Raw genomic sequence first — 55,100 nt, 5'->3', positions numbered from 1 at the left:
GATCAGGTCGCGGCCATCGCTGGTGGCGGTGATGTCCAGAAACGTGAGTTCGTCAGCGCCTTGGTCGTTGTAACGGGCGGCGATTTCCACAGGGTCACCGGCGTCGCGCAGTTCCACGAAGTTGACGCCTTTGACAACTCGCCCACCCGTAACATCCAGGCAGGGAATGATGCGTTTGGCGAGCATCAGCCGTTCAATTCATCAGCGCGCTCTTGCGCCTTTTGAAAGTCCAGGTCGCCGCTGTAAATCGCGCGGCCGCAGATCACGCCTTCCACGCCTTCGTCTTCCACGGCGCACAGGGCTTCGATGTCGGCCATGTTGGACAAGCCACCGGATGCGATGACGGGGATGGTCAGGGCCTGGGCCAGCTTGACGGTGGCGTCAATGTTGATACCGGACAGCATGCCGTCGCGGCCGATGTCGGTGTAGATGATGCCTTCCACGCCATAGTCTTCAAATTTCTTGCCCAGGTCCACCACGTCGTGGCGGGTGAGCTTGCTCCAACCATCGGTGGCGACCTTGCCATCGCGTGCGTCCAGGCCCACGATGATGTGGCCGCCAAACGCGGTGCAGGCGTCCTGCAGGAAACCGGGGTTCTTGACCGCGGCGGTGCCGATGATCACGTAGCGCAGGCCAGCGTCCAGGTAGCGTTCGATCGTGTCCAGGTCGCGGATGCCGCCGCCCAGTTGCACGTCGATCTCGTTGCCCACTTCCTTGAGGATCTTGCGGATCGCCATCTCGTTCTTGGGATGGCCGGCAAACGCGCCGTTCAGATCGACCAGGTGCAGACGTCTTGCCCCTTTGTCCACCCAGCTGCGGGCCATGACCGCGGGGTCTTCGCCAAACGTGGTGGATTGGTCCATATCGCCTTGTTTGAGGCGTACACAGTGGCCGTCTTTGAGGTCAATCGCAGGAATTAAAAGCATGGTGCTTCAGGGTTGGAACGAAAAGAAAAATCGCTTTGCCAGCCGCCAGGGAGCGGGCAGGAAGGTGAATCAAGGATTCCAGTGCAGGAAGTTACGGTACAGGGCCAAGCCATGCTCGGCGCTTTTTTCAGGGTGGAACTGCGTTGCGAAAATATTATCGCGTGCAATCGCCGCTGAAAAGCGCTGGCCATAGTCCGTCTCGCCTACGCTGTGGCGCGCATCAGACGGTTGGGCGTAGTAACTGTGTACAAAGTAGAAGTAGCTGCCATCGGGCACTTCGCCCCATACCGGGTGCCTGGGCACGCCGGCATGGCCGGTCTGCCAGACCTGGTTCCAGCCCATTTGCGGCACCTTGTAGCGGCTGCCATCGGGCTGGATTTGCCCGGCCAGCTCGAATTTCACCACCTTGCCCGGAATCAGACCCAGGCTGGGGGTGTTCTGCTCGTCGCTGTGGTCCAGCAACATTTGCATGCCCACGCACACGCCCATGAGTGGTTTGTTCGCTGCCGCGTGCATGACGGCGTCGAACATGCCGGAATCGTGCAGCTCGCGCATGCAGTCGCGCATGGCGCCCTGGCCGGGCAGTACCACGCGCTCGGCGTCCATCACCTCTTGCGCAGTGCGGGCCCAGACCACGTCGACGCCAGCATCGGCCGCCACATGCATTACCGCCTGGGTGACCGAACGCAGGTTGCCCATGCCGTAGTCCACCACCGCCACTTTTTTCATTACAGCGAACCCTTGGTGGAAGGAATCATGCCCAAGGCGCGTGGGTCGAACTCGATGGCAGCGCGCAACGCGCGGGCAAAGGCCTTGAACACGGTTTCGGCCTGGTGGTGGGCGTTTTCGCCCTTCAGGTTGTCGATGTGCAGGGTCACAAAGGCATGGTTCACAAAGCCCTGGAAGAACTCGTGGGTAAGCTGCGTGTCGAACGCGCCGATCATGCCGCTCTTAAAGGGAACATTCATCTCCAGCCCAGGGCGACCCGAAAAGTCAATCACCACGCGGGAGAGCGCCTCGTCCAGCGGCACATAGGCGTGGCCGTAGCGGCGGATGCCCTTCTTGTCCCCAATGGCCTGGTGGAAGGCCTGGCCCAACGTGATGCCCACGTCTTCCACCGTGTGGTGGCCGTCAATGTGCAGGTCGCCATCGGCCTCGATATCGAGGTCGATCATGCCGTGGCGGGCGATCTGGTCCAGCATGTGGTCGAAGAAACCGATGCCGGTGGACAGGCGGCTCACGCCGGTGCCATCCAGGTTGACGCGGACCTTGATCTTGGTCTCTGCGGTATTGCGCGAGACCTCGGCAATGCGGGGCGCGTAGGTCTGGGGCACTTCGGTCAATGGGTAGTTGGTAGTCATAGGGATTCCTGCAGGGCCTTCAACAGCTGCGCGTTCTCGGTGGCGGTGCCAACGGTGAGCCGCAAACATTGGGCCAGCAATGGATGCATTTTAGAAACGTTCTTAACCAGAACGCCGCGCGCCTTGAGGCCATCGAACACTTTTTGTGCCGCATCACCTTCGCCCGCGATGCGGATCAGCACCATATTGGCGTCACTGTCCCAGGCCGTGACGCCCGGCAGCACCCGCAATGCTCCTAAAAGCGTAGCGCGTTGCGCACAGATTTCGAGGGCTTGGGCCGCAAAAGCCTCCCGGTGCTCGAGCGCGAACAGCGCGCACTCGTAGTTCAGCACGCTGATGTTGTAGGGCGGGCGCACCTTGTCCACCTGGGCGATGAGCGCCTTGGGGCCCACCATGTAGCCAATGCGCACGCCGGCCAGGCCAAACTTGCTCATGGTGCGCATCAGCAGCACGTGGGCGTTGGCAGCCGGGTTGGCGCGGATCACGTCCAGGTAGGTACGGCTGGAAAACGGCTGGTAGGCCTCGTCAATGGCCACAATGCTGCCCGCGGCCTGCGCCGCGGCCACCACGCGCACCATGTCGGCCTCGGCCCACAGGTTGGCCGTGGGGTTGTTGGGGTAGGCCAGGTAGACGATGGCGGGCTGGTGGGTCTCAATCGCCTGCACCATGGCCGGCACGTCCAGCGCAAAGTCGGCGGTGAGCGGCACGCCCACAAAGTCCAGCCCTTGCAGCTGCGCACTCATGGAGTACATCACAAAGCCCGGCAGCGGCGCCAGAATGGCAGGCTTGGGCTGGCCGGGCGCCACGGGCACGTCGCAAGCCATGGCCAGCAGGCTGATGAGTTCGTCCGAGCCATTGCCCAGCATGATGTCAAAACCTTCGGGCATGCCTGCGTAGGCGGCCAGGGCCTGGCGCAAATCATTCACGCGGCCGTCGGGGTAGCGGTTCAGCGCCAGCGCACCCAGACGCTTGCCCAAGGCCTCTTGCAGCTCGGCGGGCAGGCGGTGCGGGTTCTCCATGGCGTCGAGCTTGACCATGCCCTTGGAGTCTTGGATGGCGTAGGCGTGCATACCTTGCACGTCCTGACGGATGCGGCGCTGGATCAGCGCATTGACGGTGCTGTCGGTGGAGGTGGTCATGCAGGGGCTTTCAGAGCTAAAAAACTAGTCGGCGGCCAGCGCCACATCGGCGGGCGTGGCAAGCAAGGGGCTGAGGATGGTGACGCCGTCGATCTGCTGGCCGTGCTGCAGGTCCAGCGACAGCACATGGGTGGCGCCGCTTTGCGCGGCAGCGGCCACGATGAGCGCGTCCCAGTACGGCAGGCCAAAGCGGGCCTCCACACCCCAGGCCGTTTCCACGGTCTGGTGGTCAATCTGCCAGGGCTGCCAAAGCTGGTAGCGGCGCAGCTTGGCGCGCGCATCGCCCTGCGGCATGGCGAAGTGCCGGGTGGCGCCCACGTAGTAGGCGTTCAGCACCTGGGTGCTGATGCGCCCCGCCCGGCGCGCCCAGAGCGCCTGCAGCCAGTCGCGCACGCGGGCCTGGCGGGTGGCATCGAACGCATCATCGGCCGCCAACAGCACGTTGGTGTCCACAAAGACGATGGCGCCAGAGGTGTCGAGCGGGCTAGCCATTCAGGGCCTCCCGCTGCGGGTAGGGCTTGCCGCCGGAGCTGAACGACGAGGTGTCCGCCACCCAGTCGCGCTGCGCGCGGGCATAGGCGTCGTCATGCTGCATCTTGTCGGTCAGCATCTCCCCCACCAGACGCGACACGCTGGTATTGCGCCGGGCCGCCTCAATGCGCACCCACTCCAGCGTGGCGTCTTCGACAGTGATGGTGACGTTTTTCATGTTGCCACCATTTTACACGAATTTCGTGCAACACGAAGTTCGTGTAAATGTTTCTGAAAAGTGCTCGGCGGTATAGTGCTCAAAAATGCACAACCAGAGAACGGATACAAGTTCCCCGCTATCGTTATATGAGCAACTAACGCATATTTCACGGGGGCTAGCAGCCAACATCAATCTCATAACGGTGACGCCATGACCTCTCCAGTCCCCCTTGCCAGCTTCATTCCGTCCATCACCACCTCCCCCTTGCGGCAGTGGAGCCACCTGCCACCTTGGGAGATCACGGCCAGCGCCGCAGCCATCGTCCGCACCCTGCTGAACCAGACCGACCTGCGGGACTATGTGGTGGCGGACGAGGTGGCCGTGCACCGCAGCGCGGTGACGGAAGCAGGTGCCACGTTGAAAGGACCGCTGCTTGTCGGCCCCAATTGCCTGCTGGCGTCTGGCGCGTACCTGAGAGGCGGCAATTGGGTCGCCGCCGATTGCGTGGTGGGACCGGGCTCGGAACTCAAGTCCTCGTTTGTGTTTCAGGGGAGCAAGCTCGCCCATTTCAACTTCGTGGGCGACAGCATCCTGGGTGCGGATGTAAATCTGGAAGCCGGCAGCATCATCTGCAATTACCGCAATGAGCGGTCGGACAAGGAGATTCGGGTACGGGTGGGCAACACGCTCCATCACACCGGGGTCCAGAAGTTCGGTGCGCTGGTGGGAGACCACGCGCGCATCGGTGCAAACGCCACTCTGGCGCCGGGTGCGTTGTTGGGCCCAAACACCGTGGTGGCCCGCACTGCCCTGTACGACCAGGACAGCTGAAACTTCCGTCTTGTGAAGTGGGGCCTGCACCCACAGCGTGTTGCAAATTCTTACGCGCAAAGGCCCGGTATGCACGCCAGCGCACAGAACGCGGAGCGGGAAAAACTGACAGTGGACGGGTGTTTCACCCTCTACAAGGAATTTTCGCCATGCACACATGCCAACCTCTCGCTCCAACGCGCCGCACTCCGCTCGGCAGCCTGACGTCCTCCTCCGTGCGCCGTGCAGCAGGGCTGCTGTTGGGCATCGCCACTTTGGCAACCTGCGGCCTCAGTCTTGCGCAGAACACGACCACCAACGCGGACGGTACCAGCTCCGGTTCCGGCCTCAGCATGGGCAACATGCGCGCGCCGGGGTCCAGCTACTTTGGCTTCAATGCGGGCTCGGCCGACCTGTCGCGCCCCATCACCGGCTTTGGCAACTGGGGCGGCAGCAACCAGTCCAGCGCCTACGGCCTGTACATGGGCAACTATTTCAACAACCAGAACTACGGTTTTGAAGTTGGCTACACCGACTTCGGCTCGGTAAACCGGTCCGGCGGGTCTACCAAGGTGGATGGCATCAACCTGAGCCTGATCGGGCGCATGCCGCTGAACCCCAATTTCAACCTGCTGGGCAAAATTGGCACCACCTACAGCCGCACCGATGTGTCGGCCAGCGCGGCATCCGGCGTGCAGACCGGCAGCGAACGCGGCTTTGACTGGTCCTACGGCGTGGGGGCCGAATACCTCTTCGGCACCAATTGGTCAGGCGTGCTGGCGTATGACGAGCACTACGTGAAATACCCTGGCAAGACCGAGCGGGTCAGCGCCACCACGTTGGGCGTGCGCTACCGCTACTAATCACCCGCCCTGCGAGTTAGCAGGGATAGACCGTGGTCAGCGCATTGGTCACCACCAGTTGCACGGGCATGTCGGCCTCATAGAGTTCGGCATTGCGCTTGAGCTCGGTGGTGTAGAGGTTCTTGGCCATGCTGGGTTCCAAGCGGCGGCCGTTGAGGCAGATGCTGGGTTTGGCGCCATTGCGCACATCCTGGCTGTGGGCCTCGATAGCGCCTTCCATCACACCCACCAGGTAGTAGTCCGTGTAGGTGCTGCCCTGCTTTTCTGTCTTCTCCAGCGCCCGCATTTCGCGGATGGTCATGGCATGGACAGTGGCCATGCTTGCAGCAAGAAGGGCCAGTACCATGGCGGCCCGTTGAAAAGTGGCGCGGGGTGAATGTGTGTGCATGGGATTTAGTCGTCCGTCTGCAAGCATTCTTACTTCAATCGCATTTCCGCCGCGCGCGCGTGGGCTTGCAGGCCCTCGCCGTGGGCCAGCACGCTGGCGATCTGACCCAGGCCCTGGGCGCCCTGCTCGCTCACCTCAATCAGGCTGCTGCGCTTCTGAAAGTCATAGACGCCCAGCGGGCTGCTGAAGCGTGCCGTGCCGCTGGTGGGCAGCACGTGGTTGGGGCCGGCGCAGTAGTCGCCCAGGCTTTCCGACGTATACGCACCCAGGAAAATGGCGCCGGCGTGCTTGAGCAGCGGCTCCCATTTGTGCGGGTCGTTGCTGCTCACCTCGAGATGCTCGGGCGCGATGCGGTTGCTGATCTCGCAGGCCTCTTCCATGCTCCGCGTGTGGATCAGCGCGCCGCGGCCGGTGAGGCTCTTGGCAATGATTTCGGCGCGGGGCATCTCGCCGAGCAGGCGGTTGATGCTGGCCTGCACTTGGGCGATGTAGGCGGCATCCGGGCACAGCAGGATGCTTTGCGCCAGCTCATCGTGCTCGGCCTGGCTGAACAAATCCATCGCCACCCAGTCGGGCGGCGTGGTGCCATCGGCCAGCACCAGAATCTCGCTGGGACCGGCAATCATGTCGATGCCCACGGTGCCAAACACGCGGCGCTTGGCGGCGGCCACATAGGCGTTGCCGGGGCCAGTGATCTTGTGCACGGCGGGAATGCTCTGCGTGCCATAGGCCAGCGCGGCCACGGCCTGGGCGCCGCCAATGGTGAAGGCGCGGGAGACGCCAGCCACATAGGCGGCGGCCAGCACCAAGGCGTTCTTCTCACCCTTGGGCGTGGGCACCACCATGATGATTTCGCCCACGCCAGCCACGTGGGCGGGAATGGCGTTCATCAGCACGCTGGACGGATACGCGGCCTTGCCGCCAGGCACATAAATGCCCACGCGGTCCAGCGGTGTGACCTTCTGGCCCAAGAGCGTACCGTCTTCGTCGCGGTAGCTCCAGCTCTCGCCCGAGGCCTTCTTCTGCGCCTCGTGGTAGCGGCGCACGCGGGCGGCGGCGGCTTGTAGCGCTTCCCGCTGCACGGCAGGAATGCTGTCGAACGCGGCCTTGAGTTCGGTCTGCGTGAGCTCCAGCGCCTGCATGGTGGGCGCGCTCAGGCCATCAAAACGCGCGGTGTACTCCAGCACGGCGGCATCACCCCGGGCCTGCACGTCGGCCAGGATGTCGGCCACGCGCTGCTCGATGGCCGCATCGGTGTCGGCCGACCAGTGCAAGCGCGCCTTGAATTGGGCCTCAAACTGGGCATCAGCCGTCGTCAACATTGCGGGAGCAGCTACAAAAGTCATAGCAAATTGAATTAGGTTATTTGCCTACCGCGCCGGCAAAGGCGTTGATGATCTTGCGGATGGGTTCTTGTTTGAGCTTTAGCGCAGCCTGATTGACCACCAGACGCGAGCTGATGTCCATGATGCGCTCCACCTCCACCAGGTGGTTGGCCTTCAGGGTGTTGCCGGTGGACACCAGGTCCACGATGGCGTCGGCCAGGCCCACCAGGGGCGCCAGCTCCATGCTGCCGTAGAGCTTGATCAGGTCTACGTGCACGCCCTTGCTGGCGAAGAACTCACGTGCAATCGCCACGTACTTGGTGGCCACTTTGAGGCGCGAACCCTGCTTGACCGCAGACGCATAGTCAAAGTCGGCACGCACGGCCACGCTGATGCGGCACTTGGCAATTTGCAAATCCAGTGGCTGGTAGAGGCCCTGGCTGCCATGCTCCAGCAAGGTGTCCTTGCCGGTGATACCGAGGTCGGCCCCGCCGTACTGCACATACGTGGGCACATCGGTGGCGCGCACCACCAGCAGGCGCACATGCGGCTGGTTGGTGGCCAGAATCAGCTTGCGCGATTTCTCGGGGTCGTCCAGCACCTCGATGCCCGCCGCCTTGAGCAGGGGCACGGTTTCTTCAAAGATGCGGCCTTTGGACAGGGCCAGGGTAATCATGTCTGTGCTCATTTGATGCGCTCGATGTCTGCGCCAATGCCGCGCAGCTTGGCTTCCATCTGGTCGTAGCCACGGTCCAGGTGGTAGATACGGTCCACCACGGTTTCGCCGTCCGCCACCAGGCCGGCAATCACCAGGCTGGCAGAGGCGCGCAGGTCAGTCGCCATCACGGTGGCGCCAGACAGTTTTTCCACGCCTTCAATCACCGACACCTTGCCGTCGATCTGGATGTGCGCACCCAGGCGTACCAGCTCGTTCACGTGCATGAAGCGGTTCTCGAAGATGGTTTCCGTCACCTTGCTGGGGCCATGCGAGATCGCGTTGAGTGCCATGAACTGGGCCTGCATGTCGGTAGGGAAACCGGGGTACTCGGTGGTGCGGAAGCTCTGCGCCTTCAGGCGGCCTTGCGACTTCACGTGGATGCCGCCCTCAATCGCCTCCACCGTGGCACCGGCATCGCGCAGCTTGTCCACGACGGCATCCAGATGGTCGGCACGGCCGTGCTTCAAAACGACGTCACCGCCGGTGGCCGCCACGGCGCAGAGGAAGGTACCGGTCTCGATCCGGTCCGCCACCACCTGGTGGGTGCAGCCATGCAGCTTCTCCACACCCTGGATACGGATGCGGCTGGTGCCATGGCCTTCAATCTTGGCGCCCATCTTGATGAGCATCTCGGCAAGGTCGGGGATCTCCGGCTCTTGCGCGGCGTTTTCCAGAATCGTTTCGCCCTCGGCCAGCGCGGCGGCCATGAGGAAGTTTTCGGTACCTGTTACCGTCACCATGTCGGTGGCAATGCGCGCGCCCTTCAGGCGTGTCCAGCCCTTGGGCAGCTTGGCGATCATGTAGCCGTGCTCGACCACAATCTCGGCGCCCATGGCCTGCAGGCCCTTGATGTGCTGGTCCACAGGGCGCGAGCCAATGGCACAGCCACCAGGCAGGGACACCGTGGCCTCGCCAAAGCGCGCCAGCAGCGGGCCCAGCGCCAGCACCGAGGCACGCATGGTCTTCACCAGTTCGTAGGGTGCTTCGGGATTGGTCAAGCCAGCAGCATTTGCCAGCACCGAACCGTCATCGCGCTGCTCGATCTGCACGCCCATGTTGCGGATGAGCTTGAGCATGGTGGACACGTCTTGCAGGCGCGGCACGTTCAATAGCGTCACGGGATCTGCAGTGAGCAGCGTGGCACACAGCTCAGGCAATGCGGCGTTCTTGGCACCGGAGATCAGCACCTCGCCTTGGAGTTGGCGGCCACCACGAATCAGGAGTTTGTCCATAAGAAGTCTTTTAAGCAGATTGCGCTGCCCATTCGGCAGGCGTATAGGTTTTCATCGACAAGGCGTGCACTTCATCCGTGTGCATACGGCTTCCCAGCGTGGCATAGACCAGCTGGTGGCGCTGGATCAGGCGCTTGCCCTCGAATGCGCTGGACACGATGGTGGCATACCAGTGGCGGCCATCGCCTTCGAGCGTGCAGTGGTCACAGGCAATGCCCGCGGTAATCAGGGCTTGGAGTTGGTCAGCGGTCATAAAAGTCAGTGGCGGATCTTGTAGCCCGTGCGCAGCAGGTGCACGGCCACGGCACTGGTCACAACCAGCGCAATGCCGACGATGCCCAGGCTCAGCCAGGGGGAAACATCGCTCTGGCCAAAGAAACCGCGGCGGAATCCGTCAATCATGTAGAAGAAGGGGTTAAGGTGGCTCACGCCCTGCCAGAAGGCCGGCAACGAGTGGATGGAATAGAACACGCCGCTGAGAAAGGTCATGGGCATGATGATGAAGTTCTGGAAGGCCGCAAGCTGGTCAAACTTCTCGGCCCACAGGCCCGCAATCAGGCCCAGCGTGCCCAGCAGGGCTGCGCCCATGAAAGCAAACACCAGAATCCAGAGTGGTTCGACAAAATGGATAGGCGTGAAAAACACCGTGACCAGCAACACACCCAGCCCCACCACCAGACCGCGCGCAATGCTGGAGCCCACGTAGGCGAAGAACCAGCTCCAATGCGACAACGGCGTGAGCAACAGGAACACCAGGTTGCCCATGATCTTGCTCTGGATCAGCGAGGACGAGCTGTTGGCAAACGCGTTTTGCAGCACGCTCATCATCACAAGGCCCGGCACCAGGAAGGCGGTGTAGCTGATGGTGTCATATACCTTCACATGGTCGCCCAGCGCATGGCCGAAAATCATCAGGTACAGCAAGGCCGTGAGCACGGGTGCCGCCACCGTCTGAAAGCCTACCTTCCAGAAACGCAGCGTCTCCTTGTACAACAGGGTTTGCCAACCGTTCATGCGCCCACCTCTTCCGTTGCGCCCATCACGTCGAGGAACACATCCTCCAAATCCGCTTTGCGGATCTCCACGTCTTCCACCGTCACGCCCGCCTGGCGCACGGCAGCCAGGTACTGTTCAATCTCCAGTGCGTTGTGCGCGGGCAGTTGCACGATGCGACCCGTGATACGGGCCCGCGCAGCCAGCTCAACCGGCAAGGCATCCCCGGTCTTGAAGCGCAGCACATTGCTGCTGGCAGCCTTCAGCAGGTCGCTGGTGTTATCCAGTGCCACGATGCGGCCGGTCTTGAGCATGGCAATACGGCCGCACAGGGCCTCGGCCTCTTCGAGGTAGTGGGTGGTCAGCAGCACGGTGCTGCCTTGTTTGTTGAGATTGGCGACAAATTGCCACAGCGTCTGACGGAGTTCCACGTCGACGCCAGCCGTAGGTTCATCCAGCACGATGACGGGGGGCTTGTGCACCAGTGCCTGTGCCACCAGCACGCGGCGCTTCATGCCGCCTGACAGTTGGCGCATGTTCGCGTTGGCCTTGTCCGTCAGGCCCAGGCCTTCCAGCAGCTCATCTACCCATGCGTCGTTGTTTTTGACGCCAAAGTAGCCGGACTGGATGCGCAGCATTTCGCGCACATTGAAGAAGGGGTCAAACACCAGCTCTTGGGGCACCACGCCCAGTTTGCGGCGCGCGGCGGCATAGTCGGTCTGCACATCGCTGCCCAGCACCGCCACCCTGCCGCTGCTGGCACGGGTGAGGCCGGCCAGAATGCTGATCATGGTGGTTTTGCCCGCGCCATTGGGACCCAGCAAACCGAAAAACTCTCCCTCCTCGATATCGAGGCTGACGTGGTCCAGTGCTTGGAAAGTGGTGCCTTGGGGCCCTCGGGGGGAGGGGTAGGCTTTGGAGACGGATTGGAATGAGATGGCAGGCATGTGAGCCCGCGATTTTACGCCGAGGGGCTCAGGAGCCAGCCAGCAGGCCGTCAATCCCGTACAAAGTGGCCAGATCACGCAACCGGGCCGGCAGGCCCTGTACGGCAAACTGCTTGCCTACGCGCGCGCACTCGCGGCGCAACTCCAGCAAAACGGCCAATGCCGAGGAGTCAAAGCGCTGCAAGGATGCGCCATTGACCACGATGCGCTCCGGCTCCTGGCCCAGCCCCGAACGCAACTCGGCCAGACAGGTCTGGGCGACGTCTTGCGTCAGGGTAGCGGGCAGGTTCAGCACATCAGCCCTTTTTAGCGTTGGCCTTGTTTTGTTCGACCAGCGCGTCAATCAGACCGTCCAAGCCCTTGGTGTTGATCTGCTGCGCAAACTGGCTGCGGTAGGTTTCCACCAGCCACACCCCCAGCACATTGAGGTTGTAGATCTTCCAGCCCGCGCCCACACCCGGTGTTTTTTCCAGACGGTAGTCCAGCTGGATGGGATCGCCATGACCTTTGACCTCGGTGCGCACGATGACTTCCTTGTCCTCGGGCGCGGCGCGCAAGGGTTTCATGGCGATGGTCTGATCGCTGACCTGAGCCAGGGCACCCGCGTAGGTGCGTACCAGCAGGGTCTTGAATTCGTCTTGCAGGCGCTTTTGCTGCTCAGGGGTGGCCTGACGCCAGCCAGGACCAACGGCCGATGCCGTCATGCGCTGGAAATCCACATTGGGCATGATGCGGCTGTCCACCAGCGCGACCACCTTGCCCATGTCGCCTGCGCGAATGGCCTTGTCACCCTTGATGGTCTCCAGCACATCCGTGGACAGACGTTTGATCAATGCGTCCGGCGCCTCGTCCTCGGCGCGCACCAAAGGCGCCCAAGCCAAACTGCCGGCCACCAAAGACCAGACCATAGCTGTCAATACGCGTCGCTTGTTCCACATGGTTGGGTTCACTCCTGTAGCACGATTATCTACCGCACTGCCCCTTTTGTATCGGCATGGCAGAACAGCCCCTTAAGGCTCGGTGCCATCTTCTTCTGGCGGATTGCCATCGTATTGTTGATTGCGCTGGCGCTGGAAATATGCGTCGCGTGTAAAGCTGTAGCGGTCCAGCGCTGCGCCCTCCACTACGTCGCCCGCTCGCAGGTACTTGGCGCGGGTGTCCACGGCATTCAAGACGGTCAAACCGGTGCGTGTGCCTTCGTCCGGCATTTGCGACACCAGATTGCCTTGCTGGTCCACCGGTATGGCCACCACTTCCCGCAGGGTGTAGGAACCGAGCAGCGGCAGCACCACATAGGGCCCGGGCCGCACACCCCAGCGTCCCAGCGTCACCCCAAAGTTACCCGGATGACGCTCAATGTTGAGATCACTGGCCACATCCATCACACCGCCCAGACCAATGGTGGTGTTCACCATGAAGCGGCCCAGGTTGTCGCCCATGTCACGGCCGCGCAGCTGCAGGCCATTGTTGATGGCGGACCAGAAGTCTTCCAGGTTGCCAAAGAAATTGCCCACGCCCTTGCGCACCAGCTCCGGCACCACGCCGCGGTAGGCTGTGGCCACGGGCTTGAGCACGGCCTTGTCCACCACATCGTTGAACCCGAACACACCACGGTTGAACGACTCGATCGGGTCACGCGGGTCCGGGTTCTTCACCGTGGCACACGCTTGTAACAACACCACGCCGCCCATAACGGACCACAGCGCGAGACGGCGCACGCCATCGCGCAGACCGTTGCAGCGAAGAGAGAGACCCACGGTCATTTGGCTGCCTTCTCCGACGTTGGACCGTCCGCAGCCTTGCTGTACAAGAACTGGCTGATCAGGTTCTCCAGCACCACCGCAGACTGGGTGGTACCAATGCTGTCGCCTGCAGCCAGGTTGGCCGAATCGGCGCCGGCTTCGATACCGATGTACTGTTCACCGAGCAGGCCGCTGGTCAGGATTTTCAGGGAACTGTCTTTGGGGAAGGCAAAGCGTTTGTCCATGGACAACACGACCTTGGCCTGGAAGCTCTTGTCGTCAAAGCTGATCGACTCCACGCGACCGACGACCACGCCCGCACTTTTGACAGCCGCCTTGGGCTTGAGACCGCCAATGTTGTCGAATTTGGCACTAACGGGGTAGCCGCGCTCGAAATTGAGCGACAGCAGATTGGCCGACTGCAGGGCCAAAAACAGCAAAGCCGCCGCGCCCAGCAGCACAAACAGACCCACCCACACATCTTTGCCAGAACGTTGCATTTGCAATCCCCTAAATACTGAACATCATGGCGGTCAGGACAAAGTCCAGACCCAACACGGTCAACGATGCCACCACCACCGTGCGCGTGGTGGCATGGGCCACGCCTTCCGGCGTGGGCTGGGCCTCATAGCCTTGCAGCAGCGCAATAAAGCTCACCGCAAAGCCGAACACCACGCTCTTGAGCACACCGTTGCCCACGTCCAGCCACACATCCACCCCACCCTGCATTTGGCTCCAGAACGAACCGGCGTCGATGCCAATCATCAACACGCCCACGACCCAGCCACCAATGATGCCCACGGCGCTGAAGACTGCAGCCAGCAAGGGCATTGCCATGACGGCTCCCCAAAAGCGCGGCGCCAGGATGCGCTGCACCGGATCTACCGCCATCATTTCCATGGCGCTGAGCTGCTCGCCAGCCTTCATGAGACCGATCTCTGCCGTGAGGGAGGTACCGGCACGGCCCGCGAATAGCAAGGCGGTAATCACCGGCCCCAGCTCGCGCACCAGACTCAACGCCACCAGCAGGCCCAAGGCTTCGGACGAGCCATAGCGCTGCAGCGTGTAGTAGCCCTGCAGGCCCAGCACAAAGCCCACAAAAATCCCGGACACCGCGATGATGGCCAGTGAATAGTTGCCCATGAAATGGATCTGGTCGCGCACCAGACCGGGGCGCCGCACTACCGTACCGACGGACGCCAACAGGCGGCCCAACAGGCGCGCGCCATAGCCCAGATCCGACAACTTGGCGCGGACCGCCAGGCCTACATCGGCGGGGTGGTACCAGCTCATCGCCGTGCTCCCGCAGAAAAATCAGCATCCACGCTGGAAGCCGGGTAGTGGAACCGGACTGGCCCTTCGGGCTCGGCGTTCACAAACTGGTGTACCAGTGGGTCGGTGCTGTGACGCACCTCATCGGGCGTCCCCTGGGCGGCAATCTTTCCGTTGGCCAGGATGATGACCTTGTCGGCGATGTGAAAGGTTTCTTCCAGGTCGTGCGAGACGATCACGCTGGTCAGACCCATGGTGTCGTTGAGCTGGCGAATCAACCGGGCTGCGGTGCCCAGGGAAATCGGGTCCAACCCGGCAAAGGGTTCGTCGTACATCACCAGCTCAGGGTCCAGCGCAATGGCGCGGGCCAGCGCGACACGCCGGGCCATACCACCGGAAATCTCGGAAGGCATGAGGTCGCGCGCACCGCGCAGACCCACGGCGTTGAGCTTCATGAGCACGATGTCGCGCACCAGCGCGGGCGACAGGTTGGTGTGCTCGCGCAGCGGAAAGGCCACGTTGTCGAACACACTGAGGTCGGTAAACAGGGCGCCAAACTGGAACAGCATGCCCATGCGACGCCGGGCAGTGTAGAGCTGTTGCGCATTGGCCAGTCCCATGTCCTGCACGTCCTGCCCCAGTTGCGCGCCATGCAACAACAACTTGCCTTTCTGGGCACGGTGCTGGCCGCCGATCAAACGCAGCACTGTGGTCTTGCCACCGCCCGACGCGCCCATGAGCGCGGTAACCTTGCCACGCGGGATGGACAGGGTCACGCCGTCCAGGATCAGGCGTTCGCCGTAGCCGAAGGACAGGTCCTGCAGTTCAACAAGGGGATCGGAAGGGGTTTCAGCCATAAAAGCAACAAGGCCGGGGAGTCCCCGGCCTTGGAATCATAAGGGATTACCCCAGATCACCGTGGCAAGTCGCTGAAGCCCATCAGGAACTCGTCGACGGAACGCGCGGCCTGGCGGCCTTCGCGGATCGCCCACACCACCAAGGATTGGCCACGGCGCATGTCACCAGCGGCAAACACCTTGGGCACGTTGGTGGCGTAACCGCCAATGAACTCGGTGCTGGCCTTGGCATTGCCGCGCGCGTCCTTGTCCACTCCGAACACATCCAGGATGGTCGCAACCGGGTTCACAAAGCCCATGGCCAGCAACACCAGATCGGCCTTCAGCACTTTTTCGGTGCCGGGAACGTCGACCAGCTTGCCGTCCTTGAATTCGACCTGAACAGTCTTCAGGCCGGTGACCTTGCCCTTTTCACCCATGAATTCCTTGGTGGAAATGGAGAACACGCGCTCGCAACCCTCTTCGTGGCTGGAGCTGGTGCGCAGTTTCAGCGGCCAGTAAGGCCAGGTCAGGGGGCGGTTTTCTTCTTCGGGCGGCTGGGGCATCACCTCAAACTGGGTGACACTGACGGCGCCGTGGCGGTTGCTGGTGCCCACGCAATCGGAACCTGTATCACCACCGCCAATGACGATGACGTGCTTGCCGTCTGCGCGCAACTGGTTCTTCAGTTTATCGCCTGCGTTCACCTTGTTCTGCTGGGGCAGGAACTCCATGGCAAAGTGGATGCCGTCCAGGTCGCGCCCGGGCACGGGCAGGTCACGCGACTGCTCGGAACCGCCGGTCAACAGCACGGCGTCGAAGTCTTTCTTCAACTGATCGGCAGAAATGGTTTCCTTGGCCCAGTTGGTGACCTTGGAGCCTTTGGGCATTTCGCCTACGAGGACGCCGGTGCGGATGGTCACACCCTCGGCCACCAGCTGTTCGGCGCGGCGATCAATGTGAGACTTCTCCATCTTGAAGTCGGGAATGCCATAACGCAGCAGGCCGCCGATGCGGTCATTCTTCTCGAACAGGGTCACGTCGTGGCCAGCACGGGCCAGTTGCTGAGCGGCTGCCATGCCAGCCGGGCCGGAACCCACCACGGCCACCTTCTTGCCGGTCTTGACCTTGGCGGGCTGGGGCTTGACCCAGCCTTCGGACCATGCGCGGTCGATGATGGCGTGCTCGATGGACTTGATGCCCACCGCATCGTCATTCACATTCAGCGTGCAGGCAGCCTCGCAGGGTGCCGGACAAATACGGCCGGTGAACTCCGGGAAGTTGTTGGTGCTGTGCAGCGTGTCGATCGCGGCCTTCCAGTTGCCGGTGTACACCAGGTCGTTGAAGTCCGGAATGATGTTGTTGACCGGGCAGCCGTTGTTGCAAAACGGTGTGCCGCAGTCCATGCAGCGCGCGGCCTGCTTGTTGGCCTGCGCATCGTCCAGGCCCACCACAAATTCCTTGTAGTGTTTCAGGCGCTCGGCGACGGGTTTGTAGCCCTCTTCAAGGCGCTCAAACTCCATGAAACCAGTGACTTTTCCCATGATGATTCCTTCTTACTTGGCGGGAGCCGCTTCTTTTTTGATAGCTGCTGGCGCAGATTTGACGGGGGCCTTGGCCACTTTTCGTGCATGGATCTCGCCCAGAGCACGCTTGTACTCGTTGGGGAAGACCTTGACGAACTTGGTGCGCGACACCTCCCAGTTGTCCAGCAACTCGCGGGCGCGCTTGCTGCCGGTCCAGCGGTTGTGGTCTTCCAGCAGCTTCTTGAGCTGGGCCTCGTCACTCTCGCCACGGTGCCAGATGGCCTTGTCCAAGGTCGCCTCTTGTTCTGATGCGGTCAGCACCTTTTCCAGGCTGACCATGGCCGTGTTGCAACGCTTGGCAAACTGGCCGTCTTCATCAAACACGTAGGCGATGCCACCGCTCATGCCGGCGGCAAAGTTGCGTCCCGTCTTGCCGAGCACGGCGACCGTTCCACCGGTCATGTATTCGCAACCGTGGTCACCCGTACCTTCCACCACCGCAGTGGCGCCGGACAGGCGCACGGCGAAGCGTTCGCCGCCCACGCCGCTGAAGAAGGCTTCACCGGTGGTGGCACCGTACATCACGGTGTTGCCCACGATGGTGTTGCGGATCGCGTCACCGCGGAAGTCGATGCTGGGGCGCACCACCACGCGGCCGCCGGACAGGCCCTTGCCGGTGTAGTCGTTTGCGTCGCCAATCAGGTACAGCGTGATGCCCTTGGCCAGGAACGCACCAAAGGACTGGCCGCCAGTGCCTTCGAGCTGGATGCGGATGGTGTCATCCGGCAAGCCTTCGGGGTGCACCTTGGTCACCGCGCCAGAGAGCATGGCGCCCACGGAACGGTTCACGTTGCGGGCCACTTCCATGAACTGCACGCGTTCACCCTTGTCAATGGCGGCACGGCTCTTGGCGATCAGCACGTTGTCCAGGGCTTTTTCCAGGCCATGGTCTTGCGTCAGCGTCTGGAAGCGTGGCACATCGGCCGGCACTTGGGGCTGGGCAAACAGGCGGCTGAAATCGAGACCCTGGGCCTTCCAGTGCTCAATGCCCTTGCGGGTGTCCAGCAGGTCGGAGCGGCCAATCAGGTCGTCGAACTTGCGGATGCCCAACTGGGCCATGATCTGGCGCACTTCTTCGGCAATGAAGAAGAAGTAGTTCACCACATGCTCTGGCTTGCCGGAGAACTTCGCACGCAACACAGGGTCTTGCGTGGCCACGCCCACGGGGCAGGTGTTCAGGTGGCACTTGCGCATCATGATGCAGCCTTCCACCACCAGCGGTGCGGTGGCGAAGCCAAACTCATCAGCACCCAACAGGGCGCCAATCGCCACATCGCGACCGGTCTTCATTTGGCCGTCGGCCTGCACGCGGATGCGGCTGCGCAAGCGGTTCAGTACCAGGGTCTGCTGGGTTTCCGCCAGGCCGATTTCCCATGGCGAGCCAGCATGCTTGATGGACGACCAGGGTGAAGCACCCGTTCCGCCATCGTGCCCGGCGATCACCACGTGGTCGCTCTTGCACTTGGCAACGCCTGCGGCAATGGTGCCCACACCGATTTCCGACACCAGCTTCACGCTGATGGAACTGTGCGGCGCCACGTTCTTCAGGTCGTGGATCAGCTGGGCCAAGTCCTCGATCGAGTAGATATCGTGGTGGGGCGGGGGCGAAATCAGCCCCACGCCGGGTACGGAGTGGCGCAGCTTGCCGATGTACTCGGACACCTTGCCGCCGGGCAGTTGGCCGCCTTCGCCGGGTTTGGCGCCCTGGGCCATCTTGATCTGGATCTGGTCGGCACTGGACAGGTATTCGGCCGTCACACCAAAGCGGCCGGAGGCCACCTGCTTGATGCGGCTGCGCAGCGAGTCACCGGCCTGCAGGGGCAGGTCCACTTCCACGTTTTCGGCGCCGATCACGCTCTTCAGGCTGTCGCCCAGTTTGATCGGGATGCCCTTGAGTTCGTTGCGGTAGCGGGCCGCGTCTTCCCCGCCCTCACCCGTGTTGCTCTTGCCGCCAATGCGGTTCATCGCAACGGCCAGCGTGGCATGGGCTTCGGTGGAGATCGAGCCCAGCGACATGGCGCCGGTGGCAAAACGCTTGACGATTTCCTTGGCACTCTCCACTTCGTCCACAGGAATGGCCTTGGCAGGATCAATCTTGAACTCGAACAGACCGCGCAGTGTCAGGTGGCGCTTGCTCTGGTCATTGATGATCTGGGCGTATTCCTTGTACGTGTTCCAGTTGTTGGCGCGGGTGGAGTGCTGCAGCTTGGCAATCGCGTCCGGCGTCCACATGTGTTCTTCGCCGCGAACACGCCAGGCGTATTCACCGCCGGTTTCGAGGGCGTTGGCCAGCACAGGGCTGTCGCCAAAGGCCAGCTTGTGCATGCGGATGGACTCTTCGGCGATCTCGAAGACGCCAATGCCTTCCACACGGCTGGGCGTGCGAGTGAAGTACTTGTCGATGGTCTCGGTGTTCAGGCCAATGGCTTCGAACAGCTGGGCACCGCAGTAGCTCATGTAGGTGGACACGCCCATCTTGGACATGATCTTGGACAGGCCCTTGCCGATCGCCTTGATGTAGTTGTAGATGGCCTTGTCGGCGCTCAGGTCACCCGGCAGGTCCTTGTGGATGCTGGCCAACGTTTCCATCGCGAGGTAGGGGTGCACAGCTTCCGCACCGTAACCCGCCAGCACGCCAAAGTGGTGTACTTCGCGGGCGGTACCCGTTTCCACCACCAGGCCGGCCGTCGTGCGCAGACCGGCACCGACCAGGTGCTGGTGAATGGCGGACAGGGCCAGCAGCGCGGGAATCGCCACCTGCGTGGCAGAAATCGCGCGGTCGCTGATGATCAGGATGTTCTTGCCACCCTTGATCGCGTCCACGGCCTCGGCGCACAGCGATGCCAGCTTGGCTTCTACGCCCTCATGGCCCCAGGCCAGCGGGTAGGTAATGTCCAAGGTGTGGCTGCGGAATTTGCCCTGGGTGTGCTGCTCGATGTTGCGCAGCTTGGCCATGTCGGCAAAGTCCAGTATCGGCTGCGCCACTTCCAGGCGCATGGGCGGGTTGACCTGGTTGATGTCCAGCAGGTTGGGCTTGGGGCCGATGAAGGACACCAGCGACATCACGATGGCTTCGCGGATCGGGTCGATAGGGGGGTTGGTCACTTGCGCGAACAACTGCTTGAAGTAGCTGTACAGCGGCTTGTTCTTGTCGCTCAGAACGGCCAAGGGGCTGTCGTTGCCCATGGAGCCGATGGCTTCTTCGCCAGCGCTGGCCATGGGGGCGATCAGGAACTTCAGGTCTTCCTGGGTAAAGCCAAAGGCCTGCTGGCGGTCCAGCAGGGACACTTCGCTCTCGGAGAAGGAGGCAGGCTCACCGCCGCCCTGCACGTCGTCGAGCTTGATGCGCAGGTTCTCGATCCACTGTTTGTAGGGTTTGCTGTTGGCGAGGTTGGCCTTGAGTTCCTCGTCATCGATCATGCGCCCCTGTTCCAGGTCGATCAGGAACATCTTGCCAGGCTGCAAGCGCCATTTGCGCACGATCTTGTTTTCCGGCACAGGCAGCACGCCCGATTCAGAGCCCATGATGACCAGGTCGTCGTCGGTAATGCAATAGCGCGAGGGGCGCAGGCCGTTGCGATCCAGCGTGGCGCCGATCTGGCGGCCGTCGGTGAACACGATGGAAGCGGGGCCGTCCCAGGGTTCCATCATGGCGGCGTGGTATTCGTAGAAGGCCTTGCGGCGCTCGTCCATGGTGGTGTGCTGCTCCCAAGGCTCGGGGATCATCATCATCACGGCCTGGCTGATGGGGTAGCCGGCCATGGTCAGCAGTTCCAGGCAGTTGTCGAAGGTGGCCGTGTCGGACTGGTCGGCAAAGCTGATGGGGTAGAGCTTTTGCAGGTCAGCCGCCAGCACAGGCGAGGACATCACGCCTTCGCGCGCTTTCATCCAGTTGTAGTTGCCTTTGACGGTGTTGATTTCACCGTTGTGCGCCACATAGCGGTAGGGGTGGGCCAGCGGCCACTCGGGGAAGGTGTTGGTGGAGAAGCGCTGGTGCACTAGGCCCAGGGCCGACACGCAGCGCGCGTCTTCCAGATCCTTGAAGTACACACCCACCTGGTCGGCCAGCAGCAGGCCCTTGTAGACCACGGTGCGGCTGGACATGCTGGGAACGTAGTATTCCTTGCTGTGCTTGAGCTGCAGGTTCTGGATGGCAGCGCTGGCGGTCTTGCGGATCACGTACAGCTTGCGCTCCAACGCGTCCTGCACGATGACGTCCTGGCCACGGCCAATGAAGACTTGGCGCTGGATGGGTTCCTTCTCGCGCACGGTGGGCGACATGGGCATGTCGCGGTTGACCGGCACATCGCGCCAGCCCAGCAGCACCTGGCCTTCAGCCTTGATGGCGCGTTCCATTTCCTGCTCGCAGGCCAGGCGGGAGGCATGCTCCTTGGGCAGGAAGATCATGCCCACGCCGTACTCGCCCAAAGGCGGCAAGGTCACGCCTTGGGCCGCCATTTCTTCGCGGTACAGCGCGTCGGGCAGCTGGATCAGAATGCCGGCACCGTCACCCATGAGCGGATCGGCACCCACGGCACCCCGGTGGTCCAGGTTTTCAAGGATCTTCAGGGCGTTCTTGACAATGTCGTGGCTCTTTTCGCCGCGAATATGGGCCACAAAACCCACGCCGCACGCATCGTGCTCATTGGCGGTGGAATACAAACCGTGGTCTTTGAGGTGTTGGATTTCGGCTGCCGTGGTCATGGCGCACTCCTGAAAATTACAGTGGAAGCGAAGAATACTGCAATGCAACAAAAGTGCCAAGCACAATAAATGGGGTCAGATTCCAATTATTTGTTGAATGTTTTTATCGAGAAATAAATAGGGACATATTAAAAACAATAGCATTAAATCCAATGAACTCGGGGGCTATCGCCCGATTTGAGGTTTATTCTTCGACGCTGGAGGGACGACCGGGACTACTTTTACTCAGTCGGCGGGTTGTCTTCTTTTGGAGTTCCGACAAAAAACCCTGCTCGCCCAAGGCCCAACCGCGCAACACGGCATCGGTCAACGCCAGCTGCTGCCCTTGGCTGATCCCGTTTTGCACCAATTGGGCGTAGGCGGCTTCCCGGGCAAAAGGCGTGTTGCCAAGGTTCCAGACCAGAGGATGGGGCGTGATCAGCTTGTCGGCCTGCAGGCCACTGTAATGCGCATGGCTAGACCACGGGTAGTCTCGGGCCTGCACCACCAAGCCTGCGCGCACCGGATTCAGGTCGATATAGGCCATGCAGGCCAGCAGGTAGCGGTCGGTTTCGATCAACGTGGATTTGTAGCGCCCTTCCCACAGTGTGCCGCTGCGCTGGTGGCGGTCATTGAAATACCGCACATAGCTGCGCCCCACGGCCTGCATCATCTTGGGCAGGGCCTCATCGGTGGATGGTGTGGCCAGCAGGTGAAAATGGTTATCCATCAGCACATAGGCATGGACAGACACTCCGAACTTGCGCGCGTTCTCGTACAACAGGGCCTGCAGGCTTTGGAAATCTGCGGCGTCCAGGCAGATGGGCTGGCGGTTATTACCCCGCTGAACAACGTGGTGTGGGTAACCCGCCAGGGTCAAACGAGGAAGCCGTGCCATCGCACGAGTTTGCCTGAAAACAGGCGGCAACCTTTCAAAGACGGGCGTGCGGCAACTGGTACTGGGGTGTGCCCATCAGGTCAATGCCGCAGGACAAGGTGTCCAGCCAGTCCAGCAGCTGGCCAATCGCCTCCCCTTTCAACGGGGCGCCGTGTTGGGGCACGATCAGGGAAATGTCCAGATCCCGCACCATGCGTACCCAAAGCTTCAGAATCTTGTTGCTGACCATGTAGCGACGGTGGAACGCCTCCATGCCAGGGGGCATGGGAGTCAGGCTGGTGATGCACTGCTGCGCCTCCTGGCCGCTGACCGGCGAAACCCCGAGGTCGCCCGAGAACAGTATCTTGCTGACCGGGTCGTAAAACTGGAAGTTGCCTTCAGAATGCAGAAAGTGGGCAGGCAACAGCCACAGGTCGGCCTTGCCATAGCGCAAGCGACCGCCTTCGTCGGGGATGGCGATGATGCGATCCTCGGTTTTGCCGATCTTGCAGAAGTGCGGCGCAAAGCGGGCCCACAGCTTGGAGATCACCAGCTTGGCCTGGGTAGAGGTCATCCAGCGGTCCAACGAGGCGATGATGTCGGGATCGGCATGGGAGGCGAGGATGTAGTCCAGATGCTGGGGCGCGATGTAGCGGCGCATCGTGAGGTTCAGCTCGTTGTATGTCATGTTGCCACCGGGATCGAGAATCACACCGGAGCCGTGGTTGACGATCAGAAACTGGTTGGCCTGCACAGCCTCCGCCTCGTCGGACACCAGATCGGTGAACATCACACAGGAGTGATCAGCATCGCGGTAAAGCTCTATCGGCATCAGAGGGGGCCCCAAAAAAACGAGCGCTCGGTTGCGCTCGCGTTGGCCCTGATTGTGGAACGCCGGGACGCCGGCGGCCTTGATCTACGTCAGCTTACTTAGGGGCCTTGGTCACACGCACCTTGCCGCCAGTAGTCACAATAATCACGGAGTCCCCTGCGGCCAGCTGCTCACTGCCTTTGGCCTGGACGATGGCACGACGCTCGCCGCCCTTGAGCTGGACCAAAATTTCCAACGCGTCTTCCTTGGTGGAGAAACGCTCTATGGCGTTACCTGCTGCTGCACCGGCGACACCGGCCAACACGCCCAGCACCTGGGCTTCGCGCTGCACACCGCTGCCTGCGGAGCCACCAATGGCACCCACCACACCGCCGACCGCGGCGCCGATACCCGACTGGCTGCCGTCCACCACCACATTGCGCACCGACAACACCACGCCGTCTTGCACCTGCGCCATGCGCTGGGCATCACCCCGCTGGACCACATCGGGGCTACTGGTGGCACAGGCACCCAGCACGGCAGCCACAACCACGGTACCGGTCAATTTCATCCAAGTTTGCATAGAACTCTCCAAATCTTTTATTCAAAACGCGATCCACCCACAACGGTTCAGGCGGGCAATGCGTTGTCCTGAGCATTGTCTTCTGGCAATGTAAACCGGGTGTCAAGCAGGGCCAAGAGGCCAAACTCCTCCAGGATGGCGCGCAAACGCTGGGCCGCAGCCCGTTTACGCTGGCCGGTATAGCGGGCCAGAATGAGTTCGTTCTTCATGCTGTGCTCCCACCCGACCAGCTCGGTCACAGTGACCTGGTAACCATGCGCCTCCAGGTACAGACAGCGCAACACATTGGTGATCTGGCTGCCCATCTCGCGCGTGTGCAGCGGGTGGCGCCACAGCTCGGCCAGTGGCGTGCGGGTGAGCGACAGCGCCTTGCTCTGGCTCAGATGCCGCGCCACTTCGGCCTGGCAGCAAGGCACCAGCACAAAGGCGCGCGCCTTCTTTTGCAGGCCAAACGCAATCGCATCATCGGTGGCCGTGTCACAGGCATGCAGGGCCGTTACCACGTCGATCTGGTCAGGCAAGGCTTCGGACTGGGTGGACTCGGCCACGCTGACATTGAGAAACGACATGCGACCAAAGCCCAGCTGCTGGGCCAGCGCGCGTGACTTGTCGACCAGCTCGGTGCGCGTCTCGATGCCATACAGATGGCCGGCAGGCAGGTTCTTGAAAAATAGGTCGTAGAGGATGAAGCCCAGGTAGGACTTGCCAGCGCCATGGTCGGCCAGCGTGAGCGAGCGCCCCTCTGCCGTGGGGAGCTCCAGCATTAGTTTCTCAATGAACTGGTACAGGTGGTAGACCTGCTTGAGCTTGCGGCGCGAATCCTGGTTGAGCTTGCCCTCACGCGTGAGGATGTGGAGCTCCTTGAGCAGCTCCACCGACTGGCCGGGGCGCACCTCATCGGCCAGGGGATGCGCGGCGGCGTTGTGCGCAGCGGCGGCCTTGGGCGGGCGCTTCGCAGGGTTGGGGCGGGAGGTCATGGAATGGCTTTCTCAGTGTGCGCCGGGCGGCGTGCGCAAGCCCAGGGCGGTCCAGCCGGCGTGGCCCAGGTCTTCCAGCGTCTGCATGTTTTTCTCGAAGATCGCTTCGGCCTCGGGGAAGGCTTGTACGGCCCGGTCCAGGCTCTCTTCGCGCAGCAAATGCAGGATAGGGTATGGCGCGCGGTTGGTGTAGTTGGTGATGTCGTCCGGCTCGGTGCCGGCAAACTGGAACAGGGGGTGGAAGCTGGCGATCTGCAGCGTTCCCACCAGTTTCATCCGGCGCAGCAGGGCATCTGCCGCGGCCAGAAAGTCATTGAAGTCCAGAAAATCCGGGTGCAGCGCGGGTGCGATCAGCAGAGTCGTGTCGCGCTGCTCGGGGTCAGCCGCGTGCAGGGCCAGCAGCTCGGCCTCCAGCTGGTCCAGCACGGTTTGCGCGTCACTGCTGCTGCACACCATGTAGTGGATCTGGCCCTTGACATGCACGGCCTTGGCAAACGGGCAGAGGTTCAGGCCAATGACGGCGCGCTCCAGCCACTGCTGCGTGGCGACAATCACGGTTTGCGGTGTTTCCAGATCAGCCATGCCCTACTCCACCAACAAACGCTGCCCAGTCAGGCGCTCGTGCTCACGCAGTGCGAAGCGGTCTGTCATGCCGGCGATGTAGTCGGCAATGGTGCGGTGGAAGGCACTGGCGTCGCCCGCGGCCTGCTGCGCCGCCAGCGCATGGGCTCCGGCGCCGCCTTGCATGTGGGCCGGTGTCTGGCTGTAGGCGTCAAAAAGCTCGCGCACCACCTGCTTGGCCGCGTCCATGGTCTGCATTACCTGGGGATGGCGGTACAGCTGGCGAAACAGAAACGACTTCAGCACCTTGGACTGCGCCCGCATGTCGGGGCTGAAGCGCACCAGTGCTTCGCTGGCGCGCACGTCCTGCACGCTTTGCGGTTTGTGTTCATCGATGGCTGCCTGCGTGGCCGCCATCACGTCATACACCTGATCACTGAGCATGAGGCGGATGGATTCGTACAACAGGCGGCGCGACTGTCCGGCCTCGGTCAATGCCGGGTGCTGGCGCAGCGCCGACTCGCAATAGCCGTTGAACAGTGGCACCTCGCGCATCTGCGCCAAGGTGAGCAGGCCCGAGCGCACGCCATCGTCAATGTCGTGCGCGTTGTAGGCAATCTCATCCGCCACGTTGCACAACTGCGCCTCCAGGCTGGGCTGGGCGTGGTTCAGAAAGCGCCGCCCTACCCCGCCTGCACCGTCGGCAAACGCGGGCTCCTGCGCCTCCAGCAGTTCGGCGTTGGTGCGCGAGCAGTGTTTGAGAATGCCCTCGCGCGATTCAAAGCTCAGGTTCAGACCGTCAAACTGCGGGTAGCGCTCTTCCAGATGGTCCACCACGCGCAGGCTTTGCAGGTTGTGCTCGAATCCGCCAAACGGCGCCATGCAGTCGTGCAGCGCATCCTGCCCCGCGTGGCCAAACGGCGTGTGGCCCAGGTCGTGGGCCAGTGCAACGGTTTCCACCAAATCCTCGCTCAGGCCCAGCGTGCGGGCTATGGAGCGGCCCAGCTGCGCCACCTCCAGCGAATGCGTCAGCCGCGTGCGAAACAGATCGCCCTCGTGGTTGATGAACACCTGGGTTTTATAAACCAGGCGGCGAAACGCGGTGGAGTGCACGATGCGGTCGCGGTCGCGCTGGAACGCGGTGCGCGTGGGCGCCTGGGGTTCCGCAAAACGCCGGCCGCGCGACTGGGCCGGGTCACAGGCGTAGGGCTGAAGGTTCATGACAAAATCAGGCCCTAGCCCCGATAAACATTGCGCCAGCAGCTATCACAACCATAGCAGTCAACCTGCGCAACAGGCGTCAATCACCTCACGCACCAGCGCGTCGGGCGCGCCACGCACCGATGCGCGCGCGGGGCCGTCGATCACCACAAAGCGGATGTCGCCCGCCTCGGACTTCTTGTCCAGGCGCATCAGCTCCAGGTAGCGGCCCGCGTTGTCCTTGGCGTCCAGCTGCGGCCCCACGATGGGTAGGCCCGCCTTCTGGATCAGGCGTGTCAAGCGCTCCACAAAGGCGGCGCCCACCGAGCCCAGCTTGTGCGACAAGTGCGCCGCCATCACCATGCCGCAGCCCACGGCCTCGCCGTGGAGCCATTCGCCATAGCCCAGGCCCGCTTCGATGGCGTGGCCAAAGGTGTGGCCAAAATTCAGGATGGCCCGCAGGCCGGCTTCGCGCTCGTCTTGCCCCACCACCCAGGCCTTGATTTCGCAGCTGCGCCGCACCGCGTGGGCCAGTGCCACAGGGTCGCGGGCCAGCAGGGCATCCAGGTTGGCCTCAATCCAGTCGAGGAAGGCCATGTCGGCAATCGGCCCGTACTTGATGACTTCGGCCAGGCCCGCGCTCAGCTCGCGCGGCGGCAAGGTCTTGAGCGTATCCAGGTCGCACACCACCAGCTGCGGCTGGTAGAACGCGCCAATCATGTTCTTACCCAGGGGGTGGTTGATGCCGGTCTTGCCGCCCACCGAAGAATCCACCTGGGACAGCAGCGTGGTCGGCACCTGCACAAACGGCACACCGCGCATATAGCTGGCCGCGGCAAACCCGGTCATGTCGCCCACCACACCGCCGCCCAGAGCGAACAGGATGGTCTTGCGGTCACAGCCTTCGGACAGCAGCGCGTCAAAAATCTGGTTCAGGGTTTGCCAGGTCTTGAATGCTTCGCCATCCGGCAAGGTGACGAGCTGAACATTGGCATAGCGCGGGTTCAGTGCAGCAAGCAGAGCCTCGGCATAGAGGGGCGCCACCGTGGTGTTGGAGACCACCACCGCATGGCTGGCCTTGGGCAAGGACACATACACATCAGCTGTCCCAAGCAAGCCGGTGCCTACCTGGATGGGGTAGCTGCGCTCAGCAAGGGCAATATCTACGGTGTGAAAATTCGGAGATGTCATACCCCCGAGTTTAGAGGCTCAGAACTCGGGCGATATTTCGGGCACCCGTTAAGGAACCAACCCAACTGCCTCAGCACGCGGGCAAAAGCCCGGAAAGCTCGAGTTGCATCACCACCATATTGACCAGAGTCGCAACGGACGGTCTGCCGGTTTCCAGCGTGAAATGGGCAGTTTCGCGGTACAAAGGGTCGCGAATGGAGAAAAGCTCACGCATCCGCGACAAAGGGTCGGCCACTTGAAGCAACGGACGGCTTACATCGTGGCGCAACCTGCGAAACAACTCTTCCGGCGTGGACTTGAGATACACCACGTGGCATCGCCCATGCAAATGCAAACGATTCCCCTCCCTGAGCACTGCGCCACCGCCCGTGGACAGCACGCAGGATGGATCTTGCGTCAAGGTGTCAATCACTTCTTCCTCGATATCGCGGAAGCGCGCCTCCCCTTCACGATCGAAGAACTCTCGGATGGAGCATCCAAGCCGCGCCTCAATCGCTTGGTCAGAGTCCACAAAAGGAATCCGCAACCGACGCGCCAATTGTCGCCCTACTGTGGTTTTGCCCGAGCCTGGCAAACCCACAAAACTGATGCGCAACTCCGAATTCAAACCATCCATCCAACCCGGATCAACGACCGATGGCTTTGTCTGCCAATGTCTTGGGCGTGATGAACACCAGCATTTCGCGCTTAGTCGACGAGCGTGCACGATTGCGGAACAAAACACCCAGTCCTGGCAAGTCACCAAAGAACGGAACTTTCGTTTCACTTTCCGTTTGGTCTTCGGTAAAGATACCGCCGATCACCACCGTTCCGCCGTTCTCCACCAAGACTTGGGTCTGAATGTGCTTGGTGTCAATCGCAAAACCTGCAGGAGTGGATTGGCCCACCGTGTCTTTGGTGATATCCAGAGCCAAAATGATGTTGCCCTCTGGGGTGATTTGCGGGGTAACTTCCAGCTTCAGGTTTGCCTTGCGGAAAGCAATCGACGTAGCGCCACTTGAGGATGCCACTTGGTATGGCAACTCTGTACCTTGTTCAATCAAGGCTTTGATCTGATCAGCAGTGACCACCCGTGGGCTGGAAACCACTTTCCCTTTGCCATCTGCTTCCAGAGCAGAGATTTCCAAATTCAGAAATCTGTCCGCGGAAGCTCCAAAAATTGACAATGCAATTTGGCCTGGCGTACTTGAACCCAGTGCGCCCGTAGAGGGCAAGTTAACGAAATTTCCGGATGTTGTGGCGGCGGATCCCACTACATAGCTCGATCCAATAGCTACACCGGGTTGGTCCCCTGATGCAGCAGCCGTCCCGCCCCCGCCCAATTTAACACCAAGTGATTTTCCGAAGCTGTCAGAAGCCTCAACGATGCGTGCTTCAATCAAAACTTGTCGTACAGCGATATCAATTTTTGCAATCAGTTGCTGCACCTGTTCCAATTTGCTCGGAATATCCGTAACAAACAACTGATTGGTTCGGTTCTCGTAAATCACACTGCCGCGACTACTCAAAATACGACTGGGCGTAATACCTGCACCTGGTCCCGATCCTGCGGCAACAAGACCTGCCGCAATGTCAGAAGCCTTGCCATAGTTAATCTGGAAAGACTGCGTACGCAGCGGCTCCAAATTCTGGACGGCTACCACGGTTTCCAAGTCCAGTTTTTCTTTGGCGCTGATTTCGTCCTTGGGTGCAACCCAAAGCACGTTGCCACTTTTGCGCATGCCCAAGCCCTTGGCCTGCAAAATAATATCCAATGCCTGATCCCAAGGTACGTCTTGCAAGCGCAAGGTTACTGAACCTGAAACCGAATCAGACGTTACGATATTGAAGTTGGTGAAATCTGCAATTACTTGCAATAAAGAACGAACTTCAATATTTTGAAAATTCAAAGATAGTTTTTGCCCGTTGTATCCAGTGCCCGGCGTCAATTTCTTCGGATCGACTTTGATTTCTTTGACTTCGATAACAAATTGCTCATCACTTTGATAAGCGCTGTGCTCCCACTGACCCTGAGGCTCGATCACCATCCGCACACGGTCACCAGACTGGCTTGATGTCACTGTCTTCACCGGAGTTCCAAAGTCACTCACGTCTAGGCGACGACGCAAGCCCTCAGGCAATGTTGACTTCATAAATTCAACGACCAAGGTCTGCCCTTGCTGCCGAATATCTACACCCACTTGGTTATTGGGTAGGCTGACGACGATCCTGCCAGCACCGTCAGCGGCACGGCGGAAGTCCAAATCCTTGATGGGTGCTGTATCCCGGTTGCGGTTCTCCGCAAACACTGCCACTGGCGCCGCATTGACAGTCACTGCAGTCTCCAATGAAACCAGTAACGATTTACCTTGTATTTCTGCTTTATAGGCTGCTGGCGTCTTGAGATTTAAGACCACACGAGTGCGCTCGCCCGCTTGAACCACGCTCACAGACCGCAAATTGCCTTGATTGATTTCAATAGTGGATCTGCCCATGGCGTTCGCAACACCGGGAAAATCAAGAGCAATGCGAGCCGGCGACTGAATTGCAAACCCGGTGGGCAGGTTCAAAAGGGGCTGCGACAAATCAATGCGCACAACTTCGACCCCGCTCTGGACAGAACCAGTAACCGATTCGATAGAAGTCTGCGCGTACGCAAACCCACAAATCCCCAAAAGCAACGCCGTCCACAAACTTCTGAACATTCGAAATCCCTGCAACAAATTCTGGTTCATCATTTCGACCTCTCTTGCAACTCTAGTGTTGCAGCGCGCTCAATCCATTCACCCGCGGCGTCCTGCACGATTTCACGCAACGTCACCGTGGTCTCGCTGATCTTGGTGACTCGCCCATAGTTCTGCCCCAGATAATTGCCAACCTTTACTTGGTAGAGCAAGTTATCGACTTTGATCAACGCTATCGGCTGGGCATCCTTCACAATACTGCCAACAAGAGCGGCAGAGTCCAAAGGAAAGGCCTCCAATGGCTCCTTACGCCTCGCCAATTCCGGCGCGATAAGCGCTCCATTTGCCACAGTCTGCGCTGAATCTCGTTTCAGAGCCTGAGTCAGCTTTTGATTGCTGAAAGGTTCAATAGAGGCATTGCTTGCATAGGCCTCTGGCACAAACTGCTTTGGCGCTGGTAACGCCGCAACTTTTGGCCTCGTCTGATTCCGCTCATCAACCATCCATTGACGAATCTCATCCTCACTGGAAGAACCACATCCTCCCAGTACAAACAAAACCGCAGCCGAGCCCAGTATGCGAAAAAATATCATTTTTTTGCCCCACTGGCCTTACGCTGCGCGGCCACTTCGTTGGAGTCTAGGTAGCGGAAAGTTTTTGCGGTGGAATCTAAAATCAATATGCCATCTGCACGAGGCGCAATAGCCAAGTTATTTAAAGTAACGATGCGCGATAGATTGGCAATGTCCGACGCAAAAGCACCCATATCATGGTACCGACCTGTAACTTTTATAGTTATTGGTAATTCAGCGTAGTACTCTTTCACCGCAATCTGACCTGGGCGAAATAGATCAAACTGCAAACTACGACCAAGACCGGCCTGATTGATGTCTGACAGCAATGCATCCATTTCAGCCTTGCTAGGAAGCTGTTTTTCAAGCTGTGTCACATACTGCTGAACTTGCTCACGCTGTTTTTTTAATACATCCAAATTGACGGCCTTGGTTAATTTTTTCTTGTAATCTTCTCGCAACTGCGTTTCTTTTTCCCGTTCCTGCTGTAAAACCTCTTCAGAGCCACTAAGCCACGCAAACCACAAAGCCACCACAATAATCGAGCTAGTGAAAAAGAAAAGAACGTACTTGGGTATCGACGGCCACAGCGAAGGGTCTTTGGGATCCAGATCCCGAAACTGGCTCAACAAATTTTCTTGCCATGCAGCGAAATCAATGGACTTGATGGAACTAGTTGCCATGGTTGAAATTTCTATTTTTTAGCATCTGGTTTGGCTGACACTGGAGCATCTGCGCCGGGAGCAGAAGCCGCAGCGAGTACTTTTGCAGCCTCACTCGATCGAACCAACCGAACTTTGATCACAAAATTGGCAACCCGCTTCTGTTCTTTGCCCACTGACACCGATCCAGAGACAATCTCGATCAACTCTGGCTTGGCAAACCACGGTGTGTTGTTGGCCAAATTTCGGAGCAAATCCGACACCCGCTCATTCGATTGAGCAACACCATTCAAAGTTACAGACTGATCCACTTGAGTCATTCTGTTGATATAGACGCCATCAGGCAGTTGATTCACCAACTCTGTCAACAAATGCACTGGCAAGTTGCGATCAGACTGCAAGTCCTCTACCGCTTGCTGGCGAGCTCTCAGCGCAGCGATTTCCGATTCCAGCGTGGCGATATCCTTGATTTGACCTTCCAGTTTTTTAATCTCGGTTTCAAGAATCAAGTTATTTGACTGTTGAGAGGCAATCGCAGCTTGATACCAAAGGAAAATAGACCCAGCAATCACCCCCCCAAAAAGCGCAAAAGCACCCAGTGAAACGTTAAAGGCATCTCGACGTTTTTTCCGCGCCGCTTCGCGATGAGGCAGTAAGTTAATCAAAATCATTGCGAAAACCTCCGCAACGCCAAGCCGCAGGAGGTCAGATAGGAGGGCGCCTCACGCGTCATGCGCTTCAAACGCACTCCATCACCGATTTCCATGCCGTCGAATGGATTGAGCAGGCTACAAGGGAAAGTTGTGTGCTGCGTCACCACCGTAGTCAAACCAGGCAAGGCGGCCGAGCCGCCAGCCAGCATGATGTAGTCCACCTTGTTGTGGGGGGTGCTTGTGAAAAAGAACTGCAAGGCACGTCCCAATTCTTGCACCATAGTGTCAATAAACGGCCTGAGCACTGCAGACTCATAATCTTCCGGCAATTCACCGCTGCGCTTCTTGCTTTCAGCCTCTTCTTGCGAAAAGCCATATTGACGAACGATGAGTTGCGTCAGCTGGGCGCCACCAAAAGCTTGGTCCCGGTCATACAAGACCTCTTCATCGCGCAGGACTTGCATGCTGGTGGTCAAAGCACCAATTTCGAAAAGGGCCACGATGAGACCTGCGCCCTTGCTGGGCAGGTTTTCAATCAAACGGCCCGCCGCCAAACGTGACGCGTACGACTCCACATCCACAATGACGGGCACCAATCCTGCGGCTTCCGCAAGCCCCTGGACATCCTGCACCTTCTCTCGGCGGGAAGCCGCAATCAACACTTCGATATCACCTGCGGAAGCAGCGCTCGGGCCGATCACGCAAAAATCCAAACTCACTTCGTCGAGGGGAAAGGGAATGTATTGGTTGGCCTCTGACTCCACCTGGGCTTCCAGATCTAAATCCGTCATGCCACCAGGCAGAATGATCTTTTTGGTAATCACCGCAGACGGTGGCAATGCCATGGCGACGTTCTTCGTCTTGGTGCCGCTTTTCTTCACCAAACGGCGCACAGCATCAGCGACCTCATCGAACTTTTCGATGTTGCCATCAGAGATCCATCCGCGCTCCAAAGGCTCGATGGCGCAACGTTCCAGCACCAAGTTCCCCGCTTTGTCACGGCCCAGCTCCACCAGTTTGACGCTGGACGAACTAATGTCCAACCCCAACATGGGAGCTGGCTGTCGACTGAATAACGACCCCAATGAGATCAAAACGGTCCCCTGAAACGGCCCGGCAAACGGCCAGACAAACTTAAGAAATCACTTGAATGCTATCAGTAAGATCCTTGTCCCGCAAAGGTTTTTCAGGAATTTGATTTACCGGAACGTTGCCAAAAGCAGACGTTTCCTGCTCCTTTTTACATAGCGGTCGCCGAGAATACGCAAGACCTTAGCTTCCGGCACACTTCGGGCTGCTTGTCACGCACTGCCCTCCTGGCCCCTGTCCTCAAGGGCATTTTTATAATGCCCACGCGAACTTACCGAATGTTTTATGTCCACATCCAGTCCTTCTGAAGAAAAAAGCAGCCCACCCAAAGCACTACGAAAGGCCATGCACTGGTCGGTGCGCATTCTTCTCTGGATAGTGGGCTTGGGCTTTGCGGGCCTGGCCTCGGTGCTGATCTTGGTTGCGTTGGCTCTCTCCATGGCATTTCCCAATCTGCCGGACATTTCCGACTTGTCCGACTACCGCCCCAAACTGCCCTTGCGTGTCTTCTCAGCCGACGGGGACCTGATCGGTGAGTTTGGGGAGGAACGGCGCAACCTGACGCCCATCAAGGAAATTCCCAAAGTCATGACCGATGCCATCTTGGCCGTGGAAGACGCCCGCTTTTACCAGCATGGAGGCGTCGACTATTTGGGCGTCGTTCGAGCCGGTCTGGCCAATGTGGGCCGAGTCAAAAGCCAGGGCGCCTCGACCATCACCATGCAGGTGGCGCGCAACGTGTACCTCTCGTCCGAAAAGACGTTTACCCGAAAGATCTACGAAATCCTGCTGACCTTCAAGCTGGAGCATGCACTGACCAAAGACCAGATTCTGGAAATCTATATGAACCAGATTTTTCTGGGGAACCGGGCCTACGGCTTTGCGGCGGCGTCCGAAACCTACTTTGGCAAGCCACTGAAGGGCATCACCATTGCCGAGGCCGCCATGCTTGCCGGACTGCCCAAAGCGCCGTCAGCTTACAACCCCATCAGCAACCCCAAGCGCGCAAAAATCCGACAGCAATACATCATTGATCGCATGCTGGAGAACGGCTTCATCAACGACCAGGAAGCCGAAGCAGCCAAAAAGCAGGAACTGAAGATCAAGACCGGACCGGCCGCCAACCAAGTGCATGCGGAATACGTAGCCGAAATGGTGCGCCAACTGATGTTCGCCCAATACGGGGAAGAGACATACACCCGCGGCCTGAATGTGCAAACCACGCTACGCACGGAACAGCAAGTCGCGGCCTATAAAGCCCTGCGCCGGGGCATCATGGACTTCGAACGGAGACAGGTCTACCGTGGGCCCGAGAAGTTCATCAACCTCCCCAACAACGCCCAGGAAGCGGAAGACGCCATTGACGAGGCGCTGGACGAACACCCCGACAACGGTGACGTGATGTCCGCCGTAGTGCTCGAAGCCGACACCAAACACATCAAGGCCATCCGGCAGAACGCCGAGCTGGTCGAAATCACTGGCGATGGCCTGAAGCCCGCCCAGTCTGGCCTGTCTGAGAAAGCGCAGCCGAATATCAAGATACGCCGCGGCGCCATCATTCGCGTGGCCAAGACCGTGAAAGGCACATGGGAAATCACCCAGTTGCCGGAAGTCGAGGGCGCCTTTGTCGCGATAGACCCGCGGGATGGTTCCATCAAGGCCTTGGTCGGTGGCTTTGACTTTGCCAAGAACAAGTTCAACCATGTGATCCAGGCATGGCGCCAGCCGGGGTCCAGTTTCAAGCCCTTTATCTATTCCGCTGCGCTGGAAAAAGGCTTTACACCAGCCACCGTGATTAACGATGCGCCCTTGTTCTTTGACGCAGGGGTCACCGGTGGACAACCATGGGAACCCAAGAACTACGACGGCACCTTTGAGGGTCCCATGACCATGCGTCGCGGCTTGGCCAAATCCAAGAACATGATTTCGATCCGCATCCTGCAAAGTATTGGTACCCAATATGCGCAAGACTGGATCACCAAGTTCGGTTTTGATGCAGAAAAGCACCCGCCCTACCTGACCATGGCGCTGGGGGCCGGCAATGTCACCCCCATCCAGATGGCCACGGGCTACTCGGTGTTTGCCAATGGCGGCTATCGCGTCAATCCTTGGCTGGTGTCCAAGGTGAGCGAACAGCGCGGCAAAGTATTGGTGGAGTCCACCCCGCCGGTATTGGAGGACTCAGCGCGTGCGATCGATGCACGCAATGCATTCATGATGTCCAGCTTGCTGCAGGAAGTCACCCGCTCAGGCACTGCAGCCCGTGCACAAGCCACCCTCAAGCGACCGGATCTCTATGGAAAGACCGGTACCACTAATGACTCCATGGACGCTTGGTTTGCCGGCTACCAGCCCACACTCACGGCGGTCACCTGGATTGGCTACGACACGCCGCGCAAACTGGGCGACCGGGAGACTGGCGGCGGGCTGAGCCTGCCGGTCTGGATCAGTTTCATGGAAACAGCGCTCAAAGGCGTACCAGTGATGGAGCCTGTTGCACCTGAGGGCGTGGTGCACTTGGGCAACGAATGGTTTTACGAGGAATACGCCAAGGGCGCTGGTATCTCCAGCCTGGGTCTGGGGGAGAAACCCGAGGAGGCTGCTCCAGACGCTGCACCGGCAGCAGCCGACGAGAAGAAAAAGATCATGGACCTTTTCAAGAACTGATCAGGCACTGAACGCCAATGCCAAACCGCTCTGCGCGCTGGCATTGGAGGTCAACGCCGCAAAGAACTCGCCCTGACCTTTGGTGTCCTGCCATTGCCCGTCTACCCAGCGGTAGTGGTAGCCACCAGACTTGGCAGCCATCCACACCTCGTGCAGCGGCTTTTGCAGATTGATGATGATCTGGCTGCGATTGGCGAAGGTCAACGTGATCATGCCGCCGACCCTCTGGTTGTCCACATCGGCATCGGAATCGTCGTTGATGCGGTCGCAGCACATCTCCACCGCCTTGAGCAAAGTTTCTGCGCGGTCCATGAATTCCGAGTCGGTCATTACAGTTTCTTAATGTTGTTCCAGCGCTTGACCATGCGGTCTTTGCACGCGGAATCGCGCTCTGATTCAAGCGCTGCGATCACCATCCAGTCCTTCGAGTCCTCGCCCAGTTCTTCGGCGAGTGCGCCTGCAATTGCCGGACTTAGATTGCCGCGGGTTTTTGCGGTGTGAATAGCGCTCCTGGATAGTTTTAGCTTGTCCGTCCAGAACGGCGCAGGGTGCTGCTTAAGGGCCGCTTCTAACAAATTCATTGTTGTTTGCATATTGGTATTGCCTACGTGTTGTATTCATGCCTACAAGGTGTATCCATCATAAATTAAAGATTGACTACATGTTGTAGGCATCGTCAAAATTCGCTACAGCTTACAACGTGTAGGCATTTTAAGAGCGGCCATGATCACAACAACAGACTACCCCGGTTCCGGGGCGTCTCTCCAGGTACGGAACTCAGCGACGGGCGAAAAGGCCCTGAGTGGCTTGGCCGCTTCCCCAGTGTCTCCGGCGCTGGGTTCCACCCTCTCCCCATCCTTCGAGCCGATATCGGTTCTCTACAACCGCCACCACATGCATTGCATCCAGTGCATCGCTGGTGGTCGCGGCCTGTTGTACGGCAAACGCTGCCCAGTCGGGCTAGACCTCTGGAATTCCTACCAATCGTCCCATCACTTCGCTGACGCGCCGGAAGGGGCCCCGCTTGCGGGGAAGGCAACCGGCGCGCCAGCGCAAGCGACACCCCCCGATGGTAATCACGGGGGGTACTTCTCCGGAGAGCGCACAAGTGTCTAAGTCCAACCCTCTGGTCCTAGACGGCTCCGAAATCAAGCTTCGCCTGGAAGCGGAGCGCACGGCCCATAAAACCCCTATCCATATCGATTGGCTGCGCTTCACTTGCCTTCTGCGCAACGTCACCCCCGATTTCATAACCCGGCGCGGTCCTGTGCTCCCCGCCAATGAAGTCCTCGGCAAACGTTCGTTCAAATCTTTGATGCCGTATTTGGACTATCGCAAGCCTGCAAAGGCAGCGTTTTCGGCCCCTGCGGTAGAGGACATTCATCGCCTGGTGCGTTCCACGCTAGAAGGCTTTGAGGCTGAGCACCAAGACCCGGCATTCCAATACGCGGCCAGCCAGGCGCTGGACCTCGCTAATGAATGCGCGGAAGCCTTGGGCGCTGACTTCCTGGTCAGCCCTGAAATCAAGGCCGGTAAAGACTTCTACAAGTACCGCTTCATCATCGAACGCCAGGGCCACGGCTGCGGCTGGATTGGCTTCTTGGCCGCATCGAACAGCCCCAGCGCTGAGCGCCAAAACCAAACCATTCACGTCAACCTGGAAGGCCACGCCTGCACCTTTGCAGCCAATGGCTGGACTGAGCGCTTCGCCGATATCGTGGACAAACACGAAGCAAAGATCACCCGCGCCGATCTGGCCTTGGACTTCTTCGATGGCATGGGTATGGACTTCGTGGACCTCAAGGGCCACTACGAGGCGGGTGCCTTTGATGTGCGCGGTGCACGGCCCTCTACCAAGCAAGCGGGCGACTGGTTTAACGGCGCTGAGCGCTCTCTGTACATCGGTTGCCGCAAGTCCGGCAAAGAAACCAACGTCTACGAGAAGGGCGATCAGCTCTTTGGACGGGATGCCAAAAACCCATGGGTCCGGGTCGAGCTGCGCTACGGCAACAAGCTGCGCGTGCTGCCCTCTGACATCCTGCGCCGCCCCGCCGATTTCTTTGCTGGGGCCAGTGATTGGCACCAACTGCAGCTAGAGCGCTCGGACTCCCTGTTTCCTGTTGTCCCCTCTCCTGTCCCCCAGGACAAGAAGCTTCCCATTCAAACGGTAGCCGCTGAGGTTTCCAGAAACCTGCGCTGGGCCATCACTTCCGCCGCACCAACGATTGCCGCCGCCTTCAAGTACCTGACCGAGTCCGAATTCTTGGAGTTGTGCGACTGGCGCACAAAGTCTTTGCCTGGTCGTTTGCGTCGCTTTGGTGCAAGCGATTTGCAGTCTGCATTCGCAAACCTGCGCACTACCAATTCACTGAATCACGGCGCTGGCCACGCCGCTGCATTCGCTTAACCCCCGGCCCTAGGAGTTTCCACAATGAAGATGAAAAGCCAGTCCACCCTGCATGGCATCAAGGCCACTGAGGGCGAAATCGAAGGCAACAAATTCAGCTCGACAACCTTTTACCTGCCTGCTGATGTTGCCTCCAATGCGTCGGTGAAAGCCATGGGCGCGATCACCGTGCCCTACAAGATGGGCGACGCCTCCGAGTACCTCAAGTGGGCACATTTGGAAAAGGCGTTCCCTGTGTCTGGTGTCCCCGTCGAATGCGAATTCGATGTGGTGGCGGGTAAAGACGCCCAGGGCAAAGACGCCGCAAAGATCGTGCTGGTGGGTATCAAGCCCCTGTCTGCGACAGCCCAACGCGCAGCAGCCTAAGCATGCGGCTCCTCGTTCAATCCAAAAGCTCGGGCCGCTTCTTGGTTCCCTCGCAGGACGGCGGGGAGCCTGAATGGACTTTCGATCTGCGCCGCGCTGGCGGTGGTGTCGTGCCCGACGTAGAGCATGCCGTTCAACTGGTCCAGGACTGGACTGATGTGGACGACCTCCCCCAGATCGTGGACCTCGACCGCCTGGGCACCTCCAGCGATTACCCCGTATGAAAACCCTCTCCCGAATCCTCCCCGCTTGGGTCTACGTTGCCCAGGCTTTCATCACGGCTGTCGAGATCCTGCGCCTTGGCTTCCGTGATGCTTTTTACACACTCAAGGAACCAACATGGAAGAAGAATGGGACGGCATTTTCCACTGTGATGCCTGCGAAGGCGACCTCACTGAAGAAGACGTTGACGAAACAACCGGCTGGTATTCCTGCCCGCACTGTGGTCACTCTAATGCAGGCGATGACGGCGGATATGCCTAGGTAGTCGATCAGACCAATGGACTACTTCACATCCCTGGGCATCACCCCAGAAGAAATCGCCTACGTGTACGCGTGGGGCGTTGCATCGGTCCTTTCTCTGTTCGCCATCGGCTACGCCACTGGCGCTGCCATCGGAGTCATTCGAAGAGCCTAGATCGCAACTGGCAGGCCTGCGTGCAGGTCTTCCGGGTGTCGATTTCCGCCACCAATCAACCAACCTTCAAAGGAAAAACCATGAAACTGTTCAATCAAGCTCGCAAGTACGGCGCAAAAATCGCAGTGGCATCCGCCACTCTGGCCGTGGTATCCGCCCACGCTGCAGGCACTGGCCCCATTGACACGCTGTTCGCAGCGATCGACCTGACCACCGTGGCTGCAGCCGTGTTGGCCATTGGTGTGCTGGTCGTCGGTGTGGCCATGTCCTTCAAGGGCATTGACCTGTCCAAGCGCGCTGTTCGCAAGGTCTAACACCCGTGTCAGACGCCGCCGCCGTGATTCTCTTTTGGGGCCTTATCGCCACCCTCGGGGGTCTCGGCGGCATGGCGTTTGTCTTGGGCTTGAGGGCCGCAACATGACACGATTAATATGGATCGCTCTATGGGTCGGGTGCTTGCTGCTGATGGCCATTAGCCGGTGTGCACACGCCCAGGCGTTACCTGTCACCGTTTTTCCATCCACCACGGCCGGGGCACTCACCACATATGCCGGAGGCACCGCAAGCGCTGCTAACGCTGCTTCCATCACTTTCGCCAATCCTGCAAACGGCGCTCTGTACGGTCAGGCTAGCCAATCCCTCGCATTGGGTGGTGGTCGCTCCGCAACCGTCGCTATTCGTTCTGCACCATCAGCGTTAGCTATTGCTGGCGCAGTCGCTCGTTTTGGCGTCCGAGCCAGCGGCGTATTGGCTGTCGGATACGCTCTTTATGACCTATGCAAAGAACTGGGTTACAGCTGCTTCACGGGACCGGATGGCAACCCTGCCATTACCAAAGCTGACCCCAACATCTGTACGGTTGCCCCTTGCTACACGCACCAGATACGCACGGGGCGCGGTGATGGATTTTGGATTGACTCAGGCGTCAAATACACCGCGGAAAGCGCGTGCCGTGCATGGGTCAATTCATGGAACACCACAGGCAACGCAGCACCTGTAACCTACGTCGCATCTGCAAATGGAACTTGCGACGTTACCGGGCCGTCTACAGGCGCGTTCCGCAACACGTACACACCAATCTCTACTTCGCCTCAAACCGCGGTCAATCTGCCGTCATCATTTCAAGAGCTACAAGACGCCATTGCGGCCAAGTCTTCGTGGCCGTCAACATCTGCCATTGGCCGCGCAGTGACAGACGCCATTAAGAACGGTGAAACCGTCCCGCTACCCACACCCAACTCAGTGACTGGTCCTGCATCCGCCCCAGGCCCTTCTAGCACCACGACTACACCCGCGCAAAACGGTAATCCGGCCAGCACGACAACCAAATCTACTACGTATAACTTCACGTATGGCCCTAACACTGTTACCAACAATGTCACCAACACCACAGTTGTAAACAACGGCACCACCAATACGACGACAACAGAGCAAACAGAGCCAGAGGCTGCGCCTTCTGATTCCATCAATCCAGATTTCCCCACGCTGTACACCCGCAAATATCCAAACGGGATGACAGGCGTTTGGACCACGCGCAAGGCTGAGCTGATGGCAACACCATTGCCTAATTTGATTCAGTCACTGGCGCCCACTATCACCGCAGGCGGTGGCTGTCCGCAATACAGCATTCCAATGAACATCGGTCCATGGCACTGGGGAACCTACTCGCTCGGACCGTCCTGCGATGTCTGGAATTTCCTCAAGGTGTGCGTAATCCTTGGTGCGATCTTTCTTGCCCGCGCCGTCATCTTCGGAGGATAAAAAAATGGCTGCAGGTTTTAGCATGCTGCTGGCAAAAATCGCCAGCTTGCTCTCGTGGTTCGGCAATCTCTTTGTGGCCATCTTCGTGTCACTCTGGGACATATTCCGCGACGTCGCTGCATGGGTCTTTGATCAGGTCATGTCTGTGGCCGTCGCCGCCGTTGGTGCCGTCAACGTTAGCGGCCTCACGGGAAGCCTGTCGGGATATGGTTCCATACCTGCCAACGTGATGGAAGTCATGGGCGCTATCGGACTTGGCCAGGCTCTGGGCATCATCAGCGCTGCCCTTGCCATTCGCTTCACCCTGCAGCTCATTCCCTTCACAAGGCTGGGCTCATGATCAACGGTCTACAAGGCATCCCCGGCAGTGGCAAGAGCTACGAGGCCGTGGTCTTCCACATTCTTTCCGCGCTCAAGCGTGGGCGCTTGGTCATCACAAACCTGCCGCTCAATGTCGAGCAGTTCGGGGCCATTGATCCCGACTTTGTGGATCTGATCCAGATCCGCCGCAAGCCTTCCAAGATTCTGGGTTCATGGGATGCAAACCGCGTCGACGAAGAAGGCAACGGCAACGCCTTTGAACTGGTCGAGCAAGACGAAGTGATTGTGGGCAGCGCGCCCACCTTCGGGAATGTGTGGGACTACTACACCACATGGCGTCACCCAAAGGGCTTAGGCCCGCTCTATGTCATCGACGAATGCCACGTCCCCATGCCCAAGCTCGGTACTCGTCCCGAGGTGGTGGAGTGGTTCAAACTGCACCGCCATTTCAACTGCGATGTGTTGTTGGCCACTCAGAATTTCAGGGACACGGATCAGGCCATTGCGGGTCTATTGGCCATGTTGATCAAGGTCAGAAAAGCGGACATTCTCGGCCTTAAAAATCAGTACATTCGCAAGGTGCACGCAGGCTACCGGGGCGCGGTGATTGACGACGAAATACGCGACTACAAACCGCAGTACTTCCCTCTGTACAAAAGTCACACGCAAGGCATGAGCATCGCGGAAACCGCCGCGGATGATGTCCGTCCCATGATTCTGCGATTCAAGCGGCTAAACCGCATGGTGCTGGGTATAGGTCTGGCTGGCTGCATCGGTGTTGCCTACTACGCGGCAACCAAAAAGCCCAAAACGCTTACAACGGTCAAGGTTGAGCAAATCACCCAAGCCGCACCCACCCCCGCCCGCGCTGCCAGTGCCCCTTCTCCTGCGGCCTTGCAGCCTGCCGTAGACCCCTCCGCAATCCCTGAACCCTATGAAACCAAGTCTTTGCACATGACTGGCCGCATTACCATGGGTGACAAGGTGGTCTACACCTTCGCGGTTTCACAAAACGGTCTGCTGGTGGCCAACATCACGGATAAAGAGTTGTCCAGGGCGGGTTACAAGTTCCGTGGAACCACTGACTGCACCGGGGTGCTGACATGGGTGGACAAGTCCCGCGCCCTGTCATGCGACGCGCCTGCCGTGTCTATGGCCATGGCAAGTCCAACTAAGGCAGCACCGCAATAGTGATTGCTACACTCTCGGAAAACCAATGCAAAAAAAGGCACGCTTACGCATCCTCACATTTGAAATCTACTTTCATAGATATGAGTAGAGAATCCACTGGTTTTCACCGCACCTAAAGAATTCAAGTTTCAATAGCTAAAAGAGCGTCCTTGAAACCGGCAAGCAGAGAAAGAGGTAAATGAATAACTTGTTGATGGAAATTGGCATTGCTGCTTCCCCTATATTGGAACGTGGCAGGTAACTGCGCAGGTAGTTGTAACTTAGATCGGATTCCGAAATTAAGTACTGGATAAATCAATTTCATCAATCCTAGTCTCGGCTTATCCTTGACCTCTTTGACTCTTACGAAACCGCAGCCACGCCAAAAAATACCTTATCGTATCGACAAGACCCATAAATGCACCAAACACAGTGAACAGGATGAACGCAAGTGCCTCTTGTTTTTCCGACTCTCCGCTCGACATCAAGCGGCCAAGTAGAACAACCCCAAATCCGGCCAGCGTACCTATCAGCACCCCCACAAAAAGTGGTTTCAAAATGACCCAAATCTGCTTAAACATAGTTGGTTGACTACTGGTTTGCATTGCCGACAATTCCACCGATTAAATTACCGCCAACCGTTCCGCCAATGGCCCAGTTGGTACTCCAGTGCGGAAAGAATGGTCCAGTCACCGCATTGGATGAGTTGAGGAAGTTGTTTGCTCCTTGAGCAGCTCGCCAAGCGTTGTATGCCGATCCCGCACTCGCACCTACAAAACCGTACCGAGCGCCTTTCAGCGCACTATCGACAACACCATTGGAAGTACATTGTCCATTCCATGCATTGCTTGCTGCTTGCTGCGCACCGCTAATTGCGCCACTTCCGATTGTATTTACAGCAATGCTCGTACCAACTCGGAATCCAGCAGCTAATGTTCCCAGCCCACCTGAAGCTGCACCTGCGAGGCCAGACATAACTACGGCCTTGTAATCCAAGCCGCCCCAATTGCCGCCGTTCGCATAAAGCTGTGAGCCAATGTTGGCCCAGACGCCAATCGCCAACCCTGCAGCGCACCAGGGGCACAAACCCTGTGGATCTGAGTAGCTCAGCGTATTCCCACTAACATAGGCATACCGTGACCATCCCCCACCCAGTCCAATGGGATCGGATTGCGTATAGCGACCTTGGTTTGGCTGGTAGCTTCTGAAGTAGTTGTAGCTCAGCTTAGATTCGTCATCCCAGTATTGCCCCGGAAACCGCAGGTTCACCGTGATGGTAGGCGTAGTGGCCTTGAACTGCATGATGGATGCATTGGCGTCGTAGGTCGCCTGCAAGACCCCACTGGGCTTGTTCTCCCCAAACCCCGAGTAGCTCCACTGCCACACCACCTTGTTGGTGTCATCCGTGATTTGCCGTGGCGTGCCCAGATGATCGGTGTGCACCGCGTACAGGCGGCTGTTCTTGTACAGGCCCATGAGCTGTGCGTTTCCGGCCTCTGTTGGCAGCCAGATGTATTCGGTGCTCCCCGGGCTGGTGCTGCTGCCGTTGCCGTACTCACCCAGCAAGTTGTAGCTGCCCAGGCTACCGTCACCATAGACATAGGCTTGACCCAGCATTGCACTGCTTTGGCTGGACTGGGTAAAGAGCCAACTGAAGCTCTGTTGCAGCCAGCTGATGAAGTCGGTGCCCAAGGCCGTTTGGTTGGGGGCAGTCTGCGCCACCTGAGGTTCGCTCTTGAAGACGCGTTGGCCCAGGGCGTTGTGCAGGTAGACGATCTTGCTGGCCTCGTCGGGGTCGCTGACTTTGACCTCCGAGAGGCGGTTGGCTGCGTCGTAGCCGAAGGTGCGCAGGCCGTCACCGGTCAGGTTGCCAGCGGCGTCCAGGCTGTAGCTGATCTGGGCGCTGCTGGTGCCCAGCACAGTGCTGTTGCTGACTTGCTGGGTGGTCTGAGTCTGGGTGAACCCCAGCAGGCGGTTGCTGGTGGTGGCGATGGTGTGGGCCAGCGCGGTGGACTTTTGTCGGTCGGGCTGGTCGAAGTCTGCGCCCAGGTCGGTGCTGCTGGTGATGACGTCAGTACTGCTCAGGCGGTTGCTGTTGACGTCGTAGCTGTATTGGCTGGAGGCACCGGTGCGGGTGAAGCTGGTGAGGCGGTCGCGGGCGTCGTAAGCTGCCGTCCAGGTGAAGGGCTCTCTGGAGGCTTTGGTGCCTTCTACGGCGTTCAGGAGCTGCGTGATACCAGTGATGCGGCTGGCTGCGTCATAGGTATAGGTCGCAAACTCGTTGCTGGTCATGCGGCCGGAGGTGTCAAAACTGCGGCTGGCGCTGTCGGTATTCGACCAGGTCCAGCTCTTGGGCTGATTCAGCGCGGTGTAGGCCAGGCTGCTCACAAACGCCTGCACTGGGGTATTGGTGCCGGGCTGCTGCACGTCCACCTGCACGATGCGCCCCACATTGCTGCCCGTGCCCAGGCGGTAGAACACTTTGAGGCCACTGGGGTAGGTGATCTGGGCCAGGGTGCCTCCGGGGTGGTAGGCGTAGGCGGTGGTGGTGCTGCTGGGGTTGGCCGAGTTGTCGTTGACGGTCTGGGTCTTGCTCAGTACCCGGCTGAGCACGTCGTAGGTGTAGCTGGTGCTGCCGCTGGGGTCGGTGATCTGGCTCAGGTTGCCCGCCGCGGTGTAGGCCAGCGTTTGGGTTTTGCTGTCCGCCAGAGTGATGGTGGTGGGACGGCCCAGGTCGTCGCGGGCGATGGCGGTGGTTTGGCCTTTGGCGTCGGTCTTGCTGGACACGTTGCCTGCAGCGTCGCGGGTGTAGCTTTGGGTTCCGCTGTCCGGGCTGGTTTCCGACAGCACTTCACCCCAAGCGTTGCGCACATAGCTGGTGGTAATGCCTTTGGGGTCTTGCGCGCTGGCCAGCTCACCCAAGGCGGTCCATGCCGTTTGGGCTGTGGCGTTGTCAGGCAATGTGGTGGTCTTGGGGCGACGCAATCCGTCCAAGGTCTGGCTGGTGGTGTGGCTCAGCGGGTCGGTCTGGCTGGTGGCCTGGCCGTTGGCATCAAAGCCAAACTGGGTGCTCTGACCTTGGCCGTTGGCAACAGCACTCACGCGGTTCAGGCTATTGATGGTGCGGCTGGTGGCCCAGGCAATGGTGCCGCCTGAATCTTTGAGCTGCTCCAGCGTGCGGTTACCCATGCCGTCCAGGGTGTAGCTGGTGCGGTTGCCGCGGTCGTCAGTGGCAGCGGTCAGGCGCTGGGCGGCGTCGTATTCGTAACTGACGGCATACCCACTAGGCAGAGTGACGCTGGCGATTTGGCCGGCTGCGGTGTAGGTGTAGCTGGTGGCTTCTCCACCGGCGCTGACCTGGGTGAGGCGCCCGCGCAGGTCGTAGGCGTAGCTGGTGACCAAGCCACCGGGTTCGGTTTGGGTGGCCAGGCGGCCTGCCGTGTCATAGGTGTAGCTGGTAACTTGGCCCAGGGGATTGGTGGCACTGGTGCGCTGGCCTTGGGGGTTGTAGGCAAAGCTCCAGACCTTGCCCAGGGGGTCAGTCTGCGTGGCGACCAGGTTGTTGGCGGTGTAGGTCCAGGCCCAGGTGCGAGTTTGGCCATTGCTGGGGCCACCGGTGGTGTCCGTGGTGGTTTCGCTCAAGGGGTTGCCCACGCCGTCGTAAGTGGTGGCAATGGTGCGTCCAGGCGCGGTTACCAACACGGGCAGACGCAGTGTGGCGTGCCATTGGGTGCTGGTAGTGACCGCTTCGGGGCGGCCTGAGGCCTGGGTAGTGCTGAGGGGCAGGCGGCGGTTGACGTCCCAGGTGTACATGGTTTGCACACCGGTGAAGTCGGTTTCGCTGTCGACCAAGCCACTGGCGTTTTGCACACGGCTGGCGGCGTCACTGCCACCACTTCCGCTGGGTTTGTCGGCACTGGTAACAGTGAGTTTGCCCAGCGTGGTGCCGTAGTTGTAGTTACGGGTGGTGCCCAGTGGGTCAGTGACTTGGGCAGAGGTCCATGCAGTAGTGGCTGGATAGGTGACCTTGTAGTAGTCCGCACCTCCGGCGTAACCGCTCTCAATGGCCCTGCCCTGCGCGTCGTAAACGACGGTGGCCAAGCGAATGCCGCGTTCGTCCATGATGCCGGTCACGCTTTGCGGCCAGCGGCTGTCTTCATAGAGGTAAGTTTTAGAGACACTGCCGGGGTAGCCCACGGTGATCAGACGTGCACTGCTGTCGTAGGCGTAGCTGACCACTTGGCCATCCGGCATGGTGGCGCTGACCAATTGACCAGCAGCGTTGTAGGCAAAGCTGATGCTGCGGCCAAAGGCGTTGGTGACGCTGGCGAGTTGGCCAACACCGTTGCCCGAGGCGATGTAGCTGTAGGTGGTGACCCATCCGTTGCGTTCGGTCTTGGTGAGGAGTTTGCCTACAGCGTTGAATTGCCAGCGGCTGTCATCGTCGGCCTGCTTGAGCAGGTAGCCTGCCACCGGCGTTGCGGTGGGGGTCAGGCTGTCGGCGTTGGCGCTATTGCTGGGTTGCCAAGCTGTTGTGGTGCTGTTCCAGGCAAAGACGCTGGCACTGCCGCTACCAAAGAGAACACGGGCCACCTGGGGCTGTGGGTTGGCTTGGGTGGCGCCTTCGAGTTGCAGGCCGGTGCTGTGGTTGTGCGCCCAGGATTTACCAAGACCAGGGCTGGCTGCGAAGGCTGCAGCTCCCGATACCGACCAGCTGCTGCGGTAGGTGCGCTCTAGGCTCAGAGGTTGCGGGGTGGTATCGCTGAAGTCGCTATGGGTGTAGTACTTCTCGCCAGTGGCAGGAATGATCGGTTTACAGGTTTGAGCTCCGGCTTCAACCGGTTGTCCCGCCGTCTGTTTCGCTTGGATAGGGGGATTCTTGATGCAAGCGTTGTGGGCTGGGTTTTCTGAAGAGTCCGTGTTGCAGATACAGGCGGAGCCGGATAGGGTGGCGTTTGACGGGCAGGAATAGAGAGGTGACGCACGACGGTAATTCAACCCAAAGTTACCCCAGACGCCATACGCCCAATCGAGATGGCACACCAATTGCGGAGTCGTGCCCTGAATAAAGCCCGAAATCGTAGCGGCATAGGTTGGGTAGTCGCGCTTTGTCCACTTGGCCTGCGCGACAATTCTGTCGCAGGTCTCGGTCGCCGTGCCCCAGCCCGTATCGGTATAAACAACTTGTTGGAATTCATAACAAATGGAACCCGCACAGCTACTGGTGTTGGTCTGCGTTGCGGGAAACCATGCATGCGCACCGGTCATTGAGAACAGCAGCAACAGGGCCGCTATCAGGCGGTAAAAAGGAGTCATGCCGCCTCCATTGCGAGGATGCAGGCCACACATTGACGCAGCCGCGACATTCTTGAAACCCATCCCATCGCTCCCAAAGAAAAGGGCCTATGCATAGGCCCGGTAGTTCACTAGCGCAGCCGCATGTGCTACCGCTGCGGCTTTGGGCACGGAGCATAAGGCCCCACATTGGCTAGGGACATCCCCCGTTCGGGTGAATTTGCGTGGGTGTGGTGTTTGGCTGACAGTCAGCGGAAATCCCAGATTGCTCCTGTTTTTTGACAACTGACTATGTTATTTGGGCCTCGCGGGGCCCGCACAGTTCCTAGAGGTCGTCACACCGCCCAAGGTATCCACGTATCCACCGCCAGGCGGTAGCAGTCTCGGCTGTCCCCGTTGGCCGTCAGGAGCTGGAGCCACTTGGGCGCCAGTCCACGACCTGACCATGTCGCGCCATGCATGGGGTGCACGTAATACCCGGCCTTCACCACGTGGCCCTTGTCGCTGCTGGTGAAGTTGATTTTGATCTGGCCAGCCTTCCAGTGCTTCACCAATTGGCGCGCCTTGCGCGCCGCCTCCTTCACCCACCCAGGCACATCCGGCGCGAACTTAAACACGCACTCCATCAAACGCATGATCCGGGGCGAGTTCTTGTAGCCGTTGTGGAACAGCTCACGCTGAAACCGCAATGCGTCGGGATGCTTCAAGTAGTTCGCTGCAATCATGGTGTTCTGCCTTTAAAAGTGCACCGGGTTTCCTAGGCTGGCCCGGTATTCACTGGTTCCTCGATCTGCCGTTTTCTTGGCTGATACGTGCTCCGTACTTTCCTGAGTGATGGCCCGCAAGATGGCGGCACCGGAGGCGGCGGGAATGAATGGGGAAGGTTTGTAAAGCGACTAGCGCGAAGCGCCTCCTGATAGCTTTATGAATACCCCAGGCAGGCCCGACGACGCCGGGGCAGACTTCTGGAGGAATAGCCGTCACTCAGGAATGGACGGTGCTACAGGGCAAAGAGAAAACGGTGGAGCGAGATGCGTTAGGGATCGTTACCCGGATGGGCCATGACCTTGGGCATGGTTGCAAAGCAATAGAGCCTGGTCCCGAAGGGAAACGCCCTGTATTCAATGCCCCTATTGCTCGTAAGAACACTTCACCTATCGCTAAAATTATTGCTACAAAAACAATAGCAAGCGCTACAATATTGATAGCGGCCTAGGTGAATTTAGGGGAAAAATTGAACTACGGTTATGCGCGTGTTTCTACGTCTGAACAAGAAACGAACCTTCAAATTGATGCTTTAAAAGCGGCTGGAATCACAAGAATTTTTCAAGAAAATTGCTCGGGGGTTGGCCCACGTCCACGTCTTCGAGAGGCTATTGAAACTCTCGGTGCCGGTGATGTTTTAGTCGTTTGGAAAATCGATCGAATTGCAAGAAGTCTTGGCGATCTTCTTTCAATTTTGGCCAAGCTAAAACGGGCTGGAGCTGCGATTCGATCACTTACCGAACCCATCGATACATCCAGTCCGATTGGTGTTTTCACCGTTCAAATTCTTGGTGCTGTCGCTGAGCTTGAGCGCTCAATAATTCGTGAGCGCGTTATGGCTGGACAGGCTGCGGCACGTGCTCGCGGAAAGAAATGGGGCGCACCACGGCAGATAGATACAGAGTCCGAGCGGGAGCTCGTGACAATGTATTTATCTGGCGAGTACACAATACCGGAGCTTGCGCAATTTTTTGACGTTGGTTACGGCGTGGCGCGTGGCGCTGTGCTTCGTGTTTGCAATCCTCGCAGCGCCTATCTTTCGAGGGTGCGCGGTCAACCTATCGAGTGTCGCTAAGTACAATTTCACCATGTTGAAAGCAACGCAAATTCTAGTCAGTCGCCTTGCCCTTGCCGCCAGTGTGCTCACTGTGGCTGCATGCGGGCAGACGGGCTCACTGTATTTACCCTCCTCCCAAGCCGCGCGCAGCACCAAGGCCACCTCGGCTCCGGCCTCCGCGCCAGCGGCCACCAGTACAACCACAAACGCCACACCATGAGCCTGCCCTCGCTTCCCGGACACCCGCACATTCATTACGCCAACGGTCAGCTCCAGGTGGAGGGCTGTGCGGTGGCGCCGCTGGCGCAGGAACACGGAACGCCCTTGTTCGTGTACTCCAAGGCCTCCATGCTGGCCGCGTTGGCCGCCTACCAAAAGGGCTTCGCCGGTCGCAATGCGCAGATCTGCTACGCCATGAAGGCCAACTCGACATTGGCCGTGCTGCAACTCTTCGCCAAGGCGGGTTGCGGGTTTGACATCGTGTCCGGAGGCGAACTGGCCCGCGTGCTGGTCGCCGGTGGCGATGCCAGCAAGATCATCTTCTCGGGCGTAGGCAAGACCCGTGCAGAAATGCGCGAGGCCCTGCGCGTGGGCATTGGCTGCTTCAACGTGGAAAGTGAAGCCGAGATCGACGTGCTCAACGAAGTGGCTGTGAGCGTAGGTACCCAGGCACGCATCAGCATCCGCGTGAACCCCAACGTCGACCCCAAGACGCATCCCTACATCTCCACCGGGCTCAAGGGCAACAAGTTTGGCATCGCGCATGAGCGCACGCTGGCCACCTACCAGCGCGCAGCCGCCCTGCCCGGCCTGCAGATCGTGGGCATTGACTGCCACATCGGTTCCCAGATCACCGAAGAGACGCCCTACCTGGACGCCATGGATCGCATGCTGGACCTGGTGGAATCCATCGAGGCCGCAGGCATTCCCATCCATCACATCGACTTTGGTGGCGGCCTGGGTATCAACTACAACGGCGACACCCCGCCCGCCGCCGATGCCCTGTGGGCCAAGCTGCTGGCCAAGCTGGATGCACGCGGCTTTGGCCAGCGCCAACTGATGATCGAGCCCGGCCGCTCACTCGTGGGCAATGCGGGCCTGTGCGTGACCGAGGTGCTCTACATGAAGCCCGGCGAGCAAAAGAACTTCTGCATCGTGGATGCCGCCATGAACGACCTGCCCCGCCCCGCCATGTACCAGGCCTTCCACACCATCGTGCCACTGGACGCCAGCAAGCTGGCTGCGCCGGGAGGCGACGTGTTCGACGTGGTGGGCCCGGTGTGCGAGAGCGGCGACTGGATTGGTCACGACCGGACGCTGAACGTGCAAGCCGGTGACCAGCTGGCCGTGCTGTCGGCTGGTGCCTACTGCATGAGCATGTCCAGCAACTACAACTCGCGCCCCAAGGCCGCCGAGATTCTGGTGGACGGCACACGCAGCCATGTGATCCGCACGCGCGACACCATGGCAGACCAGCTGCGCGGCGAGAACCCGCTGTAACTTGCTACTGATTTAGTAGCTATCAGCGCAGTATTGACGGGGGCTAAGCCCGTTTTTTCTTCATGAACCGCAGCACGCGCCAGCCCAACAGAGACCCCAGAATGGCGGCATAGATCGCCACCTCGGCAAAGTTGTGCTTTCCGGCACGCATCCAGAAGAAATGCAGAATGGCCAGCCCCGCCACGGCATACACCGCCCGGTGCAGGACCTGCCAGCGCTTGGCGCCCATGGCCTTGATCACGCGGTTGAATGAGGTGGCAGCCAACGCTGCCAGCAGCAGCAAAGCCGTGAACCCCACCAGGATAAAAGGTCGCTTGGCAATGTCCGCCGCAATATCAGCCACATCCAGCCCCATGTCAAACCAGCTGTACGACAGCATGTGCAACACCGCGTAGGCAAAGGTCCACAGCCCCAGCATGCGCCGCAGCCGGGCCAGCGAGGGCCAGCTGGCGATGGTGCGCAGCGGCGTCACGGCCAGCACCACACACAGCGCGCGCAGGGTCCAGTCACCTGTCGCACGCACCAGCGCTTCGGCTGGGTTGGCACCAAGCCGGTCGGCAAAGGCCGCATAGACCAGCCAAATCAGAGGTAAAGCGGCCACGGCGAACACCACTGGCTTGGCCGCGCGGTGGGCCAACCAAGAATTCACGGACGCCACGGGTTAGTAGAACTTTTTGAGGTCCATACCAGCGTACAGCTGCCCCACCTGGGCCTCGTAGCCGTTGAACATCAGGGTCTTGCGCTTCTTCGCAAACAGGCCGTCCTCGCCAATGCGCCGCTCGGTCGCCTGGCTCCAGCGCGGGTGGTCCACATTGGGGTTCACGTTGGAGTAGAAGCCGTACTCGTTCGCCGCGGCTTTGTTCCAAGCGGTGCCCGGTTGCTTCTCGGTGAAACGGATTTTGACAATGCTTTTGCCGCTCTTGAACCCGTATTTCCACGGCACCACCAGACGCACCGGCGCACCGCTCTGGTTGGGCAACACTTCGCCATACATGCCAAAGCTCAGCAGCGTCAGTGGGTGCATCGCCTCGTCCAGGCGCAGGCCTTCGGTATAGGGCCAGTCCAGAATGCGGGAGCCCACAAAGGGCATGGTCTTGGGGTCGGCCAGCGTCACAAACTCCACATACTTGGCACTGCCCAGCGGCTCCACCTTCTTGATCAGTTCGGCCAGTGAATAGCCCACCCACGGAATCACCATGGACCAGCCTTCCACGCAGCGCAGGCGGTAGATGCGCTCCTCCATGGGGCTGAGCTTGAGCAGGTCTTCCAGCGCGAATTTGCCCGGTTTCTTCACCAGCCCCTCGATCTCGACCGACCAAGGTGAAGTCTTCAGCGTGTGGGCGTTGACGCCAGGGTCAGCCTTATCGGTGCCGAACTCGTAGTAATTGTTGTAGGTGGTCGCGTCCTTGTAGGCCGTCACCTTCTCCATGGCCAGCGCAGCAGCCACGGTAGACGGCTTGGACGCCAGCGGTGCCAGCTTGCCAGGGCGGTCCCCCCAGGTGCTGCTTTCGGCCAGGGCCTGGCGCGATGCCCAGCTCGCCATGCCGGCGCCGGCCACTCCCATTGCCATCTGCTTGAGCAGCGCCCGGCGACCTTCGTAAGCCCGTTGCGGGGTGATGTCACTGCTGACGGCGTGTTGGAAGCCGTCGTTCCGGGTTTTGATCAGCATGGGGACTCCTTGTGTGGTCGTTGGTCGTCCGACAGTGCTTTTTCTTACAAAGTTCCGTAGCTGTGCAAGCCGCTCAGGAACATATTCACACCAATGAAGGCGAACGTGGTCACCGCCAAGCCACCCAGCGCCCACCAGGCAGCCGGGATGCCACGCAGCCCCTTCATGAGCCGCATGTGCAACCAAGCGGCGTAGTTCAACCAGACGATCAGGGCCCAGGTCTCTTTCGGGTCCCAGCTCCAGTAGCCACCCCAGGCTTCGGCCGCCCACAGGGCGCCCAGCACGGTGGCAATCGTGAAGAACGCAAAGCCCACGGCGATGGACTTGTACATCACATCGTCCAGCACCTCAAAGCTGGGCAACCTGGCCGCCAGGCGCTTGCGACCAAACAGAATGCTGGCCACAATGAGCGCGGAAATTCCGAAGTACACCGCCCAGTAATCGCTCATGCCGCCCACAGCCGATTTGCGGAACACGATGGGTTCAAAGCACAGCACCACCCCCAGCAGCCACAGCGGCGCGAGCTTGTACCAGCGGGTCTCGGTGGCCTGTTGTTTGATCAGGTAGGCAAAGGCCACCATGGCTGCCAGCGCAAAGGTCCCGTAGCCAATGAAGTTGGCCGGCACATGCAGCTTCATCCACCAACTCTTGAGCGCCGGCACCAGCGGCTGAATTTCATGGGCCTGACGCACCACGGTGTACCAGAGCAGAAAGCCCACGGCCGCACTGACCACCAACATCACAAACGCGCCCAGGGCACGGGTTTTGTACTGGGCCTCGAAGTACAGGTAAAAGGTGGCCGTCAGCCAACAAAACAGCACGAACACTTCATACAGGTTGCTGACCGGGATATGCCCAATATCGGCACCCAGCAGGTAGCTCTCGTACCAGCGCACCATGGTGCCGGTCAGAGCCAGCGTTACCGCCGCCCACACCAGGCGCGAGGCCACGCTCTCCACACCATCGGCCCGGCCCTTGGCAAACACGCCAATCCAGTAGAACGCCGTGGCCATGAAGAACAACATGCTCATCCACAGGATGGCCGACTGGCTGGACAGAAAGTATTTGAGCCAAAACACTGTCTCAGCCCGCTCCAGTGCGCCCTGGTAAGACGCAATGCCCAGCAGCGACAGACCAGCCACCGCCAGCATCAACACCTGAAGCGGTCGCCAGAACCAGCCCAACCAGATGGCGGCAGGCATGGCAGCCAGCAAAATGCCTTTCTCGTACACATCCATGCTCTCGTGGTACAGGCCCATGGCAAACACGCCACCGGCCACCACAATAAGTGCGAACAGCCATTCCCCCCAAGCCCGCTGGGAAAAATAGCCCGCGTTGAGGGTCACACTCGCGCCCGGGGCCACCGCCGCGCTGATACCAGAAATCGTATTCATTGAGAGTCCTTCACACCTAACAAACGGGATTTCAAATGCTCGAACTCCCGGTCCCCATCCATCGTCTTGCGGTTGGTGGACAGTGCCATGGTCGCCTGAATGTGTTCAGGCGACTGGGCATCCGGCGCCAACCACACCCACAGCCGCCGCTCCCGCACATAGAGCATGGCAAAAACCCCCAGGATCAGCAAGGCACAGCCCAAATAGACCACGGTCTTGCCGGGGGCTCGCGCCACCTGGAACACACTGGCCTGTACCTGCGTGAAATCCGACAGCAAAAGCGCCACCGGTGCAGGGTACAGCGGTACGTCACTGAGCGCCAGCACGGCCTGCGTCATGAAAGCCTGGCCGCGCGCATCCGGCTCGAAAGCAGGCAGGCCGGCTTTTTCCCGTGCCACCTGCTCCAGTTCAAACAGCGTCCCATTCAGGATACGCACCAATACCTCGCCGGCCTTGTTTCGCTCGGCTTCGGGAACATTGGCCTCAATGAAATCTGCAATGGCCTGCAAGCCCGCCACGGGTTTGGCAGGGTTGCGGCTCTCCACGCCGGCAAACAAGGCCAAGGCCCGTGCAGCAGATGCCGTCAATTGTTGCGCCAACTCAGGGCGCTTGGCATCCACGGCTTTGGCGGCATAGCGTTTCACCGCCTTCTCACGCAGTGCAGCATCTGACAGGGCATTGCTCAGACGCATGAACTCATCGGGCGTGCCCTTCTCATCGGCAGGGATGCGCAGGTAGCG

Annotated in this window: 58 protein-coding genes (2 of these 58 running past the window's edge); 14 read left to right on the top strand and 44 right to left on the bottom strand. The window is 59.7% G+C overall.

The genetic code is table 11. The features are described from left to right. The 7 genes from hisF to AC07OE_RS00535 form a co-directional block, all read right to left on the bottom strand. Positions 1-186, bottom strand: the beginning of a protein-coding gene (gene hisF, locus AC07OE_RS00565; RefSeq protein ID WP_495068617.1) for an imidazole glycerol phosphate synthase subunit HisF. The gene continues 594 nt to the left of window position 1, outside the view; the window shows 186 of its 780 coding nt (coding positions 1-186); it begins with the start codon at positions 184-186; its stop codon lies beyond the left edge, outside the window. After that, the gene (gene hisA, locus AC07OE_RS00560; RefSeq protein ID WP_495068616.1) at positions 186-926 is read right to left on the bottom strand and encodes a 1-(5-phosphoribosyl)-5-[(5-phosphoribosylamino)methylideneamino]imidazole-4-carboxamide isomerase; all 741 of its coding nucleotides are present in this window, start codon (positions 924-926) and stop codon (positions 186-188) included. The genes hisF and hisA overlap by 1 nt, the downstream gene beginning before the upstream one ends. A 69-nt stretch (positions 927-995) precedes the next feature. Then, positions 996-1,655: an imidazole glycerol phosphate synthase subunit HisH gene (gene hisH, locus AC07OE_RS00555; protein ID WP_495068615.1), complete on the bottom strand. Its 660-nt coding sequence runs from the start codon at positions 1,653-1,655 to the stop codon at positions 996-998. Then, positions 1,655-2,287 (bottom strand): imidazoleglycerol-phosphate dehydratase HisB, encoded by a 633-nt coding sequence (gene hisB / locus AC07OE_RS00550; protein ID WP_495068614.1) that lies wholly within the window; start codon positions 2,285-2,287, stop codon positions 1,655-1,657. Before hisB ends, hisH begins: the two co-directional genes overlap by 1 nt. Continuing rightward, positions 2,284-3,426: a histidinol-phosphate transaminase gene (gene hisC / locus AC07OE_RS00545; RefSeq protein ID WP_495068613.1), complete on the bottom strand. Its 1,143-nt coding sequence runs from the start codon at positions 3,424-3,426 to the stop codon at positions 2,284-2,286. The genes hisB and hisC overlap by 4 nt, the downstream gene beginning before the upstream one ends. A 24-nt stretch (positions 3,427-3,450) precedes the next feature. After that, the gene (locus AC07OE_RS00540; RefSeq protein ID WP_495068612.1) at positions 3,451-3,918 is read right to left on the bottom strand and encodes a PIN domain-containing protein; all 468 of its coding nucleotides are present in this window, start codon (positions 3,916-3,918) and stop codon (positions 3,451-3,453) included. Continuing rightward, positions 3,911-4,135: a CopG family transcriptional regulator gene (locus tag AC07OE_RS00535; protein WP_310339916.1), complete on the bottom strand. Its 225-nt coding sequence runs from the start codon at positions 4,133-4,135 to the stop codon at positions 3,911-3,913. Before AC07OE_RS00535 ends, AC07OE_RS00540 begins: the two co-directional genes overlap by 8 nt. Before the next feature lie 192 nt (positions 4,136-4,327). On the opposite strand from AC07OE_RS00535, the gene AC07OE_RS00530 reads away from it, so the two are divergent. Continuing rightward, positions 4,328-4,948: an LbetaH domain-containing protein gene (locus AC07OE_RS00530; protein ID WP_495068611.1), complete on the top strand. Its 621-nt coding sequence runs from the start codon at positions 4,328-4,330 to the stop codon at positions 4,946-4,948. A gap of 149 nt (positions 4,949-5,097) precedes the next feature. Beyond that, complete coding sequence (locus tag AC07OE_RS00525) at positions 5,098-5,790, top strand: outer membrane beta-barrel protein (protein WP_495068610.1); 693 nt, start codon at positions 5,098-5,100, stop codon at positions 5,788-5,790. A gap of 16 nt (positions 5,791-5,806) precedes the next feature. Here the strand turns inward: AC07OE_RS00525 and AC07OE_RS00520 are convergent, their stop codons facing one another. The 28 genes from AC07OE_RS00520 to AC07OE_RS00385 form a co-directional block, all read right to left on the bottom strand. Next, the gene (locus tag AC07OE_RS00520; RefSeq protein WP_495068609.1) at positions 5,807-6,178 is read right to left on the bottom strand and encodes a Rap1a/Tai family immunity protein; all 372 of its coding nucleotides are present in this window, start codon (positions 6,176-6,178) and stop codon (positions 5,807-5,809) included. A 29-nt stretch (positions 6,179-6,207) separates the two neighbouring features. Next, a complete protein-coding gene (hisD, locus tag AC07OE_RS00515; protein WP_495068608.1) occupies positions 6,208-7,524 on the bottom strand; it encodes a histidinol dehydrogenase in 1,317 nt (438 codons plus the stop codon). 16 nt (positions 7,525-7,540) lie between these two features. Next, positions 7,541-8,179, bottom strand: coding sequence for an ATP phosphoribosyltransferase (gene hisG, locus AC07OE_RS00510; protein ID WP_495069122.1), 639 nt, complete (start codon positions 8,177-8,179; stop codon positions 7,541-7,543). Between the two features lie 8 nt (positions 8,180-8,187). Continuing rightward, complete coding sequence (gene murA / locus AC07OE_RS00505; protein ID WP_495068607.1) at positions 8,188-9,453, bottom strand: UDP-N-acetylglucosamine 1-carboxyvinyltransferase; 1,266 nt, start codon at positions 9,451-9,453, stop codon at positions 8,188-8,190. A gap of 10 nt (positions 9,454-9,463) precedes the next feature. Beyond that, complete coding sequence (locus AC07OE_RS00500) at positions 9,464-9,706, bottom strand: BolA family protein (protein ID WP_495068606.1); 243 nt, start codon at positions 9,704-9,706, stop codon at positions 9,464-9,466. Between the two features lie 5 nt (positions 9,707-9,711). After that, complete coding sequence (locus AC07OE_RS00495) at positions 9,712-10,467, bottom strand: ABC transporter permease (protein WP_495068605.1); 756 nt, start codon at positions 10,465-10,467, stop codon at positions 9,712-9,714. Next, positions 10,464-11,393 (bottom strand): ABC transporter ATP-binding protein, encoded by a 930-nt coding sequence (locus AC07OE_RS00490; RefSeq protein WP_495068604.1) that lies wholly within the window; start codon positions 11,391-11,393, stop codon positions 10,464-10,466. The genes AC07OE_RS00495 and AC07OE_RS00490 overlap by 4 nt, the downstream gene beginning before the upstream one ends. A gap of 28 nt (positions 11,394-11,421) precedes the next feature. Beyond that, entirely contained in the window at positions 11,422-11,688 is a 267-nt protein-coding gene (locus AC07OE_RS00485) for an STAS domain-containing protein (RefSeq protein WP_495068603.1), read from the bottom strand. 1 nt (position 11,689) lies between these two features. Next, positions 11,690-12,301 (bottom strand): MlaC/ttg2D family ABC transporter substrate-binding protein, encoded by a 612-nt coding sequence (locus tag AC07OE_RS00480; protein ID WP_495069121.1) that lies wholly within the window; start codon positions 12,299-12,301, stop codon positions 11,690-11,692. Between the two features lie 102 nt (positions 12,302-12,403). Continuing rightward, the gene (locus AC07OE_RS00475; RefSeq protein ID WP_495068602.1) at positions 12,404-13,156 is read right to left on the bottom strand and encodes an MlaA family lipoprotein; all 753 of its coding nucleotides are present in this window, start codon (positions 13,154-13,156) and stop codon (positions 12,404-12,406) included. Further along, the gene (gene mlaD / locus AC07OE_RS00470) at positions 13,153-13,635 is read right to left on the bottom strand and encodes an outer membrane lipid asymmetry maintenance protein MlaD (RefSeq protein ID WP_495068601.1); all 483 of its coding nucleotides are present in this window, start codon (positions 13,633-13,635) and stop codon (positions 13,153-13,155) included. Before mlaD ends, AC07OE_RS00475 begins: the two co-directional genes overlap by 4 nt. A 10-nt stretch (positions 13,636-13,645) precedes the next feature. After that, positions 13,646-14,428 (bottom strand): lipid asymmetry maintenance ABC transporter permease subunit MlaE, encoded by a 783-nt coding sequence (gene mlaE, locus AC07OE_RS00465; RefSeq protein WP_495068600.1) that lies wholly within the window; start codon positions 14,426-14,428, stop codon positions 13,646-13,648. Continuing rightward, positions 14,425-15,264 (bottom strand): ABC transporter ATP-binding protein, encoded by an 840-nt coding sequence (locus tag AC07OE_RS00460; protein ID WP_495068599.1) that lies wholly within the window; start codon positions 15,262-15,264, stop codon positions 14,425-14,427. The genes mlaE and AC07OE_RS00460 overlap by 4 nt, the downstream gene beginning before the upstream one ends. A 56-nt stretch (positions 15,265-15,320) precedes the next feature. Then, positions 15,321-16,787 (bottom strand): glutamate synthase subunit beta, encoded by a 1,467-nt coding sequence (locus AC07OE_RS00455; protein ID WP_495068598.1) that lies wholly within the window; start codon positions 16,785-16,787, stop codon positions 15,321-15,323. A 12-nt stretch (positions 16,788-16,799) separates the two neighbouring features. Then, positions 16,800-21,533, bottom strand: a complete 4,734-nt coding sequence (locus AC07OE_RS00450) for a glutamate synthase-related protein (RefSeq protein ID WP_495068597.1) — start codon at positions 21,531-21,533, stop codon at positions 16,800-16,802. Positions 21,534-21,717: 184 nt separating this feature from the next. Then, positions 21,718-22,410 (bottom strand): transposase, encoded by a 693-nt coding sequence (locus tag AC07OE_RS00445; RefSeq protein WP_495068596.1) that lies wholly within the window; start codon positions 22,408-22,410, stop codon positions 21,718-21,720. Positions 22,411-22,444: 34 nt separating this feature from the next. Further along, positions 22,445-23,221 carry an oxygen-binding di-iron domain-containing protein gene (locus tag AC07OE_RS00440; RefSeq protein WP_495068595.1) on the bottom strand — a complete coding sequence of 259 codons (777 nt, stop codon included), beginning with the start codon at positions 23,219-23,221 and terminating at the stop codon, positions 22,445-22,447. A 94-nt stretch (positions 23,222-23,315) separates the two neighbouring features. Then, on the bottom strand, positions 23,316-23,783 hold the full coding sequence (locus tag AC07OE_RS00435; RefSeq protein WP_495068594.1) for a glycine zipper 2TM domain-containing protein: 468 nt from the start codon (positions 23,781-23,783) through the stop codon (positions 23,316-23,318). 47 nt (positions 23,784-23,830) lie between these two features. Continuing rightward, positions 23,831-24,760, bottom strand: a complete 930-nt coding sequence (locus tag AC07OE_RS00430; protein ID WP_495068593.1) for a class I SAM-dependent methyltransferase — start codon at positions 24,758-24,760, stop codon at positions 23,831-23,833. A 12-nt stretch (positions 24,761-24,772) separates the two neighbouring features. Further along, positions 24,773-25,342 carry a DUF1415 domain-containing protein gene (locus tag AC07OE_RS00425; protein ID WP_495068592.1) on the bottom strand — a complete coding sequence of 190 codons (570 nt, stop codon included), beginning with the start codon at positions 25,340-25,342 and terminating at the stop codon, positions 24,773-24,775. Between the two features lie 3 nt (positions 25,343-25,345). Further along, a complete protein-coding gene (locus AC07OE_RS00420) occupies positions 25,346-26,542 on the bottom strand; it encodes a deoxyguanosinetriphosphate triphosphohydrolase (RefSeq protein ID WP_495068591.1) in 1,197 nt (398 codons plus the stop codon). 60 nt (positions 26,543-26,602) lie between these two features. Then, entirely contained in the window at positions 26,603-27,712 is a 1,110-nt protein-coding gene (gene aroB, locus AC07OE_RS00415) for a 3-dehydroquinate synthase (protein ID WP_495068590.1), read from the bottom strand. Between the two features lie 70 nt (positions 27,713-27,782). After that, the gene (locus tag AC07OE_RS00410) at positions 27,783-28,307 is read right to left on the bottom strand and encodes a shikimate kinase (RefSeq protein ID WP_495069120.1); all 525 of its coding nucleotides are present in this window, start codon (positions 28,305-28,307) and stop codon (positions 27,783-27,785) included. 31 nt (positions 28,308-28,338) lie between these two features. Continuing rightward, on the bottom strand, positions 28,339-30,426 hold the full coding sequence (locus AC07OE_RS00405) for a type IV pilus secretin PilQ (RefSeq protein WP_495068589.1): 2,088 nt from the start codon (positions 30,424-30,426) through the stop codon (positions 28,339-28,341). Beyond that, positions 30,426-30,968 (bottom strand): pilus assembly protein PilP, encoded by a 543-nt coding sequence (locus AC07OE_RS00400; protein WP_495068588.1) that lies wholly within the window; start codon positions 30,966-30,968, stop codon positions 30,426-30,428. The genes AC07OE_RS00405 and AC07OE_RS00400 overlap by 1 nt, the downstream gene beginning before the upstream one ends. Next, entirely contained in the window at positions 30,965-31,630 is a 666-nt protein-coding gene (locus AC07OE_RS00395) for a type IV pilus inner membrane component PilO (RefSeq protein WP_495068587.1), read from the bottom strand. The genes AC07OE_RS00400 and AC07OE_RS00395 overlap by 4 nt, the downstream gene beginning before the upstream one ends. An 11-nt stretch (positions 31,631-31,641) precedes the next feature. After that, the gene (locus AC07OE_RS00390) at positions 31,642-32,280 is read right to left on the bottom strand and encodes a PilN domain-containing protein (protein WP_495068586.1); all 639 of its coding nucleotides are present in this window, start codon (positions 32,278-32,280) and stop codon (positions 31,642-31,644) included. Next, a complete protein-coding gene (locus AC07OE_RS00385) occupies positions 32,277-33,356 on the bottom strand; it encodes a pilus assembly protein PilM (protein WP_495068585.1) in 1,080 nt (359 codons plus the stop codon). Before AC07OE_RS00385 ends, AC07OE_RS00390 begins: the two co-directional genes overlap by 4 nt. Before the next feature lie 340 nt (positions 33,357-33,696). Between AC07OE_RS00385 and AC07OE_RS00380 the strand changes: the two genes are divergently transcribed. Next, positions 33,697-36,018: a penicillin-binding protein 1A gene (locus AC07OE_RS00380; protein ID WP_495068584.1), complete on the top strand. Its 2,322-nt coding sequence runs from the start codon at positions 33,697-33,699 to the stop codon at positions 36,016-36,018. Here the strand turns inward: AC07OE_RS00380 and cyaY are convergent, their stop codons facing one another. Further along, entirely contained in the window at positions 36,019-36,348 is a 330-nt protein-coding gene (cyaY, locus tag AC07OE_RS00375) for an iron donor protein CyaY (protein ID WP_495068583.1), read from the bottom strand. After that, the gene (locus AC07OE_RS00370; protein ID WP_495068582.1) at positions 36,348-36,611 is read right to left on the bottom strand and encodes a hypothetical protein; all 264 of its coding nucleotides are present in this window, start codon (positions 36,609-36,611) and stop codon (positions 36,348-36,350) included. The genes cyaY and AC07OE_RS00370 overlap by 1 nt, the downstream gene beginning before the upstream one ends. Before the next feature lie 515 nt (positions 36,612-37,126). On the opposite strand from AC07OE_RS00370, the gene AC07OE_RS00365 reads away from it, so the two are divergent. The 8 genes from AC07OE_RS00365 to AC07OE_RS00330 all read left to right on the top strand — a co-directional run bounded on the left by AC07OE_RS00365 (position 37,127) and on the right by AC07OE_RS00330 (position 42,701). Beyond that, complete coding sequence (locus AC07OE_RS00365; protein WP_495068581.1) at positions 37,127-38,425, top strand: replication initiation factor domain-containing protein; 1,299 nt, start codon at positions 37,127-37,129, stop codon at positions 38,423-38,425. A 24-nt stretch (positions 38,426-38,449) separates the two neighbouring features. Beyond that, positions 38,450-38,791 (top strand): hypothetical protein, encoded by a 342-nt coding sequence (locus tag AC07OE_RS00360; RefSeq protein ID WP_495068580.1) that lies wholly within the window; start codon positions 38,450-38,452, stop codon positions 38,789-38,791. A 2-nt stretch (positions 38,792-38,793) separates the two neighbouring features. Further along, positions 38,794-39,015, top strand: a complete 222-nt coding sequence (locus AC07OE_RS00355) for a hypothetical protein (protein WP_495068579.1) — start codon at positions 38,794-38,796, stop codon at positions 39,013-39,015. Beyond that, on the top strand, positions 39,012-39,278 hold the full coding sequence (locus AC07OE_RS00350) for a hypothetical protein (protein WP_495068578.1): 267 nt from the start codon (positions 39,012-39,014) through the stop codon (positions 39,276-39,278). The genes AC07OE_RS00355 and AC07OE_RS00350 overlap by 4 nt, the downstream gene beginning before the upstream one ends. Before the next feature lie 230 nt (positions 39,279-39,508). After that, positions 39,509-39,742: a hypothetical protein gene (locus tag AC07OE_RS00345; RefSeq protein WP_495068577.1), complete on the top strand. Its 234-nt coding sequence runs from the start codon at positions 39,509-39,511 to the stop codon at positions 39,740-39,742. Positions 39,743-39,884: 142 nt separating this feature from the next. Further along, entirely contained in the window at positions 39,885-41,189 is a 1,305-nt protein-coding gene (locus AC07OE_RS00340; RefSeq protein ID WP_495068576.1) for a hypothetical protein, read from the top strand. Between the two features lie 4 nt (positions 41,190-41,193). After that, positions 41,194-41,529: a DUF2523 family protein gene (locus AC07OE_RS00335; protein ID WP_495068575.1), complete on the top strand. Its 336-nt coding sequence runs from the start codon at positions 41,194-41,196 to the stop codon at positions 41,527-41,529. After that, a complete protein-coding gene (locus tag AC07OE_RS00330; protein ID WP_495068574.1) occupies positions 41,526-42,701 on the top strand; it encodes a zonular occludens toxin domain-containing protein in 1,176 nt (391 codons plus the stop codon). The genes AC07OE_RS00335 and AC07OE_RS00330 overlap by 4 nt, the downstream gene beginning before the upstream one ends. Positions 42,702-43,021: 320 nt before the next feature. Here AC07OE_RS00330 and AC07OE_RS00325 read toward each other — a convergent pair whose 3' ends face one another. The 3 genes from AC07OE_RS00325 to AC07OE_RS00315 all read right to left on the bottom strand — a co-directional run bounded on the left by AC07OE_RS00325 (position 43,022) and on the right by AC07OE_RS00315 (position 48,700). Further along, the gene (locus tag AC07OE_RS00325) at positions 43,022-43,261 is read right to left on the bottom strand and encodes a hypothetical protein (RefSeq protein WP_495068573.1); all 240 of its coding nucleotides are present in this window, start codon (positions 43,259-43,261) and stop codon (positions 43,022-43,024) included. A gap of 10 nt (positions 43,262-43,271) precedes the next feature. Then, complete coding sequence (locus AC07OE_RS00320; protein WP_495068572.1) at positions 43,272-47,996, bottom strand: RHS repeat-associated core domain-containing protein; 4,725 nt, start codon at positions 47,994-47,996, stop codon at positions 43,272-43,274. A gap of 314 nt (positions 47,997-48,310) precedes the next feature. Next, the gene (locus AC07OE_RS00315; RefSeq protein ID WP_495068571.1) at positions 48,311-48,700 is read right to left on the bottom strand and encodes an H-NS family nucleoid-associated regulatory protein; all 390 of its coding nucleotides are present in this window, start codon (positions 48,698-48,700) and stop codon (positions 48,311-48,313) included. A 509-nt stretch (positions 48,701-49,209) separates the two neighbouring features. Here AC07OE_RS00315 and AC07OE_RS00310 point away from each other — a divergent pair. The 3 genes from AC07OE_RS00310 to lysA are packed head-to-tail and all read left to right on the top strand — an operon-like array spanning position 49,210 to position 51,297. Then, positions 49,210-49,815 (top strand): recombinase family protein, encoded by a 606-nt coding sequence (locus tag AC07OE_RS00310; protein WP_495068570.1) that lies wholly within the window; start codon positions 49,210-49,212, stop codon positions 49,813-49,815. 13 nt (positions 49,816-49,828) lie between these two features. After that, positions 49,829-50,017, top strand: coding sequence for an LPS translocon maturation chaperone LptM (gene lptM, locus AC07OE_RS00305; RefSeq protein ID WP_495068569.1), 189 nt, complete (start codon positions 49,829-49,831; stop codon positions 50,015-50,017). After that, complete coding sequence (gene lysA, locus AC07OE_RS00300; protein WP_495068568.1) at positions 50,014-51,297, top strand: diaminopimelate decarboxylase; 1,284 nt, start codon at positions 50,014-50,016, stop codon at positions 51,295-51,297. Before lptM ends, lysA begins: the two co-directional genes overlap by 4 nt. Positions 51,298-51,340: 43 nt before the next feature. Here the strand turns inward: lysA and msrQ are convergent, their stop codons facing one another. The 4 genes in view from msrQ to AC07OE_RS00280 are tightly spaced (at most 44 nt apart) and all read right to left on the bottom strand, a layout consistent with a single transcriptional unit that may run on beyond the window. Further along, positions 51,341-51,946: a protein-methionine-sulfoxide reductase heme-binding subunit MsrQ gene (gene msrQ / locus AC07OE_RS00295; protein ID WP_495068567.1), complete on the bottom strand. Its 606-nt coding sequence runs from the start codon at positions 51,944-51,946 to the stop codon at positions 51,341-51,343. A 12-nt stretch (positions 51,947-51,958) separates the two neighbouring features. Then, complete coding sequence (gene msrP / locus AC07OE_RS00290) at positions 51,959-52,966, bottom strand: protein-methionine-sulfoxide reductase catalytic subunit MsrP (protein ID WP_495068566.1); 1,008 nt, start codon at positions 52,964-52,966, stop codon at positions 51,959-51,961. Positions 52,967-53,010: 44 nt separating this feature from the next. Further along, positions 53,011-54,360, bottom strand: coding sequence for a c-type cytochrome biogenesis protein CcsB (ccsB, locus tag AC07OE_RS00285; RefSeq protein WP_495068565.1), 1,350 nt, complete (start codon positions 54,358-54,360; stop codon positions 53,011-53,013). Beyond that, positions 54,357-55,100: the end of a cytochrome c biogenesis protein ResB gene (locus AC07OE_RS00280; protein WP_495068564.1), read on the bottom strand. It continues 1,395 nt past the right edge of the window; 744 of the gene's 2,139 nt are visible here — the last part of the coding sequence; the start codon falls outside the window, past its right edge; it ends in the stop codon at positions 54,357-54,359. Before AC07OE_RS00280 ends, ccsB begins: the two co-directional genes overlap by 4 nt.

It is taken from the genome of Rhodoferax sp. GW821-FHT09E07 (assembly GCF_059416145.1).
This window is presented reverse-complemented; position numbering and strand designations above follow the sequence as displayed.

Bases quoted from the DNA above. Each gene is read 5' to 3' on its own strand.
- hisA (WP_495068616.1), bottom strand. From the start codon at position 926: ATGCTTTTAATTCCTGCGATTGACCTCAAAGACGGCCACTGTGTACGC.
- hisH (WP_495068615.1), bottom strand. From the start codon at position 1,655: ATGAAAAAAGTGGCGGTGGTGGACTACGGCATGGGCAACCTGCGTTCG.
- hisB (WP_495068614.1), bottom strand. From the start codon at position 2,287: ATGACTACCAACTACCCATTGACCGAAGTGCCCCAGACCTACGCGCCC.
- hisC (WP_495068613.1), bottom strand. From the start codon at position 3,426: ATGACCACCTCCACCGACAGCACCGTCAATGCGCTGATCCAGCGCCGC.
- AC07OE_RS00540 (WP_495068612.1), bottom strand. From the start codon at position 3,918: ATGGCTAGCCCGCTCGACACCTCTGGCGCCATCGTCTTTGTGGACACC.
- AC07OE_RS00535 (WP_310339916.1), bottom strand. From the start codon at position 4,135: ATGAAAAACGTCACCATCACTGTCGAAGACGCCACGCTGGAGTGGGTG.
- AC07OE_RS00530 (WP_495068611.1), top strand. From the start codon at position 4,328: ATGACCTCTCCAGTCCCCCTTGCCAGCTTCATTCCGTCCATCACCACC.
- AC07OE_RS00525 (WP_495068610.1), top strand. From the start codon at position 5,098: ATGCACACATGCCAACCTCTCGCTCCAACGCGCCGCACTCCGCTCGGC.
- AC07OE_RS00520 (WP_495068609.1), bottom strand. From the start codon at position 6,178: ATGCACACACATTCACCCCGCGCCACTTTTCAACGGGCCGCCATGGTA.
- hisD (WP_495068608.1), bottom strand. From the start codon at position 7,524: ATGACTTTTGTAGCTGCTCCCGCAATGTTGACGACGGCTGATGCCCAG.
- hisG (WP_495069122.1), bottom strand. From the start codon at position 8,179: ATGATTACCCTGGCCCTGTCCAAAGGCCGCATCTTTGAAGAAACCGTG.
- murA (WP_495068607.1), bottom strand. From the start codon at position 9,453: ATGGACAAACTCCTGATTCGTGGTGGCCGCCAACTCCAAGGCGAGGTG.
- AC07OE_RS00500 (WP_495068606.1), bottom strand. From the start codon at position 9,706: ATGACCGCTGACCAACTCCAAGCCCTGATTACCGCGGGCATTGCCTGT.
- AC07OE_RS00495 (WP_495068605.1), bottom strand. From the start codon at position 10,467: ATGAACGGTTGGCAAACCCTGTTGTACAAGGAGACGCTGCGTTTCTGG.
- AC07OE_RS00490 (WP_495068604.1), bottom strand. From the start codon at position 11,393: ATGCCTGCCATCTCATTCCAATCCGTCTCCAAAGCCTACCCCTCCCCC.
- AC07OE_RS00480 (WP_495069121.1), bottom strand. From the start codon at position 12,301: ATGGTCTGGTCTTTGGTGGCCGGCAGTTTGGCTTGGGCGCCTTTGGTG.
- AC07OE_RS00475 (WP_495068602.1), bottom strand. From the start codon at position 13,156: ATGACCGTGGGTCTCTCTCTTCGCTGCAACGGTCTGCGCGATGGCGTG.
- mlaD (WP_495068601.1), bottom strand. From the start codon at position 13,635: ATGCAACGTTCTGGCAAAGATGTGTGGGTGGGTCTGTTTGTGCTGCTG.
- mlaE (WP_495068600.1), bottom strand. From the start codon at position 14,428: ATGAGCTGGTACCACCCCGCCGATGTAGGCCTGGCGGTCCGCGCCAAG.
- AC07OE_RS00460 (WP_495068599.1), bottom strand. From the start codon at position 15,264: ATGGCTGAAACCCCTTCCGATCCCCTTGTTGAACTGCAGGACCTGTCC.
- AC07OE_RS00455 (WP_495068598.1), bottom strand. From the start codon at position 16,787: ATGGGAAAAGTCACTGGTTTCATGGAGTTTGAGCGCCTTGAAGAGGGC.
- AC07OE_RS00450 (WP_495068597.1), bottom strand. From the start codon at position 21,533: ATGACCACGGCAGCCGAAATCCAACACCTCAAAGACCACGGTTTGTAT.
- AC07OE_RS00445 (WP_495068596.1), bottom strand. From the start codon at position 22,410: ATGGCACGGCTTCCTCGTTTGACCCTGGCGGGTTACCCACACCACGTT.
- AC07OE_RS00440 (WP_495068595.1), bottom strand. From the start codon at position 23,221: ATGCCGATAGAGCTTTACCGCGATGCTGATCACTCCTGTGTGATGTTC.
- AC07OE_RS00435 (WP_495068594.1), bottom strand. From the start codon at position 23,783: ATGCAAACTTGGATGAAATTGACCGGTACCGTGGTTGTGGCTGCCGTG.
- AC07OE_RS00430 (WP_495068593.1), bottom strand. From the start codon at position 24,760: ATGACCTCCCGCCCCAACCCTGCGAAGCGCCCGCCCAAGGCCGCCGCT.
- AC07OE_RS00425 (WP_495068592.1), bottom strand. From the start codon at position 25,342: ATGGCTGATCTGGAAACACCGCAAACCGTGATTGTCGCCACGCAGCAG.
- AC07OE_RS00420 (WP_495068591.1), bottom strand. From the start codon at position 26,542: ATGAACCTTCAGCCCTACGCCTGTGACCCGGCCCAGTCGCGCGGCCGG.
- aroB (WP_495068590.1), bottom strand. From the start codon at position 27,712: ATGACATCTCCGAATTTTCACACCGTAGATATTGCCCTTGCTGAGCGC.
- AC07OE_RS00405 (WP_495068589.1), bottom strand. From the start codon at position 30,426: ATGAACCAGAATTTGTTGCAGGGATTTCGAATGTTCAGAAGTTTGTGG.
- AC07OE_RS00400 (WP_495068588.1), bottom strand. From the start codon at position 30,968: ATGATATTTTTTCGCATACTGGGCTCGGCTGCGGTTTTGTTTGTACTG.
- AC07OE_RS00395 (WP_495068587.1), bottom strand. From the start codon at position 31,630: ATGGCAACTAGTTCCATCAAGTCCATTGATTTCGCTGCATGGCAAGAA.
- AC07OE_RS00390 (WP_495068586.1), bottom strand. From the start codon at position 32,280: ATGATTTTGATTAACTTACTGCCTCATCGCGAAGCGGCGCGGAAAAAA.
- AC07OE_RS00380 (WP_495068584.1), top strand. From the start codon at position 33,697: ATGCACTGGTCGGTGCGCATTCTTCTCTGGATAGTGGGCTTGGGCTTT.
- cyaY (WP_495068583.1), bottom strand. From the start codon at position 36,348: ATGACCGACTCGGAATTCATGGACCGCGCAGAAACTTTGCTCAAGGCG.
- AC07OE_RS00370 (WP_495068582.1), bottom strand. From the start codon at position 36,611: ATGCAAACAACAATGAATTTGTTAGAAGCGGCCCTTAAGCAGCACCCT.
- AC07OE_RS00360 (WP_495068580.1), top strand. From the start codon at position 38,450: ATGAAGATGAAAAGCCAGTCCACCCTGCATGGCATCAAGGCCACTGAG.
- AC07OE_RS00355 (WP_495068579.1), top strand. From the start codon at position 38,794: ATGCGGCTCCTCGTTCAATCCAAAAGCTCGGGCCGCTTCTTGGTTCCC.
- AC07OE_RS00350 (WP_495068578.1), top strand. From the start codon at position 39,012: ATGAAAACCCTCTCCCGAATCCTCCCCGCTTGGGTCTACGTTGCCCAG.
- AC07OE_RS00345 (WP_495068577.1), top strand. From the start codon at position 39,509: ATGAAACTGTTCAATCAAGCTCGCAAGTACGGCGCAAAAATCGCAGTG.
- AC07OE_RS00335 (WP_495068575.1), top strand. From the start codon at position 41,194: ATGGCTGCAGGTTTTAGCATGCTGCTGGCAAAAATCGCCAGCTTGCTC.
- AC07OE_RS00330 (WP_495068574.1), top strand. From the start codon at position 41,526: ATGATCAACGGTCTACAAGGCATCCCCGGCAGTGGCAAGAGCTACGAG.
- AC07OE_RS00325 (WP_495068573.1), bottom strand. From the start codon at position 43,261: ATGTTTAAGCAGATTTGGGTCATTTTGAAACCACTTTTTGTGGGGGTG.
- AC07OE_RS00320 (WP_495068572.1), bottom strand. From the start codon at position 47,996: ATGACTCCTTTTTACCGCCTGATAGCGGCCCTGTTGCTGCTGTTCTCA.
- AC07OE_RS00315 (WP_495068571.1), bottom strand. From the start codon at position 48,700: ATGATTGCAGCGAACTACTTGAAGCATCCCGACGCATTGCGGTTTCAG.
- lptM (WP_495068569.1), top strand. From the start codon at position 49,829: ATGTTGAAAGCAACGCAAATTCTAGTCAGTCGCCTTGCCCTTGCCGCC.
- lysA (WP_495068568.1), top strand. From the start codon at position 50,014: ATGAGCCTGCCCTCGCTTCCCGGACACCCGCACATTCATTACGCCAAC.
- msrP (WP_495068566.1), bottom strand. From the start codon at position 52,966: ATGCTGATCAAAACCCGGAACGACGGCTTCCAACACGCCGTCAGCAGT.
- ccsB (WP_495068565.1), bottom strand. From the start codon at position 54,360: ATGAATACGATTTCTGGTATCAGCGCGGCGGTGGCCCCGGGCGCGAGT.